The sequence below is a fragment of the Actinoplanes sp. NPDC000266 genome, from assembly GCF_042899005.1.
GTDB lineage: Bacteria > Actinomycetota > Actinomycetes > Mycobacteriales > Micromonosporaceae > Actinoplanes.
Genome location: NZ_JBIAZI010000002.1, coordinates 284,280 through 340,476 on the forward strand (window position 1 = coordinate 284,280; position 56,197 = coordinate 340,476).

Genomic DNA, 56,197 nt, shown 5'->3' on the forward strand with positions numbered 1-56,197 from the left:
AACGCCAGGCCACGGCGGAGATGAATCCATTCCTCGCGACGGCGCAGATCTTCGATCGCTTCCCTGACGGCTCGATAGGCCTGCCACTCCCCGAACGGACAGGCCTCGCGCAGAGTGGTGTCGAGAATGTTCGACGCCAGGGCCTGGGCCGCGGAATGATGTCCGTCCCGGGCCGCGGCGCAGGCTTCGGACACTCGTGAGGCCAGTTCCGCGAGAGGCCCCGGCTGCGACTCCGCGGCCGCCGAGCAGCAGTCATCGAGGATCTCAGCCTCATGAGCAAGAACCCGGGTGCGAAGATCCGAAGGGTCCGATCGCATGAGATCGGCCAGGACCTCGGGGCGCGGCACCCAGGCCACCGCGATTCCTTGGTGAGCCACCCTCCCCAGTGCCGCCACGATGCCGCCCGCCACGCTGAAAGGCTCACCCGTCCAGTTGGGCGCGAACCCGTACCTGATCGTGCGCATGGCCGCGCTCGCCGAACCGCCCAGCCGTGGCTCATGCGCCGCGAGGACTTCCAGCAGGCCACGGACCCGGGTGTTCAGTGCTCCCATGCACCCATTGTCCGCTAGTAAGCGACACCGATGGCGTGGCGGATGGTGGTGGGGTCGGTGACGCAGTGGAGCATCTGGTGGGCCACGTCGGCTCGGGAGATGGACGTGCCGCCGCGGACGTTGCGGTCCACCGCGGTGCGGTAACGCCCGGTCAACGGCTTGTCGGTCAGGCGCGGCGGGCGGCTGATCGTCCAGTCCAGGGGGCAGGCCCGGACCGCGTCCTCCATGGTGGCCAGGTCCTCGTAGTGGGTGCGGAACATGGTCTTGGCGAACCGCGCGCCCAGGTGCCTCATGAAGAAGCCGTCGCCCGGGTCGTGGCGGGGCGGGTGGGGCCGCGCCGGCGACGGGACCGTACCCATCGGGGCGGCGCTGACCACGATCAGGCGGCCGCCCTCCGGGGCCGCCTCGATGATGGCCTCGGTGCCCTTGGTGGCCACTCCCGCCTCCGCGTTCGTGCGCGCCCCCAGGCCCGAGAGGATCGCGTCGGCGTCCGCGAACGCCTCGGCCAGGGCGAACACATCCGGCCGGGACAGGTCGGCCGGGACGACCCGGACCGATTCGGTGATCTTGTCGGGGTTGCGGACGACGGCGGTCACGTCGTGGCCGGCGGCCAGGGCCTGCCTCAGGAGTTCGCGCCCGATGCCGCCGGTGGCGGCGACGATGACGAGTCGCACGGTAACCTACCCTTCGAGCCTCGGATAATACGAAAACCGTAGCAGTTTAGTTCGGAGACCGAAAGATATGAGTTCCGTAGAAACTCGGCGCCTGGCCAACGGCGTACGGCATGAGCTGCGCGAGCTCGGTCTTCAGCTGACGCTGCTCACCCACCAGGTGAGCGCGCGGCTGGACCTGCGCGACGTCGATCTCGACTGCCTGCACTTGATCGTGCGCAACGGGCCGTTCTCGCCGAGCGCGCTGGCCAAGGCGGCCGGGCTGCCTCCGGCCACGGTGACGGGCGTGCTCGACCGGCTGGAGAAGGGCGGCTGGATCGTCCGCGAGCGCGACGGCGCCGACCGCCGGGCGATCCTGGTGCGGATCGTGCCCGAGCGGGGCGCCGACGTGCTGCGGCAGTTCCGCGGGATGATCACCGCGGTCGGGGACATCTGTGAGTCGTACAGCCCGGAACAGCTCGAGGTCATCACCGACTTCCTGCGGCGCACGGCCGAGGCCGGTGCGGGCGAGGCGGCCCGGCTCAGTCGGTGAGCAGCTTGCGGACCTCGCGCTCGTCCGGGGAGCCGACGACCTCGCCTTCCTCGTACGCCTCGATCACCCGCGGATCGACGTAGGAGGCCCGGGCCACCGCCGGGGTGTTGCCCAGCAGCTCGGCCACCTCCTTCATCGCGTGCGAGACCGCCTTCTTGCGCTTGGCCTTCGTCGGCTGCGGTCCCACCTCGGCCAGCTCGGCCGCCGCCTTGACGGTGCCGTGCCAGGTGCGGAAGTCCTTGGCGGTCATCCGGTCACCGCTGATCTCGCGGAGATACTCGTTGATCTCGTCCGCGTGCACCTCGTGCCACTTACGCCCTTCCCAGTACGCGAACAGCCGGGCGGCGCCCCGCCGGCGGCGCTTGAGATCCTTCAGGACCGTGCACACCTCGCCGTCGTCCACCGAGCCCGAGTGCTCCACCCCCGACTTGCCCGTGAACTCCATCAGCACACAGCCACCGCTCGTGCGGATGTGCTCCGGCCGCAAGGTCGACAAACCGAAGGACGGGTCTTCCTCCCGTACGGCGTACTGGTCGCTCCCGATCCTGAACATGTTCATGTCGAGCAGCGTGACGATCGAGGCCAGCACCCGCGACCGGCAGAGCCCCCGGCCTGACGTCAGGTCGGCCCGCAGCCGGTCGCGGATCTTCGGGAGGCGGGCCGCGACCTCCAGCGCGTGGTCGAACTTCTTCTCGTCCCGGGCCGCCCGCCAGGCGTCGTGGTAGCGGTACTGCTTGCGCCCGGCCGCGTCGACGCCGATGGCCTGGATGTGCCCGCGCGGATCGGCCGAGATCCACACGTCCTTCCAGGCGGGCGGGATGACCAGCGCCTTGATCCGCGCGATCTCGTCCTCGTCCTTCAGGACCGCGCCCTCGGTGTCGAGGTAGGTGAAGCCCTTGCCCGCGCCGCGCCGCCCGTAGCCGGGCCTGCCCAGGTCAGAACGCCGAAGCCGCATCGAGCACCTCGGCCGGCGTCACTGCGAGCAGGGCGGGATGCACGCCGGGCGCCATGCTGTCGCCCGGCGTGCTGCGGGTGCCATGCCAGATGCTTCGGTGGTACGCCCGTTCGGGCGGCCCCCAGCGCGAAGGCGACATCGGCCCGAACAGCACGACCGACGGCGTCCCGTAGGCCGACGCCAGATGCGCGATCCCGGTGTCACCGCTGATCAGAAGACGCGCCTTGGCGACAAGCCCCGCCAGCTGAGCCAGCCCGGTCCGCGGCACCACCGCTCCGCCGAGCCCGGCCTGCTGGGCCACTCGTTCACACAGTGGGCGTTCCGCCTCGGAGCCCGTGACGACCACCCGATGGCCCGCACCGGTCAGCGCGGCCGCGACCGCCGCGAAGCGTTCGGCCGGCCAGCGCCGCGACGGCGACTTGGCACCCGGGTGGATGATCGTCACACCGGACGGGACATCCACCTCGGGCACGGCCAGAGACAGGTCCGAATCGTCCGCGGGCACGCCGTAGTGGCGCAGCAGACGGCACCAGCGATGCACCTCGTGGTCCTCCTCGTTCCAGGTGGGACCGTCGAGATGCCCGGCCGGGCCGCTGGCAAACGCCCACAGCTTCGCCGGTTGTGTCGCTTGCAGCAGCCGGTGCGACTCCGGGCCGCTGCCGTGCAGGTTGACCGCCACCTCGGGCGCGTCGCGCTCCCACCGCCACGGGGTCAGCCCGCCGGTCGGGATCACCTCGTCCACCACCCCGGTCAGCTCGATCAGCGGGGTCAGCCAGGCGGGCGCCGCGAGCGCCAGGGCACGACCGGGAAAGGCGCCGCGGAGCCCGCGCAGGGCGGGCACCGCGGTCGCCAGGTCGCCGACGCCGAGGGCGCGAAGGGCGAGGATCACGGGTACGAGCTCTCCTGCTCGGCGGCGATGACCAGTTCCCGCACCGCACAGCCGGCCGGCTGGGCGAGGGCGAACATGATGGCGTTGGCGACGTTGGCCGGGTCGTTGAGGATCGCGTCCGGCCCCGGCTTGTACTGCTCGTCGCGCTCGTCGAAGAACTTCGTCCGCATGCCGCCCGGCACGACCAGGGTGACGTTGACCTGCCCGGCCAGCTCGGCCGACAGGGCGCGGGTGAAACCGACGACACCGAACTTCGCGGCACAGTACGCCGTCGCGTCGCTCACCGCCTTGACACCCAGCGTCGACGAGATCGTGACGACGCCACCGTGCGACTGCTTGAGCGCCGGGATCGCGGCCCGGATCACCGCGGCCGTGGACAGCAGGTCGATGGTGACGATCCGGTCCCAGACCTCGCCCGGAATGTCGGCCAGCGCCCCCGGCACGTCCATGCCGGCCGCGGTCACGACCCCGTCCAGCGATCCACCGGCATCGGCGATGGCCTGCCGGGTGGCGGCCTCGGCGGCGCGGGTGTCGGCCAGATCGCAATCGATCCAGGGAACGTCGGCCGACGGCTTCTGCCGGTCGATGACGTACGGCCGCCCGCCCGCCTTCAGAACCGCGTCGACCACAGCGGCGCCGAGCCCGCTCGATCCACCGGTGACAATGACAGCGTCCATGTGTGTCTCCTTCATCTCTGTGACGTCGCGGAGCGGGCCGCGGCGATGGTGCCGGTGGTGGAACGGCCGTCCAGGTAGGGGACGATGACGGTCTGGCCACCCCAGCGTTTGACCAGCTCGGCCTCGGGAAGCTCGGGCCCGCCGTCGGCATAGTCGCCGCCTTTGACCCAGACGTCAGGGCGAAGCCACGACAGGACCGACTCGGGCGTGGGTTCGTCGAAGACCACGACGGCGTCGACGCAGTCCAGGGCCGCGAGCAGCCGGCTCCGGTCGCGCTCGTTGGTCAGCGGCCGTTCCGGCCCCTTGAGCCGGCGTACGGAATCGTCGCTGTTCAGGCAGACGATCAGGCAGTCACCAAGCTTGCGGGCGGCTTGCAGTGTGGCCAGGTGCCCGATGTGGAGCAGATCGAAGCAGCCCCCGGTCGCGACGACGGTGCCCCCGCGCTCCCGCACCGCGGCGAGGAGCCTGCCCGCCTCCGCCGCACCCAACCTCGCGCCCGCAGCACCCAAACTCGGGTCCGCAGCACCCACCCTCGAGCCCGCAGCACCCAGACTCGCGTCCGCAGCACCCACCCTCGAGCCCGCCGCACCCAGACTCGCGTCCGCAGCACCCACTCTTGAGCCCGCCGCATCCACTCTCGAGCCCACTCTCCCCACCCTCTCCGACATTTCCGATTTGTCGCCCGAGCCTTGGCTCGGGGCGGAAGCAGAGGGGAAGGCAGGGCTGGAAGCGGAACCGGAAGCAGGGCTGGAAGCGGAACCGGAAGCAGGGCTGGAAGCGGAACCGGAAGCAGGGCTGGAAGCGGAACCGGAAGCAGGGCTGGAAGCGGAACGGGAGGCAAGGCCGGAAGCAGAACCGGAAGAGGAAGCGGAGCCGATGGCAAAAGCGGAGGAGGAGCGGGAAGCGGACGCGGAGCCCGAGGAGGAGCGGGAAGCGGAAGCGGAGCCGGACAACGGTGGCGCCAGCGCGGTGGTGACACCGCCGGTGGCGACGTATGAGGAAGCGGCGGCTACCGCGTCCTGCACGGCCTCGGAGACCAAGGCGCCCGAGGCCAGGGCCAGCGCGGCAGTGGCGGCGAACCGGTCGCCCGCACCGCACGTGTCTCCGTCGGACACTGACGGGGCCAGGACTACCAGCGGGGTCGGGCCCGAGTGACACAACACCGCGCCCTCCCCTCCGCAGGTGACCACGACCGCGCCGGCCCTCCAGAGCTGGCGCAGATGGTGGCCGCCGCGTTGCGCGACGGTCAGGGTTGATCCGTCCCCGGCGTCGCCGCTCATCCGGCGTACCTCCGAGAGGTTGGGGGTGACCAGGCGGGCGTTGGCCACCGGGGCCGGGCCGTTGGGGTGTGGATCCCAGACGATCGGCGCCCTGACCTCGCCGAGTGCCCGGCGGATGGCCGCATGCCGGGCCATGCCGCGGCCGTAGTCGCTCACCAGGATCGCCGCCGCCGAGGCCAGCATCTCCAGGACCGCCGCCGGCGCCTCGCCCGGCTCCTGCGGCGCGCCGCCCCGGTCCAGGCGCAGCAGCACCTGCCCGTCGGCCTTCAGCCGCATCTTCTCCGGCGTCGAGCCGGCCAGCGGCAGTGCGTACACCTGCACGCCCGCCTCGGTCAGGAGCTGACTCAGCCGCGCGCCGCCCTCGTCGTCGGCGAGCGCGGTCACCAGGGCCACGTCGTGTCCCTGCCGGGCCGCCAGCAGGGCGGCCAGCCCGGCCCCGCCCGGACGGTCGTTCACCTGCCGCTCGTCCAGGACCGGGACCGGCGCGTCCGGCGCTATCCGGTGCACGCTGCCCTCGACGTCCTTGTCCAGCAGGGTGTCGCCGATGATGACCAGCAGCGGGCTCATACGCTCACCCGCATCTGCTCGCTGAGGATCTCCGGGGTGCCGGCGAAAGGGCGTACCACCGCCGGCAGGGTCTGATCGATGTATTCGCACATCAGATGGACCGCGAGCAGGTGCAGCTCCTGCACCACCTGGCTGTCCGGTGACGGGCACCGCAGCGCCTCGTCGCTGGCGTCGGCCAGCGGATTCGGGCCCTCGCCGGTCATCGCCCACGTGCGCATGCCGCATTCCTTGGCCGCGCGCACGGCGGCGATCAGGTTCGGGCTGCGGCCGCTGGTCGACATCGCGATCAGCACGTCGCCGGGGCGGCCGTGCGCGCGGACCTGCCGGGCGAAGACCTCCTCGAAGCCGTAGTCGTTGCCGATCGCGGTGACCGCCGACGAGTCCGGGGTGAGCGCGATCGCCGACAGCGGCATCCGCTCGTCGCGGAGGCGGCCGACCAGTTCGGCCGCCAGATGCTGGGCCTCGGCCGCGCTGCCGCCGTTGCCGGCGACCAGCAGGCGGCCGCCCTGGCCGAGGTGCCAGGCCAGCTGGCCGCCCCACCGCGCCAGCCGGCCCGCGACCGCCCGGAACGGGACGATCGAGGTCGCCAGCGCGGTCAGGTGCCGGTCGACGGGGGAAAGGTCGTGGGACATCAGGCAACCGCCTCACGGGTGGGTTCGGGGGTGACGCCGGCCGCGCTCGCGTAGACGGAGGCGAGCCGCCCGGCAATGCGGGGCCACGCGTAGGAGTGCACGGCGCGGTCGACCGAGGCCGCCGCGTAGGAGATGCGCCGCACGTCGTCGGCGAGGAGTTTGCGCAGCGTGACCGCGAGGGCGGCCGGGTCGCGGGCCGGCACCAGATCGCCGGTGACGCCGTCGACCACGGTGTCGGTGAGCCCGCCGACGGCCGTGCCGACCACCGGCACGCCGCAGGCCATCGCCTCGAGCACGGTGAGCCCGAACGGCTCGTACCAGGGCGTCGCCGCCACCACGTCGGCCGAGCGGTACCAGGCCGGCATCTCGTGGGCGGCCACCGCGCCGGCCAGCCGCACACGGTCGCCGACCCGGCAGGCCTGGGCCAGGGTCAAGAGCTTCTGGGCGTACGGGTCGGAGTCGAGCCCGGTCAGCGACGGCCCGCCCACCACGACGAGTTCGGCGCGCGGCACGCCGGGCAGCGCGCGGATCAGGTCCTCCACGCCTTTGCGCTCGACCAGCCGCGCGACGGTGAGGATGCGCGGCCGCTTGCTGCGGGGCACCGACGGCCCGTCCGGGCGGAAGCGGTCGGTGTTGACCCCGGAGGGCACGAGCGACATCCGGGAGCGCGGCACCCCGAGCTTGATCAGCTCCTGGATCTCGTCCTGGCACTGCACGATCACCCGGTCGACCGCGCGGCCGAGCTCCCGCTCGTAGGCGATGCGCCGGGGCGGGCTGGTGTCGGCCGCGCCCTGGTGGCGCCGCTTGACCGAGCCGAGCGCGTGGTAGGTCTGCACGACCGGCACGTCGCAGGCCCGCCCGGCGGTGATGGCCGCGAGCCCGCTCATCCAGAAGTGGCCGTGTGCCACGTCCGGCCGCCATTCGCCGCGCCATTCCGCGGTGAGGCATTCGGCGAACTGTCCCATGTAGGGCAGCAGCTCGTCCTTGGGCAGCGAGGTGGCCGGGCCGGCGGGCACGTGCACGACCTCGAAGAGCGAGCCCACCGGCACCACGGCCGGCAGGTCGGGGTCGTCGCGGCGGGTGTAGACGCGTACCTCGTGGCCGTCGGCGGCGAGCGCACTGGCGAGCTCGGCCACGTGCGCGTTCTGCCCGCCGGCGTCGATGCCGCCGAGGGCGGCGAGCGGGCTGGCGTGCTCCGAGATCATCGCGATGCGCATGTTTCCTCCTCCAGCAGCCGGTCCCAGTCCGCGAGGAACCGGTCCAGGCCGTAGCGGGCCAGCGCGACCTGACGGGCCCGGGTTCCGAGGCTCCGGGCGGCCTCGGCGTCCTCGAGCAGCCAGTGCGTGGCCTCGACGAGCGTGCTGACGCGGGTGTCGAGCACCCCGGCGTCGGGTGGCACCGCGGCGACCGCCTCCGTGGTGGCCAGGCCGACCACGGGCATGCCCATCTGCATGGCCTCGATGAGGCTGAGCCCCAGCGACGTCCAGCGGGTGAGATGCAGATATATCCGCCGCCGGGCGACTTCGGCGTGCATGACGTGCTGGGGCGGGTCGTCATAGGGCGTGATCCGGGGCCCTCGCAGGCCCTCGACACCCATCCCGAACACGTCCAGCGGCGCCACCGCGGCGAACCGCGGGAACAGGTCGGTGCCGGTGACACGGTGGCGCCGGACCGGCTCGTTGGTGACGATCGCCAGGTGCTCGATGTCCCCCGACCACCTCGGTGACGGCTCGACGATGCCGTGCTCGATCACGGTGGTGCGGGTGCCGCCGGTGTCCCAGAACAGCTCGTTGAAGTCGGTGACGTGGGCGACGATCAGGTCGTCGCGGTCGGCCATCGGATGCCGGCTGTTCGGCACGTCGCCCTTGGGCGTGTTGTGCTCCACGTAGATCACCGGCACGCCGCGCGGCACCAGCTCCAGTTCCTCGGGCCGCTGGACGATCGCCACGTCGACGTCGCGGATCTGATCCAGCGGCAGTTCCTCGGCCGTGGCCGGCCAGTCGAACGTCTGTGCCCGCCCGCGGCCCATCGCGTCGCGGGCCTCGTTGACCGGGATCAGGTAGCGGTGTTTGCCCTGGACGAACGACGTCGTCCAGGATCCGTGCACGTGCCAGAGCAGAATGTTCACGCTGCTACCTCGGTGCGTTCGTGAGCCCCGGCGGCCAGCAGCCGGACGGCCGCCACCACCCGCGCGGGCTCGATGTCGGACAGGCAGGGATGGCCGGCGACCGGGCAGAGGGTGGCCCGGGTGGCCCGGCAAGGCGCGCCGGCGTCGCCGAGCCGCACGTTCGGAACCCGATAGGGGCCCCACTGTCCGTAGGGGACGGTCGGCGCGTAGAGGCTGACGACGGGTGTGCCGACCGCCGCGGCGAGATGCGCCGGCCCGGTGTTGCCGACGACCAGGCAGCTTGCTCCGGCCAGCAGATCGGCCATCTCCCGGAAGGAGGTCCTTCCGACTTCGACCCCCACACCCCCACTGACGTACGCCGCCAGGGCGCGCTCGCCGCTGCCGCCGGTCACCAGGACCCGGTGCCCGGCGGCGGCCAGCCCGGCCACGATCCGGCGCATGGTCTCGGGCGGGCACGACCGCGCCTCGCAGCTGGCTCCCGGATGAACCACGACGTAGTCACCGCCGCCCTGGTGGCGGGCTCCGGTCACCCGCAGGCTCCCGTCGTCGCCGGGCGGCAGCCCGAAGCCGGCCGCGGCGGCGACGCTGCGGGCCCGCTCGGCTTCCGGGATGCCCGCGGGAACGCGATGCCGGACGTCCAGCAGGGAGCCCGGGTAGTCGTCGCTGATCGCCGTGATCCGCCCGACTCCGGCCAGGCGCAGCAGGAGCGCGAGCGGCAGCGCGGACTGATGGAACGACGTGAAGACGACGGCCTCGTCGGCGCCGACGTCACGAAGCCGCTGGGTGAGCGCGGCCATCTCGTCCGCGTCCACCGCACCCGGCTCGGCGTCGATCCAGGGCAGCCGCCACTCGACGATCTCGTCGACCCCCGGCAGCAGCTCGGCGGCGCCCCGCCCCCGGGGCCCGCAGAGCAGAACGACCCGCCGCGCCCCATGCGCGACGGCCCGAATGGCCGGCCCGGTGACAAGCACATCCCCCGCCGAGTCGGACCGCACCACGAGCACAGTCCCAGCGCGGGCCGACTCAGCGCGGGCCGGCTCAGCGCGGGCCGGCTCGGGGTGGGCCGGCTCGGGATGGGCCGGCTCGGGGCGCGGGGCCGGGGTGACCAGGGCTTCTCGGCCGAGGATCAGCTCGGCGGCTTCGAGCAGGGACGAGGCGACCGCGGGGGCGGCGGCGACCTCGGGCGGAAGGGTGACGGGGGTGGGCACGAGGACCCCGGCGGCGCCGGCGGCCAGGGCGGCGCCCATGTCGCGGCCGATGTCACCGACGACCACGCAGCGGGCCGGGGTCGTGCCCAGCGCCTCGGCGGCCGCGAGGACCAGGCCGGGGGCGGGCTTGCGGCAGTCGCAGCCGGCCGTGTCGTCGTGCGGGCAGATCTGCCAGGTGCCGAAGCCGCCGAAGATCTCGTCGACCCGCCGGTTCACCGCGGCCAGCTGGTCGGCGCCGAACCGGCCCCGGGCCAGCCCGGACTGGTTCGTGACGACGCCCAGGCGCAGCCCGGCCGCGCGCAGCCGGTCGACCGCCTCCCGAGCGCCCGGCATGGGCTCCACGAGGGACGGATCACCGTTGTACGGCACGTCAACGACAAGCGTGCCGTCCCGGTCGAACAGCACAGCGTCGAACAGCTCGGTCACCGGCTCGCCCCCACCGGAGCCGCGGCCCCCACGAGCGGTTCCGCCCGGCGCCACCGCCAGGCCCCGCGCAGCCAGTGCACGACGGCCACCGGCGGGATGACAGCGCTGGTCACCAGCATCGTGCCCACCTCACGAGGCGTCCGGGGCCCGGGGGCGATCCGCGCCGCCGCGAACTCGGCCGTCCCCGCCGCCCAGACCAGACCACCCGCGACCGCGGCCGCCGCCCAGAAGCCCCTCCCCCGAGCCGACGCGCCCACGACGGCTGCGGCGGCGAGAGCCGCGACGCCGGCGGCCGTGACCGCGGCGTGGCGGGACCGACGGCCCGGCGGAATCTCCAGCAACGAGCGCCAGTCCGGGCCGTACAGGCGGCGCAACAGCGCGTCGTCCGCGTTCCCCCGCTGAGTCCGGACGCTGACCCACGGGCTCTCCGGGCGTACCGGATGGGTCACCCGGCGGTGGCCACGGACCAGGGACCAGCCGTCCAGGCGTACGCGGAAAGCAAGATCGGCGTCCTCCCGGAAAGCTCTCGGCAAACGCTCGTCGAAGCCGCCGGCCCGCGTCAGGGCGGCGCGGCGATACGCCATGTCGGCGGTGATCCAGGCCCCGTCGGCCAGGGCCGCCGTCACCCGCTCCCAATCCGTCGGCCGGCGGCCGGCCGGCACCGGAACGTGCACCCTGCCCTGCACGCCGCCCACGTCCGAACCCGCCTCATCAAGATCCGTGCGCAGCCGCATAATCCAGTCCGAATCGGGCAATACGTCGTCATCGAGGAAGGCGATCCAGTCGCCGTGGGCGGCCTTCACCCCGGCGTTGCGAGCGGCCGCCGGCCCCCGGGCCGGTCCCGCTACCACGTTCGCCGCGATCTCCAACGGCGGATGCGGCGCGGGCCGGTCGTCGACCACGATCAGCTCCACGCCGGGCGGCAACGGCCCGAGGGCGGCGATGAGGGCGGCCAGGCTGGGACGCCCCAGCGTGGGCACGACTATGGAGATCACGCGCCGAACGCCTTCGCGCGGTGCACCGCGAACGGGCCGATGGCGAGCAGGTCGACCGGCGCCGAGCCGAACAGCTCCATCGCCTCGCGCGGGGTGTCGACCATCGGCCGGCCGGCCGTGTTGAGCGACGTGTTGACCACCACCGGAAGACCGGTGAGCTCCTCGAACTCAGCCAGCAGCGACGCCACCAGCGGTTCGGTGTCGGTGTGGACGGTCTGCACGCGGGCCGTGCCGTCGACGTGGGTGACCGCCGGGATGCGGTCCTTCCACTCCGGCTTCACCTTGTGCACGAACAGCATGTACGGGCTCGGGTAGACGCCCTCGAAGATGTCCGCGAAGCGTTCGGCCCGCACCATCGGGGCGATCGGGCGGAACTGCTCGCGGCCCTTCACGTCGTTCATCCGGGTCTGCGTGTCCTTGTCGCCCGGGTGGGCGATCAGCGACCGGTGCCCCAGCGCGCGCGGCCCGTATTCGCTGCGCCCCTGGTACCAGGCCACGATGCCGTTGCCCGCGAGCACGCGGGCCGCCTCGGCCGCGATCGACGAGGGCCGGGTGTACGGCAGGGCGGCCCGCTTGAGCTCCGCCTCCAGCTCCTCGTCACTCCAGCCCCGGCCGAGCGCGGCCGAGCCGAACGGGATGTTCTTCTTGCCGATCGCCAGCGCCGCGCCGAGCGCCGTTCCCGAGTCGCCGGCCGCCGGCTGCACCCACACCCGCTCGTACGGTCCCTCGGCCGCGATCCGGGCGTTCGCGACGCAGTTCAGCGCCGTCCCCCCGGCCATCGTCAGCGTCGACGGGCCGCCCGCCGCGTCGTACGTCCATCGGGCCAGATCGAGCATGACCTCTTCCAGCCTGGTCTGGACGCTGGAGGCCAGGTCGGCGTGCGCCTCGGTCATCTCGCCGTCGGCCGTGCGCGCCTTGGCCAGGGCGTCCCAGTCGATGCGCTCGACGGTGAAGCCGCCGTCGTCGTCGGCGTGCACGAGTTCACGGAGAAGACCGAGGAACTTCGGGCTTCCGTACGACGCCAGCGCCATCACCTTGTATTCGTCGCTGGAGTGCAGGAACCCCAGGTGGCGGGTCAGGTCCTCGTAGAGCAGCCCGAGCGAGTGCGGCAGCTCCTGGCTCCGGAGGATCTCCAGTTCGCCCCCGCGGTAGGCGCCGGCCAGGTGGCTGGCCACCTCGCCGCGCCCGTCGAGCACGAGCACGGCGCTGTCCTCGGGCACCGACAGGCCGGCCGAGGCGGCGTGGGCCACGTGGTGCGGCACGAACGTGACCTGTGACGGGTCGAGGCCGGGCAGCGCGGTGGCCAGGAACTGCGGCGCGCGGCGCGCGTAGTCGACGCGCATGGCATCCGACGGGTCGCTCACGCCGAGCGAGGACAGGTCGCGGGTCAGGGAAGGGTCGAAGGAGTAGGCGACCGCGTCCAGGTCGTCCGGGCGCAGTCCGGCCTCCTCCAGGCACCAGGCCGCGGCCAGCTCGGGCAGTTCCCACGCGGCGAACGGGACGGGCCTCTTGCCGTGCTTGCGACGGCTGAACCTCTCCTCCTCGGCGGCGGCCACGACGCGGCCGTCGACGATCAGCGCGGCGGCCGGATCGTGGAAGATGGCATTGATTCCCAGGACACGCATGAGGCGCCGGATACCCCCGCTTCCGCGAAGTACTCCCATGATCATTGACTTCTCAAAAAAATAAAAAGTGGCCTCCTACCTGCACTGATGTGAGGTTTGGAATCCTTGCCCCTGGGCAAACGCCCGCCCATGTATGACGTGGAGCAATATGTGGCCGGCGCCTGGGAACCGGGCAATTCGGGCCACAAACTGACCGTCGCGAACCCCGCCGACGGCACCGGCGTGACACGGGTTCCGATCTCCTCGGAGAGCGACGTGACGGCAGCCGTCGCGGCCGCCCGCGACGCCGCGCCGGGCTGGGCCGCCACCGCCCCGGCGGCCCGCGCGGCCGCCCTGCACGCCGCCGCGAACGCCCTCGAGGCCGGCGCGGACGAGCTCGCCGAGATCATGAACGCCGAGATGGGCAAGCCGGTCGACGGCGCCCGCGAGTCGATCGGCGCCGGCGCCGGCACGCTGCGGCAGTACGCGGAGCTGGGCCCCACCCACCGCGGCCGCACGCTGGCCGGCGACGACGGCGCGATCGACCTGATGGCGTACGGGCCGCGCGGCGTGGTCGCGGTCATCACCCCCTGGAACGACCCGGTCGCGGTCGCCTGCGGCCTGCTCGGCGCGGCCCTGGTCACCGGCAACACCGTGGTCCACAAGCCGAGCGAGCGGACCCCGGCCACCGGCTGGCGGGTCGTCCAGCTGCTGGCCCCGCACTTCCCGCCCGGCGTCCTCAACCTGGTCAACGGCGACGGCGCGGCCGGTGCGGCCCTGGCCGCGGCCGCGGTGGACGTGGTCGCGCAGGTCGGCTCCACCGCCACCGGCCGGTCGATCGCCGCCGCGTGCGCCCGCACCGGGGCCAAGGCGCTGCTGGAGAACGGCGGCAAGGACCCGGTGATCGTCGACGCCGGCGTGGACCCGGCCTGGGCGGCCCAGCAGGTCGCGCTCGGCGCCTTCGTCAACTCCGGCCAGATCTGCGTCGCCGTCGAGCGCGTCTACGCGCACCGCGACGTCGCCCCCGCCTTCCTCGACTGCCTGGCCGCCGAGGCCGACGCCTGGGCCTCGCGGATCGGGCCGATGGTCGACCGCCGCATGCGCGACGCGGTCGACGAGCAGGTGCAGCAGGCGGTCAAGGACGGAGCCCGGGCCGTACGCGGCGGCGCCGTTCCCGCCGGTCCCGGCGCCTACTATCCGCCGACCGTGCTCGCCGACTGCACCGACGACATGACGGTGATGCGCGAGGAGACGTTCGGCCCGGTGGCGCCGGTCATGGTCGTCGACTCGTTCGAGGAGGGGCTGCGCCGCGCCGCCGACTCACCCTACGGCCTCGCGGCGACCGTGCTCACCACCTCGATGAGCCACGCCCAGCAGGCCTGGCGCTCGCTGCCGGCCGGAACGGTCAAGGTCAACGCGGTCTTCGGCGGGGCTCCGGGCGGCGCCGCCCATCCGCGCCGCGGAAGCGGGCAGGGATTCGGATACGGCCCGGAGCTGCTCGACGAGATGACGGTGGTCAAGGCGGTGCACATCGAGGCGCCGCCGTCGGGCTGGTAGCTACAGCTTGCGCAGGGCCGCTTCCACCTCCGGCGGGAGCGGCCTTCGGTGGTTCAGGGCCCAGGGCAGGTCACTCAGGGCGTCGGTCATTCCCCGGGGGCTTTCCCGTACGGCCGTGAGCAGCGCCCGCCCCACGACGGCGGGCGGGCGGCGCAGCAGCGCGGTCAGCACCCGGTTGCGCGTCTCCCGGCGGGCGCGGGCGCCGTTGTCCCGGCCCGCCGGTTGCGGCAGGTGCCGCACGGTGAGCTCGGGGGCGTACGACAGTTCGTACCCGGCGGCGGCGAGATCCATGGCCAGGAGCGCCTCCTCGCCGTACACGAAGAGTCTCGGCTCGAAGCCCCCGGCGGCCAGGAAGGCGTCCCGCCGCACGATCACCGAGCAGGCCAGGAAGCCCAGGATCGACGGCCCGGCGCTCCCCCGCCCCAGCGCGCTCGCGGCCATCGCCGCCGACACCGGGTCGAGCCGGCCCTCGGGCCCGACCAGCACCCGCGCCGCCAGCAGGGCGACACGGGGATGGTCGTCCATGATCCGGACGGCGCGGGCCAGCGAGCCGGGCGTCCAGTACGAGTCGTCGTCGGCGAAGGCGACATAACGGGTGCGGGCCCGCTCCACCCCCACGTTGCGGGCGGCCGCGCCCCGGTTCTCGCCCAGTCGGACGACGTCGACGCCGGGCAGGGCGGGCAGCTCCTGGTCGGAGGCGTTGTCGACCAGGATCGTCCGGGCGAGATGCCGGGGCATCGTCTCGCGCAGACGGTCGGCCCGGTTACGGGTGGCGACCACGACGGTGACGTCCTCGGTCTCCACCGACAATTCATTGGTGTCCAGCGACATGGCGGTGCGCTTACCCCGGACGGACTTTTTCTAGAGCTGGTTTTTCAGCTCTTTTTCGAAGAAGTCGAAGAATCCATCGGGATCGGGGCCGGCATTCATCAGAACGATGTGGTCATATCCCGCTTCCGTGTATTCCTTCACCGATTTGACGTACGGCTCGGGGTCCGGCCCGTGCGCGAACTTCTCGGCCACGTCCTCGGGCCGCACGGTGGCCGACGCCGCCTCGAAATTGACCGGATTCGGCAGTTCGGCCATCACCTTCCAGCCGGTGACGCCCCAGCGGCTGGTCTCGTGCGCGGCCTTGACCGCCGCCTCCGCGGTAGGGGCCCACGCGACCGACACCTCGGCATATTTCGGGCCCTTGCCGCCGCTCTTGGCGTACGTCTCGACCAGGTCCTTACGCGGCTCGGTCACGAACAGGCCGCCGCCGTGGGTGGCGGCGAGCTCGGCGGCGTCCTTGCCGCCGGCGGCCACGGCGATCACCGGCAGCTTCTCCGGCAGGTCGAACACCTGCGCGTCCTCGAGCTGAAGGTGCTTGCCCTCGTACGACTGATAGCCGCCCCGCCACAGCAGATTGATGATCTCCAGCGCCTCCACGAGACGCTCGTGCCGGCCCCGCACGCTGGGGAATCCCTGGCCGACGACGTGCTCGTTGAGCCGCTCGCCGGCGCCGATGCCCAGCGTGAAGCGGTCGTCCGAGATGATCGCCAGCGTGGCCGCGGCCTGCGCGATGATCGCCGGGTGGTAGCGCACGGTCGGGCAGGTCACGCCGGTGGCCAGGCCCAGCCGGTCGGTGCGCATGGCGATCGCGCTCAGCACGTTCCAGGCGAACGGTGAGTGGCCCTGCACGTCGAGCCACGGGTGGAAGTGGTCGCTGATCTCCACGAAGTCGAATCCGGCCTGCTCGGCACGGACCGCCTGACGGATCAGCTCCTTGGGTCCGAAGGCCTCGGCGGCCAGCTTGTATCCGAGTTTCATACCTGTACAGCTTCCCGGCCCGGACCTTCGCAAACGCGCTGGTCCGGGCCGGGATCGCCGCTGTGTCAGGAGGCGGCGGAGCGCGCCTGGTCCCGTACGTCCTGCGCGTTGTCCTTGGCCGTCGACTTGGTCGTCTGCACGGCGTCCTGTGCCGTCTCTTTGACCTGGCCGAGCGCCTCCTGGGCCGAGCCCTGAAGGTCCTCGCGCAGCTCCTGGGTGGCGTCCTTGACCTTCTCGGTCAGGTCGCCGCTGTGCTCCTTGAGCGCCGCGCCGGCGCTCTTCTCGGCCTCGGTGACCGGGATCAGCGTGGCCGCGAGCATGCCGACACCGAACGCGATGATGCCGGCCGCGATCGGGTTGCCCTGCGTCTGCTGGGCCACCGCGTGCGGGGCCTGCTTGACGGCACCGGCCGCCTGGTGCGCCTTCTCGCTCGCCACGTCGCCGACCTGGCTCGCCTTGTCGCTGACCGCGCCGCCCACCTGGCTCGCCTTGTCGCTCACCGTTCCTCCTACGTCCGACGCCTTGGTCGTCGCGCTGTCGCTGACGCCCATGACCTTGTCCTTGACCGCGGTCCAGCGCCGCTGCGCCACCTTCGTGGGGCTCGTCTTCTCGGCGAGCAGGTCGACGTCGCGGGTCAGCGAACGCCGGGTGTTCTCGATGTCCTGCTTCAGCCGGTCGGGTTCTTCAGCCATTGGGCGTCCTCCTTGAGCGTGTCGACGGTGCGGCGCGGCATGGGGTCGACGTTCTTGAGCTTCTTCTTGCCGTTCGCGTAGAGGACGCCGCCGACGGCGCCCCAGACGACCGCCACGATCAGGGCGGCCCAGCCGGCGGGCATGACGGCGTCGAGCGCGAACACGGCGGCCAGGCTGAGGAAAAGCACCGCGAGGTAGCCGGCGAACCCGGCCCCGCCGAGCATCCCGGCCGCCTTGCCGGCCTTCTTCGCCTCCTGCTGGACCTCGGCCTTGGCCAGCTCCACCTCCTGGCGGAACAGTTGGGACAGGTCGTTGCTGATGTTGCCGATCAGCTCACCGACCGAGGTCTCGGAGACCTCTTCGGCCCGGTTGTGCTGGTACGGGGTGGTCATCGTGGACGCTCCGGGCTGTCCACCACGTACTCGCTGGCGACCGAGGGCGTGCCGGTGCCGGTCGAGGTGTACTCGGTGGCGCTGGCGTATCCGCCGGTCGGCGCGGCCACCGGCTGCGTCGTGCCGGCCGGGTACTCCGGCGTGGTCGCCGGATAGCCGGTCGCGTACTGGGCCGTCGTGGCGCTCTCGGTGTTCGTGGTGGACACGAACGAGTCGCTGCTCGGCTTGGCGGCGCTGTCGCTCGAGTCGGCCTTGGCCACGCTCTTGCCGAGGCGGCCCACCACGAAGCCGGCGGCGAGCGCGGTGGCCAGGAACGCGCCGGGACGCCGGCGGGCGAAGTCCTGCACCTCGCGCAGCACGCCCTCGGGCCCGTTGCGGTCCAGATAGTCGGCGAACTGCCGGCCGCCGTCGGCGATCCGGGTCACGACCTGCGCGGCCGGGGTGTCGCCACGGTCGCCGCGCATCTGGTCGAGCTGGTCGGCGGTGTCGCGGATGGAGCCGACGAGACGGTCGTTCTGCGTACGCGCCTGCTCGTTGACCTTGCCCTTGACGTCCGAGGCAAGGTTGCTCACCTGCGTCTTCGCCTCGTCACCGACCCGGCGGGCCTGTTGTTTGGCGGTGTCCTTCACGTCGGCCGCGGCCTCGCCGGCGGCCTGGCCGGTCTGGGAGGCGACCTCCTTGGCCTTCTCCTTGGCCCCGCTCGACTGGCTCTCGGCCGGAGTGGAGTAGGTCTCGGTGTAGACCTCGGTCGTATACGTCTCGGCCGGGTACGTCGCCTGGGTAGGCACCTCGACGGGATCGACGGCGCCCGGTCCGCGAACGCCCGATGGCACGTCACTCATGGGTTTCCTCCAGTGGGGATTTCGACGTCCATTCAGCTACCCGTCACGACGCCACCCATTCACGAATTCGTGTGCTTAATAGCGCGAATCCCGGTACGCATGATTCGCGCCGGAGCGGGTATCCGACCGCTTCTGCCCGGCGCCCGGGCCGCCTGTTACCCTCCCGAATCGTGAGCGATCTTTTCGGCCGCCGGGTCATCGGCGGGCGCACATTCGATTTCAGCCGCCAGGTCGCGGTGATGGCGATCGTCAACCGCACCCCCGACTCGTTCCACGACCGGGGCCGGACGTTCGCGCTCGACCGCGCCGTCGAGGCGGTCGAGGCGGCGGCCGAGGGCGGAGCCGACTGGATCGATGTCGGCGGTGTGCCCTTCGCGCCCGGCCCCGAGGTCTCGGCGGCCGAGGAGCTCGACCGGGTGCTGCCGGTGGTCGAGGCCGCGCGCTCGCGCACGGTCGTCTCGGTCGACACCTACCGGCCGGAGGTGGCGGCGGAGGTCATCAAGGCGGGCGCGGGCGTCATCAACGACACGTCGGGGTTGCGTGACCCGGCGATGGCGGACGTGGTGGCCGGGACGGACGCCCAGCTGGTCATCACCCACAGCCTGGCGGCGCCGCGCACCCTCTGGCCCAGTCCGCGGTACCGGGACGTGACGGCCGAGGTCGCGGACTTCCTGCGGTCCCGCGTGCGCCTGGCGCTGGACCACGGCGTACGGCCGGATCAGATCATCATCGACCCCGGGCCGGACCTGAACAAGAACACGCGGCACACGCTCGAACTGACCCGGCGGCTGGGCGAGATCGCCGAGGTGGGATATCCCCTGCTGGCCGCGGTGAGCAACAAGGACTTCATCGGGGAGACGCTGGACGCCCCGCAGCACGAACGGCTGGCCGGCACGCTGGCCGCCCTGGTCTTCTGCATCGAGCGGGGCGCGCGGATCGTCCGCGTCCATGATGTCCGGTCGGCCGTGGACGCCGTCCGGATGACCGAGGCCCTGCTCGGGTGGCGCGAGCCCGCCTATCTCCGGCACAACATCTGAGGCTTCAGAGCAGGGCGGCCACCGTCCACTCGCCGGCTATGGCGACTGTCACCAGCAGAGCGACGGCGACGCCATGGCGCATGGTGGCGTCCGGGCCGGCCACCCAGCGGTAGGCGAGGACCGCGAAGGGGATGAAGGGGAAGCCGCCCAGCAGGCCGAAGAAAAGGGCGCCGGCGGTGCCCGCGGTCAGGCGCCACCAGGAGGACTCGTAGGCGACGTCGCCGACCAGGCGCACGTCCACGCGGGTGCCGGTGGCGACCTCGTCGCGGACGAAGGCGACCGTGACCTGGCCCGGCGACGCGGCGGTCTCGCCGGCCGGGGTGAACGGGCCGGCGCAGTCGGTGATTCTCGTGTTGATCTCGGCGTCCAGGACGTCGGTGGCGCAGGCGGTGACGGTCACTGTGCCCCGCTCGCCGATCAGGCCCGAGCGGGCCAGGGCCTCCCGGCCGAACTCGCGGGCGCCCAGGGCGCACAGCCACATCCAGCCCAGCGTGACGGCGGCCAGGAGAGTCCAGAAAACCAGTTTCGATCCCAGGTCACGCTTCTTCTCGCCGCCCCGCGTCACACTCACGAAGTCCATTCTGGACGTGGGGAGCGCCTCAGTCGAACTTCTCGTCGGGATAGGTGCCGGCCAGCTCGGCCGACCAGGGCTGGAGCGGCACGGCGGCCGGACCGATCACGCGCATCGAGGCCAGGCAGGTGAGCAGCATGCCCTCGCCGAAGAAGGCGCGGGCCTCCTCCGGGGAGCAACCGGTCAGGCCCCGGATGGTGTCGTAGAGACGGCCGAAGCCGGCCCGCACCGGGTCGCCGATGGCCGGGTCGTCGCTGGCCGCGAAGCCGTGCAGCAGCATGGCCATCAGCTCGCGGCGGCCGAGCAGCTCGAAGTAGGCGTGGCCCAGACTGGGCAGGGTGGGTTCGCGGTCGGCGGCGGCCCGGAACGTGGCGTCGATCAGGTCGACGGTGTGGTGCATCGCGGCCAGGAAGAGCTCCTGCTTCGTGCGGAAGAGCCGGATGACGTACGGCTGTGAGACGCCGGCCAGGCGGGCCACCTGATCGGTGGTCGTGCCGGCGTAGCCGCCGCTGCTGAACGCGGTGACGGCGGCCGCGACGAGCTGCTCCTGGCGCTCCTCGGCGGTGAGACGGATGCGAGACATGTTGACAGATTATCAGTCGATAACTACGTTGGTTATCAGTCGATAACAACTTGGGGGACGACAGTCATGACCGCCGTACTGGAAGCACCCGCCGCGCCCCGGCGCGGCGCCAAACCGCTGGCCGCGGTGCTCGCCGCCGTCGGTATCCCGACCTTCATGGTCGCGCTGGACAACCTGGTCGTGAGCACGGCGCTGCCGGTGATCCGGGCCGACCTGGGCGCCTCGCTGACCGACCTTCAGTGGTTCGTGAACGCGTACACGCTGCCGTTCGCCGCGTTCCTGCTCACCGCGGCCGCCCTCGGCGACCGCATCGGCCGCCGCCGCATGTTCGTGGCCGGCCTGGTCGTCTTCACGCTGGCCTCGGCCGCCGCCGGCCTGGCCTCGTCGCCGTGGCAGCTCACCGCCGCCCGCGCCATCCAGGGCCTCGGCGGCGCCGCGGTCGCCCCACTGGCCCTGACCCTGCTCTCGGCGGCGGTGCCCGACCGCATGCGGACCGCCGCCATCGGCATCTGGGGCGGCATCAGCGGCCTGGGCGTGGCGGTCGGCCCGGTCGTCGGCGGCGCCGTGGTCGAGGGCCTCGACTGGCACTGGATCTTCTGGCTGAACGTCCCCGTCGGCGTGGTCGCGGTGGTCCTGGCCCGCACCGTCCTGAGCGAGTCGCGGGGCGGCGCCCGCCGCCTCGACCCGCTGGGCCTGGTCCTCTCCGCCGCCGGCATGCTGCTGGTCATCTGGGGCGTCGTGGACGGACCCGACCACGGCTGGACCTCGGCCCGCGTCCTCGGCATGCTCATCACCGGCGCCGTGCTGATCGCCGCGTTCCTGTTCTGGCAGACCCGCAACCCGTCACCCATGATGCCGCTGTCGCTGTTCCGCTCCCGCGGCTTCGGCCTGGTCAACCTGGTGACCCTGGCCTTCTCGGCCGGCGCCTTCGGCTCGGTCTTCCTGCTGGCCCAGTTCTTCCAGGTGGTGCAGGGCCTGAGCCCGCTGGACGCCGGCCTGCGCACCCTCCCCTGGACCGCGGCCCCCATGATCGTGGCCCCGCTGGCCGGCATCTTCGGCGACCGGATCGGCCAGCGCAACCTCATCCTGGCCGGCCAGACCTTCCTGGCCGCCGGCATCCTCTGGATGGGCCTGTCCATCGGCACCGACGTCACCTACTCGTCCCTGGTGGCCGCGTTCGCCCTGGCCGGCATCGGCATGGGCCTGACCTTCGCCCCGGTCAGCACGGTAGCCATGGCCAGCGTCACCGAGGACCAGCGCGGCGTGGCCTCCGGCGTCAACAACACCATCCGCGAGCTGGGCGTGGCCGTCGGCGTGGCCGCCCTGGCCTCGATCTTCAGCTCGTACGGCAGCTACGCCACCCACCAGTCCTTCGTGGACGGCATCAAGCCCGCCGTGATCGTAGGCGCCCTGATAGTCGCCGCCGGCGCCTTGATCGCCCTGTTCCTCCCCCGCCGCAGGCCCTGACCCACCACCACGCCCACGAGCCGGACCGCCACCGCGGCCCGGCTCGCCGTGGTTCACCGTTGCTCGAAATCGAGGAGACACCCCACCGCATGCCCCCGGCGTCATAGCAAAGATCGGCATACCGGACCGCGTCGACCTCCCGCCCCCGCACGCGAGTCTCCAGCACCCGCCTCGGGAATCGGCGTAGCCGGATCCGGCCCGGCGTCCCGATACATCCCCAACTCCGGGACACCGCGCCGCGCGTAATCACCAGGCAGCGCGCAAGCTCCAACCCGGCGGCCGCCCTGCGATCTCGACGGCTTCGGCCGGTTCGGTATCCAGGCTGGTGGTGACGGGCGCGAGGCACGCTTCGCGGAGCGGGCCCAGGCCCCCGCAACGGCGCTCTTCGGCCCATATGCCCGTCGACACGCGCGAGAGGTGCCGGGCAGTTGACCAGGGCGCGGACGTCGATGGCGCGGCCGTGCCCAAGGACCTCGACGACCATGGCGTCAATCCACACGAGGCGCAGGGCCCAGCGCCCAAGGGCGGCCCGAACCGACCGGCACGGGCCGAAAGACAACCCACCGGCCGCGCACAGAGGCCACCGAACCCGCGCAACCGGCCTGGAATTGCCGCGCAACCCACCACCAAGCAGGCCCGCGTGACAAAGCTCCCCCACTTTCACCACAGCGCGGCAGCGAACAGCACCGCACCCCCATCGCAAGGTGACCCCTGAGCCGGACCACCCACCCAGCGGCCCCCAACCACATCCTGGCCGTCACGGAAAACCCCGCAAGGCGGGGAGCCGGGGGTGCCCAATCGAGGCATAAAGCGCTCCCCAGCCAGCCCGATTGGGCACCCCCGGCTCCCCGCCGTCTCAGCGCAGGAAAGCCCCACCCACCCAGAGCAACCACAGCAGTCAGTCGGGTGGGTGACAGCGATCGAAAAACCGTTCGGACCGAGATGATCTCCACAGATCCACCCGGATGATCTAGCACCCCCTCCCCACCTGGGCGCCTACCACCTAAAGACCCGACGCCCCACTGGACAAAAAGGACGATAAAGGCAGCGATTCCAAGGTGCGGCTCATTGACGCGTCTCTTAGCGTCGGAGGCGTGGGAGACGAACCCAACATCGGCCGGGCGCCCGTTCAGCGGCCGCCACGCGGTCAGGCCCGGGTCGGCAAGGCCGTGGGCAAGGCGCGCACGCCCGAGAACGCGCCCACCCATTTCATACCTATCGGCTCCCAGGAGCCCCCGCCCGTCTTCGTCGATCCGACCGGTGGGCGGCGCCGGTGGATACGGCGTACCGCCTACGGCGTCGGGCTCCTTCTCGTCCTCGCCCTCATCGTCGTCTGGCTCAGCCAGCTCGGCGGCTCCGCACCCCCGCCGGAACGCAGCCCCGGCCCCAGCAGCGCGGCCGCCGCCCGGTGACCGTCTACCGGGCCACCCCGCCGCCGCACGATCCGGCCGAGTCGACCGGCCGGCTGCCTCCGCTGCAACGCAAACGGCGGATCCGGCGCCGGCGCTTCTTCGCCGGCGGGCTCGGCCTTGTCGCTCTTCTTCTGCTGGCCACCGTCATTCTCGTCTCGGTCTACACCGACGCCGGGTTCAGTCCGGACGGCACCGCGCAGTCCACCACCTCCTCCGAGGACGTGCCCGACTCGATCAGCGAGGGCGGCCCGATCATCGATGTCAACGCCGAGGGCGAGGTCCGGACGTACGGCATGCCGGCCCGGACCATCGCGCTCACCTTCGACGACGGACCCGATCCGGTGTGGACCCCCAAGATCCTCGACGTGCTGAGCCGGCATCACGCGCCCGCCACCTTCTTCGTCGTCGGCTCGCAGGTCGCCCGGCATCCCGACGTCGCCCAGCGGATCACGGCCGAGGGCCATGAGATCGCCGGGCACAGCTTCACCCACCCCGACCTGGCCCGGCTGCCGAACTGGCGGCGCGAGATGGAGAACTCGCAGACACAGCTGGCCATCGCGTACGCGACCGGGCGGTCCTCGTCGCTGATGCGGCCGCCCTATTCGTCGTTCGCCGACGCGATCTCCGACGACGACTGGAAGACCGTGCAGGCCGTCGGCGCGCAGGGCTACCTGACCGTGCTCGACACCATGGACAGCGAGGACTGGAAACGGCCCGGCGTCGACGCCATCGTGCGTAACGGCACCCCGCGCGGCAACGGCGGGCAGATCCTGCTCATGCACGACGCCGGCGGGGACCGGTCGCAGACGGTGGCCGCGCTCGACCGGCTCATCCCCGAGATGCAGCGCAAGGGCTTCCGGTTCAGCACGGTCAGCGCCGCCATGGGCGACGAGGTCAACCCGGTCGCCACCGACGAGGCCGTGTGGCGCGGGCGGGCCCTGGTGTGGACCGTGCACGTGGCCGACATCGTGCTCGACGTCCTGTGGGTGCTCCTGATCGTCGCGGGTGGGCTCATCGTCGTACGGACCCTGATCCTCTTTCTTTTCGCCTGGCGTCATTCGCGACATCGCCGCAGCCCGGAGTGGTCGTGGGGGCTGCCTGTCACCACGCCCGTGACGATCGTCGTGCCCGCCTACAACGAGGAGAAGACGATCTCGCCCGCGGTCCGGTCGCTGGCCCAGTCGGCCCACCCGAACGTCGAGGTCCTGGTGGTCGACGACGGTTCGACCGACGGCACGGCGAAAGCCGTGGAAGATCTGCACATCGGGAACGTCCGCATCGTACGGGTCCCCAACTCCGGCAAGGCGAACGCGCTCAACGCCGGTGTGGCCCTGTCGCGCAACCCGCTCGTCGTGATGGTGGACGCCGACACCGTCGTCGAGCCGGAAGCCGTGCACCGGCTCGTGCAGCCGTTCGGCGACCCGAAGGTCGGCGCCGTGGCCGGCAATGTGAAGGTCGCCAACCGGGGCAGCCTGATCGGCAAGTGGCAGCACATCGAGTATGTGATCGGCTTCAACCTGGACCGGCGCCTCTACGACACCTTCGGCTGCATCCCGACCATCCCGGGCGCGCTCGGCGCGTTCCGCCGCAAGGCCCTGGTCGAGGCCGGCGGCCTGAGCACGGACACGCTGGCCGAGGACACCGATCTGACCATCGCGATCCACCGGGCCGGGTGGCGCGTCGTCTACGAGGAGTCGGCGCGGGCGTACACCGAGGCCCCGGCCACCGTGAAGCAGCTCTGGAAGCAGCGGTACCGCTGGAGTTACGGCACCATGCAGGCGATGTGGAAGCACCGCCACGCGGTCGTCGAGTCCGGCGCGTCGGGGCGGTTCGGCCGGCGCGGCCTGCCGTTCATCACCCTCTTCAGCGTGCTTCTGCCACTGCTCGCCCCGCTGATCGACCTGATGGCGCTGTACGGTCTGCTCTTCCTGGATCGCAAGATCACCATCATCGGATGGCTGGCGATGCTGGTCGTGCAGGTGCTGACCGCCATCCTGGCGTTCCGGCTCGACCGCGAGCCGTTGCGCCCGCTGTGGACCCTGCCGTTGCAGCAGATCGTGTATCGCCAGCTCATGTATCTCGTTCTCCTGGTGTCAGCGCTCGCCGCGGTGACCGGCCGGCGGCTGCGCTGGCAGACGATCCACCGTACGGGCGACCTCAGCTCGGCCCCCAGCCCGGCCCGCGGCGTATAGCCTGATCGCCGGCCGGGTAGAGGAGAGCTATGCCTTCCGCGGGAGAGATGTACGGCGGTCGTTATCGTCTCGACGAGAGGATCGCCGCCGGTGGCATGGGCGAGGTCTGGCGGGGCACCGACACGGTGCTCGGCCGGGACGTCGCGGTCAAGACGCTGCACGCCGACCGCGCCGGCGACCCCAGCTTCCAGACGCGGTTCCGCAACGAGGCGCGGGCCATGGCCGCGCTGCACCATCCGGGCGTGGCCGACGTCTACGACTTCGGCGAGACCGCGGGCGGCACCGACGCCTTCATCGTGATGGCCCGGGTCGAGGGCGAGCCGCTCAACCAGCGGATCGCCGCGCGCGGCCGGCTGAGCGCCGACGAGACGCTGTCGGTGGTGTCGCAGGCCGGGCGCGCGCTCGAGGCGGCGCACCGGGCCGGCATCGTGCACCGCGACGTCAAGCCGGGCAACCTGATCATCAAGCCGGACGGCACGGTCGTGCTGGTCGACTTCGGGGTGGCCCGCCAGGCCGACACGGCGACCATGACCGCGGCCGGCGAGGTCGTCGGCACGGCCATGTACATCGCGCCCGAGCAGGTGTCGAAGGAGGCGATCACCCCGGCCGTGGACGTGTACGCGCTGGGCGTCGTCGCGTACCACTGCCTGGCCGGTCATCCGCCCTTCCTGGGCGACAACCCGGTCGCCATCGCCATGCAGCACCTCAACGAGCCGCCACCGCCGCTGCCGGACGACATTCCCCCGGCGGTGCGGGCGCTGGTCATGCGGGCGATGGCCAAACGGCCGCAGGACCGGTTCGCGTCGGCCGCGGCGATGGCCGGCGCGGCCGATCAGATCCTCGCCGGCGTCGACACGACGACGGTCCTGGCCGCGATCGCCACTCCCCCGGCCGCGACCACGGCCGCGCTTCCCGGCCAACAAGAACGATCGAAATCCCGCAGCCGTACGCCGTGGATCGCGGCCGCGGTGGCGGTTCTGGTCCTGGCCGCGGCCGGCGTGGCGCTGGCCCTCACCTGGCCGGACGACGACAAGGAGACCCCGTCGGGCACCCAGCCGTCGGCCACCTCGCCGGCCTCGGCCGGCACCGGCAACGCGCCGGTCAGACCGGCGACCAGCGCGCCGAGGCGGACGTCGAACCCGGCGACCTCCCGGCCGCAGCAGCCGGTGCCCGCGACCACCACGCCGTCGGCGCCGGTGACCACCTCGACGTCGCCCAGCTCGGACGAGTCGGAACCCTCGGAACCGGAGACGTCGGCGCCGGAGGAGACCACCACCCCTCCGGAGGAGACCGAGGGCCCCGAGGAGAACGCGAGCACCCCGGCCGGCGCCGGGGAATGAGAAAAGGGGGCCGGGGCCCCCTTTTCTGGTTCAGTCCACTTGGACCATCGTCAGCGCCGCCACTTGCTTCTGCAGCTGGGCGACCTGCTCGCTCAGCTCGGCGATCTGGCGGGACAGATCGTTCAGCGGCTGCTTGCTCGGCGCGTACCGCTGGAAGTCGGAGGCGGCTTGGTTCACGTTGGTGTACGGGTTGCGCAGGCGGTAGTCCCAGACGCGCTCTTCCACCTTGTTGATCTCACCCGAGATCCAGGACTTGTCAGAGGAAGTGAGAGCCACGGGAATGTCCTCCAGATGCCAGGAAGCCGTCGAGGCCTCGTGGGACGTGGTGTACGACGACGAGAAGTGCGCGTGATGGTCGTGCGGGTTGCTTCCGCTGTACGACTGCTGCTTCCAGCCGTTGCTCTGCTGCCAGATGCGGCGGTTGAAGATGATGTAGCGCAGCCTCTTCTCGGCGCCGGAACGGCATCGCTTGAGGAGGAACTGCACCACGGCCTCCATGGTCAGGCCCGGCTCACGCAGATCGACGTCGACGTCGATCGCGTGCACTTCGTGGATCTTGTCGGCGTCGCGGATCGGCACGTTGCCGACCTCGTCGTCGTTGTGGTCCGACTGCGTCGCCTGATGTGCGGTGTCACCGATCGAGCCGTCGCTGGTCTTGTCGCGGTTGGGCGCGATGGTGTTGAACTCGGACCGCAGCTTCACCAGGCACGGGACCAGGATCCAGTCGGCCATGCGTCAGCTCCTCACGCTGCGTAGACAACGGCGGGCAGACTAGCAGTACCCGGGGCCGATGGTAATCATTCAGACCAGCGGCCACCACCGGCCACCCGCGAGCCTCGCCTCCATCGGGTGACCCACTGTCACCGAGGAGACACCCGTCAGCCGATGTGGATCCAGACGTCGTCGAGCGACCCGTGGAACTGGTCGTTGTTCTTTCCCACGCCCTTGCCGCCGAGGGTGAACGGCTGAGCGCTCACGATGGAGAGTTCCCCGGGCACGGCCGAGGTGGCCTGGACCTGGTCGTCGACGACGATGGCGAGGGTGGGCCCGGTGCGGCGGCACTCGATGGTGTGCCAGTCATCGTCCTTGATCGACTCTCGGCTGCGGGCGACATAGGCGCCGCCGTCCTTGCCGCTCAGCACGCAGCTCGGCTTGCCGGTGGCGCCGTCGAACTGGAGCTTGTACTGGCCACCGGCGCCGGCGACGCCCTTCTGGAGGACGTTCTGGCTGGTCGCGGTCGTGCCCGCGCGCACCGTGGCGCCGTACCGGAAAGGCTTGTCCGAAGGGTTGAGATCCGGCGTGCCGGCGGCCTGGAGCACCAGCTTGGGGCAGGCCTGCTCCGAGCAGCCGGGCGGGAACGAGAGGGCTTGGCCGGCGCCGTGCGGGGTCATGGCGACCTTGCCGCCGTCGCGCATCACGGCCCGCAGCAGGTGACCGTGGCCGGAGCCGTCGTCGAAGGTGCCGTCGGCGATCGTCGTGTCGAAGTTGTACGAGGCCACCGGGCCGGTCGCGGGACCGCCCTCCTCACGCGGCGACACCCCGTTGAAGGCCGCGTAGCGCTTGCGCGGGACCGCGTTGACGGTGGTGAAGTCGCCGGCCGCGCTGATCGAGCCGAGCGCGGGGCTGGTGGCGATCTGCCTGGTGCCGGCCACGCCGTTGGCCTGCGGGGCCCATTCGAGCAGGTTGCCCTGCGCGTCGACCGCGGCCAGCTTGCCCCGGGTCACCGAGCCGTCGGTGCAGACGCCGCGGACGCCGTTGTTGCTGGTCGTGCAGGCCTTGTCGAAGTGGCCGCCGACGTAGGTGACGCCGTCGAGCACGGCGATGGCCTGGGCGTCGCCGTCGAAGACGCGGGTCCAGCGGGTGGCACCGGCCTTCGTGTACGCGACCGCGCGCCCGCCCTGCCCACCGAGCGCGGCGTAGACCCCGTTGGCGTCGGCGGCCAGGGCGAAGACCTGCGAGACCGGCTTGGGGACGAAGGAGGCGTCGGTGACCCCGGTCGCCGGGTCGATCGCGGCGAGCCGGATGGTCGACTTGACGTTGTTGGTCCGGTGGAAGCGGCCGCCCACGTAGACGCGGTCGTTGGTGACGGCGAGAGCGTTGACGGTGTCGTCGGCCGAGGGCGCCCACGCGTCCAGCGCGCCGGTGCTCAGCGTGAAGGCGGCCAGGTTGGCCCGCGGCACACCGTCCACCGCGGAGAGGCGGCCGGCCAGGTAGAGGCGGCCGTTGCCGGTGGCCAGGGCGTTCGGCTGGCCGGTCACCGAGTGGCGCATGGTGGTGAGCAGGCCGCTGGTGGCGCCGATGCCGGCCACCGCGTCGCGGGCCTCGCCGTTCACCACGTCGAAGTCGCCGGCCGCGTAGACCACGTCGCCGGCCACGGCCAGCGCGCGGACGTTGGCGTCGGCGCTGGGCTGCCAGTCGAGCAGCGCGCCGGTGCGGGCGTTGAAGGCCGCGAGACGGGTGCGCGCCACGTTGCGGCCGCCGATGATCGCGGTGGTGAAGTTGCCTCCCACGTAGACGGTGTCACCGCGGTAGACGACCGCGTAGACCGGGCCGTTGAACGAGGGGGCGGCGGAGGGCTCGGAGGTGACGACCCCGGCGAGGGCGGCGCCGGCGGCGACTACGACGCCGGCGATCGCGAGGACGGCACTTTTTCGGAGGTTGCGCACATTGGTCGTTAACTAGCCTTTTTGTACGAGGTTGCGGCGCCGGCCGGGTGGCGGCCGTGACGGCGGCCACTATGCTTCCTGCGTACGGAATCGAAAAGGGAGAATGCCGTGCCTCGACGCCGCCGCCTGCTGCTGCCCCTCGCCCTGGTCGCGACGGCGGCCCTGGCCGCCGGATGCGAGATCGACATCGCGCCCGAGGCGGTGCGGGCTCCGGTCAGCATCAACCCGACGCCGTCGGAGTCGGCCGGCGTGCCCAAGTACGTCTGCACGACGGTCTACAAGACACTGACCGACGGCGCTCTCCAGCTGGCGCCGCTGCTGGCCAACTCCGGCGACGAGGCCAAGGCGAAGATGAAGCAGACCTTCACCGACATGGCCGCGCAGGTCGACGCCGAGGTCGCCCGCACGACCGAGCCCGCCCTCAAGAGCGCGCTGCAGGACATCTCGGGCGACCTCACCGCCGGGGCGCAGCTGAGCGACCCGGCGGCGTACGTCAAGGGCGACTTCCAGACCGTCGGCCAGAAGCTCGACGGGAAGTGCGGAGCCTGAACGACGAGGCCCTAAACGACCAGGCTGAGCAGCATCACGCAGACGAAGCCGACCACCGAGATGATCGTCTCCATCACCGACCAGGTCTTGATGGTCTGGCCCACGGTCATCCCGAAGTATTCCTTGACCAGCCAGAACCCGGCGTCGTTGACGTGCGAGAAGAAGAGCGAGCCGCTGCCGATGGCCAGCGCCAGCAACGCCACCTCGGGCTTGTCGAGCGTCGTGGCCAGCGGGGCCACGATGCCGGCGGCGGTGATCGTCGCGACCGTGGCCGAGCCCGTCGCGACCCGGATGCCGACCGCGACCAGCCAGCCCAGCAGCAGCGCGTTGATGTTCGCGTCCTGAGCGGCGTCGGCCACCACGTTGCCGACGCCCGCGTCGACCAGCACCTGCTTGAAGCCGCCGCCGGCGGCGACGATGAGCAGGATGCCGGCGACCGGCGGAAGGGCGCCACCGACCACGGCCGAGGTCTGCTGACGGTTGAAGCCGGCCCGCTTGCCCAGCGTGTACATCGCGATGAGCACGCCCGCAAGCAGGGCCACGATCGGCTCGCCGATGGTCTCCAGGGCCGACCGGACGCCGTTGCCCTCGTCCAGGGTGAGCTCGGCGATGGCGCGGGCCAGCATGAGCACGATCGGCACCAGGACGGTGAGGACGGCCGGCCAGAAGCCGGGGTTGCGGGTCGGCCGCGGCGCGCCCTTGTCCTCCACCACGTCGCCCAGGTCGTCGCCGGTCGAGATGCCCGATCCACCGGCCGCCGGGGTGGCGCCGACCAGGGCCGGCACCTGCAACGGCACCCGCTTGGCGATGAAGTTGCCGAACACCGGCCCGGCGATGATCACGGTCGGGATGGCGCAGATGATGCCGAACAGCAGCGTCAGGCCGAGGTCGGCGTTCAGGTTGGAGATCGCGACCAGCGGTCCCGGGTGCGGTGGCACCAGGCCGTGCAGCACCGAGAGGCCGGCCAGGGCCGGGATGCCGATCCGGAGAAGACCGATGTCCGTACGCCGGGCCACCAGCAGCACGATCGGCACCAGCAGCACGACGCCGACCTCGAAGAACAGCGGCAGGCCGATCAGCGCCGCGACCCCGGCCATGGCCCACGGCAGGGCCGAGCCGGAGACGCTGTTGACGATCCGGTTCACGATGCCGTCGGCGCCGCCGGAGTCGGCCAGCAGCGCGCCGATCATCGCGCCGAGCGCGATCAGCACGCCGACGCTGCCGGTGGTGCTGCCGAGCCCGGCGGTGAAGGACTTGATGGTGGCGCTCGCCGACGCGCCGGCGACGAGACCGAGCACGGCCGAGCCGATGATCAGAGCGAGGAAGGGATGGAACTTCGCCCAGGCGATGAGCAGAACGACGGCGATGATCCCGAGCACGGCGGCCAGTACCAGCTGACTGGTGCCGGCGTCCGTGATGGCCTCGGCGGCGAGGGGCGTCATTTCCGGCCGGTTACCCAAGGCGAACGGTTTTCAATCTTGGCTGGGTAATGTCGGACCCGGTGAGTGTCGGTACCGTTCCTCAGGACCTGCGCGCCGCGGTCCGGATCCGCCCGGCCGACGCGGCGTGGGCTTTCGCGCTCCGCGCGGGCCTGGCGGTGGCGGTCCCGCTGGTCGTCCTGGTCGCTTCCGGCCGTACGGGCTGGGCCGGCGCCGCCACGTTCGGCGCGTTCACGGCTCTGTACGGCCGCGACGAGCCCTACCGGCGCCGCGCGGCGATCCTGGCGTGCGGCGCGGCCGGCCTCGTCCTCTGCGTCACGCTCGGCACGCTGGCCGCCCTGGCCCCACACCCCGAGATCGTCGGCGTCGGCGTGACAGCCCTGATCGGGGCCGCGGCGACGCTGCTCTGCAACCGCTACCGGGTGGGCCCGCCGGCCGGCCTCATGTTCACGTTCGCCGCCGCCGTGTCCAGCGCCATGCCCGCGACGGCCGCCTCGATCCCGCGCAACGCCGCCCTGGCCGCCGCCGCGGCCGCCGTCGCCTGGCTGATCGTCATGTCCGGCGCTCTGGTCACACCCGACGCCCCACGCCGCCTGGCCGTGGCCCGCGCCTTGAGAGCCGCCGCGGCCCTGCACACCGCCCCGCCCGGCCCCGCCGGTCTCCAGGCACGCCAGCAGGCCGCCCTGGCCGTCGACCGGGCCTGGCGTGCCGTCGCCGCCGGCCGCTGGGCAGCGTCACCGCCCGGGAAGCAGGGCGACGAGTTGCGGGCCGAGGAGATCCTCGTGGCGCATGCGGAGACCGAGCTCAGCGGGTTGCACGGGCACACCGCCGAGGCGGCGGCCCAGCTGCGGGCCCTCGCCGCCCGGATCAAACCGCGCGGGCCCATCCCCCGGCTGAGCGCGACCCCGGCCGAGGACGCGCGGATCGCCGAGCGCCGGCTGGTCGCCCTCGTGCTGCGCGAACCGCCTCCTCCGGGACCCGGTGCGCCCCGGCGGCCGCTCTGGCCGGCGGCCGCGCGTGTCGCGTCCGGCGCGCTGATGGCCGGGGTCGCCGCGGGCGCACTCGTGCAGGTCACCGGTTTGCACCATCCGTACTGGGCGGCCGTCTCCGCGGTGGCGGTTCTCCAGACGGCTTCCCTGCGCCTTTCCGCGCAGAAGGCCGTCCAGCGCGCCGGCGGCACCATCCTCGGTCTGCTGATCGCCGGCGTGGTCGTGTCCGTGCCCGGCGGCCCCTGGGTGATGGTCGCAGGCATCGTGCTGGCCCAGGTGATCGCCGAGCTGCTGGTCATCCGCAACTACGGCCTGGCCATGCTCGCCATCACTCCCCTGGCCCTGTTGGTCGGCGAGCTCGGCCACGAGACCCCGTCCCTCGACCTCATCGGCGACCGTCTCGTCCAGACCGTCCTGGGCAGCCTGCTCGGCCTGGCCGCCGCCGCGCTGGTCCGCAACCGCGCCGCCGACCGCCACCTCGACGAAGCCATCGCCGCCGTCGAGGCCGGCACCGAGACCCTCCGCAACGACCCCGGCGACCCCATGCTGGAGGCGAGACGACTCGCGCTCCTGGTCGCCACTCTTCGGGAGGCCTACGACGTGGCGGCCGGCGAGCCCGGCCTGAAACCCGAGGTCACCGCCCGGGTCCTGGCAGCCGAGCAGTCGGCCCGGGCCTCCCTGGCGGCGCTCTAGAGCCGGTCGGTGATGGCCTTCCACTCGCCGGGGCCGAGGGGGAACGGGTTGCCGCCGGCCGGCATGCGCAGGATCAGGGCCTGACGAAAGCGGTCGTCGGCTTTGAGGTCGGCGCGCGGGATGCTCTGCCGGCGGTCGAAGCGGACGCCCACGACGGTTCCGCCCGGGGTCTCGTGGGGAGCCGCGACGATCACGCCGAGCGCGACCACGCCGCCCGCCCGGCCACTGTGCCAGAGGGCGACCTCGTCGCCCTCGGCGATCCGGTCGCGGTAGCGCCGGACCGTCCAGTCGCCGTCGCCGCAGTCGCCGCGGGCCGGATCGTGCTGGAGGAGCCAGTGGGACATCAGGTGGCTAGTTCGCGGACGAAGACGCCGACGTTGCGGAAGACCTCGGCGATGCCGTCGCCGATGCCCTGGGCGATGTCCGCGGCCGGGCCCGGATTGGTGCCGATATAGAAGATCACCAGGATGAGCACGATCCAGCCGAGGGCCTTCTTCATGAGCTCGGCTCCCTTCCCGCGCGCCGACTACATGATCGTGGCACGCCGGCGCACGAACTTGCCGGAACTTCACCCGCGCGTTGCTCACAGAACTTGACAGTCACTATGAAGTGAGAGCTACTGTCAAAACATGGTTACTTCCACTTCGCGTTGGTACGCCCTCGCGGCGCTGGCGCTGAGCACGCTGGCCGTCGGCCTCGACACCACGGTGCTGAGCGTCGCCCTGCCCACGCTCGCCCGCGATCTGTCCGCCTCCACCGGTGACCTCCAGTGGTTCACCACCGCCTATCTGCTGGTCCTGGCGGCCGCCCTGCTCCCGGCCGGCCTGCTCGGCGACCGGCTGGGCCGCAAGCGCATGCTCGTCGGCGCCCTGACGCTGTTCGGGGCCGCCTCGGTGGCCTGCGCCTACGCGCAGAACTCGGGCCAGCTGATCGCCGCCCGGGCCGTGCTCGGCCTCGGCGCAGCCGTGATCATGCCGCTGTCCGGGGCCGTCCTGACCACCCTGTTCGACAAGGAGTCCCGGCCCCGGGCCATGTCGATCTGGGTGACCGCCAGCGCGCTCGGCATCCCGCTCGGCCCGCTGCTCGGCGGCTGGCTGCTCGACCACTTCTGGTGGGGCTCGGTCTTCCTGATCAACGTGCCGGTCGTGGTCGTCGGCGTCGTCGCGCTGACCCTGTGGCTGCCGGAGTCGCGCGGTGAGAGCGGCCGGCTCGACCGGCTCGGCCTGGTTCTGTCGGCGGCCGGGCTGGTCGCGGTGACATACGGCGTCATCTCCGTCGGTGACCGCGGCTGGTCCGACGCGCGCTCGCTGGTCACGATCGCCGCCGGGCTCGTGCTGCTGGCCGGCTTCGTCCTCTGGCAGCGCCGCGCCGCGGAGCCGCTGGTCGACCTCGGGCTCTTCCGGTCGCGGGCCTTCACCGGCGGTGGCGTACTGGCCACGATCGCCAGCTTCGCGATGCTCGGCCTGCTGTTCACACTGCCGCAGTTCTTCGCGGCGGTGGGCGGCCACGACGCGTTCGGCTCCGGTCTGCGCCTGCTGCCGGTGATCGGCGGCCTCGTCGTGGGCGCGCGGGGAGCCGACACGCTCCGGTCGCGCCTGTCCGCTCGTACGACAATCGCTCTCGGCCTCGTTCTGATCTCAGCGGCGTCGTTCCTCGGCGCGCGGACCGGCGTGTCCAGCGGATACGGATTCATCGCCGTGTGGATCACCCTGGCCGGGCTCGGGCTGGGCCTCACCATGCCTCCCTCGCTGGACGCCGCGCTCGGCGCCCTCTCCCCCGAGCGCGGCGGCGTCGGCAACGCCGTGCTGCAGACCATGCGCCAGGTCGGCGGCGCGATCGGGGTGGCCGTGCTGGGCACTGTCGTGAGCGCCGGCTACCGGGCCGGTGTCCCCGACTCGGTGGCCGACGGCGTCGCCACCGCCGTCCGGCTCGGCGACCCGGGCGTGCTCGCCCAGGCGCAGCGGGCCTTCACCCACGGCATGGACATGTCGCTGGTGGTGGCCGGGGCGGTCGCGGCCGTCGGCGTGGTGGTCGCGCTGGTCGTCATGCCGGCCCGCACGCCGCGGCCACCGGCCGAGGCCCGCGAGGCGGCTTTGGCAGAATCGACCCTATGACGTCGTCCCCCGGTGTGCCGCTCGGCCTGCGCGAACGGAAGAAGGCCAGGACCCGGGCGGCGATCCGGGAGGCCGCGATGCGCCTGTTCGAGGAGCAGGGCTACGCGGCCACCACGGTCGAGCAGATCGCCGAGGCGGCCGAGGTCTCGCCGAGCACGTTCTTCCGGTACTTCCCGGCCAAGGAGGACACGATCCTCAGCGACGACTACGACCCGCTGGTCGTCGAGGCGATCCGGGCCCAGCCCCGCGACGTACCTGTGATGCGGGCCGTCCTGCGGGGCATGCGCGGCGTCTTCGAGAACCTCACCGAGCAGGAGTGGTCGAACGAGCGCCGCCGCATGCGCCTGATCGAGGCGGTTCCCGAGCTGCGCAACCGCCAGCAGCAGCAGACCGTGGCCGCGGTGGACCTGCTGGCCGCCGTCATCGCCGAACACGAGGGCCGGCCGACCGACGAGAACGCCCGCGTGGTGGCGGGCGCCCTCGTCGGCATCGTCCTGGCGATCAGTCCTCCCGGAGCCGGCTTCGAGCCGCACGACTTCGACCGGATCGAGCTGGCTTTGACCGCCCTCAAGAACAGCCTGAGGGACTTCTAGACGGTACGGGCGAGCCGGTCGGCCAGAAGCTTGGCGAACCGGGCCGGGTCGTCCAGGTCGCCGCCCTCGGCCAGCAGCGCCGTGCCGTACAGAAGCTCGGCCGTCTCCGGCAGAGCATCGGCCGACGCGTCCCGCTCGTGGGCCGCCCGCAGGCCACTGACCAGCGGGTGGTTCGGGTTCAGCTCGAGGATCCGCTTGACCCGGGGGCCCTCCTGGCCCATCGCCCGGTACATCTTCTCCAGCGTCGGGGTGATGTCGTCGGCGTCGCTCACCAGGCACGCGGCCGAGGTGGTGAGACGGTGCGACAGACGTACATCCTTGACCTGCTCCTCCAGACGCTCCTTGAGGAAGCCGAGCAGCGGAGCGAAGTCACCCTCGGGCTCCGGCGTCTCCTTCTCCGAAGGAAGATCGACGGAACCGCGCGCGATCGACTGGAGCTTCTTGCCGTCGTAGTCGGGCACGGCCTCGACCCAGATCTCGTCGACCGGGTCGGTCAGGATGAGCACCTCGTAGCCCTGAGCCTGGAAGGCCTCCATGTGCGGCGAGTTCTCCACCTGCGACCGGCTCTCGCCGGTGAGGTAGTAGATCTCCTCCTGGCCCTCCTTCATCCGCTCGAGATAGGCGGCCAGCGTGGTCGGCTCGCTTCCCGCGGTCGAGGCGAAGGTCGCCACGTCCAGGATCGCCTTCTGGTTGTCCTGGTCGTTGAGCAGGCCCTCCTTGACCGCCCGGCCGAACTCGCGCCAGAACGTCGCGTACTTCTCCGGGTTGTTGTTCAGCAGGTCCTTGATGGTCGACAGCACCTTCTTGACCAGCCGGCGGCGGATCATCTGGATGTGCCGGTCCTGCTGGAGGATCTCCCGGGAGATGTTCAGCGACAGGTCGGCCGCGTCGACCACGCCCTTGACGAAGCGCAGGTAGTCGGGGATCAGCTCACGGCTGTCGTCCATGATGAAGACGCGCTTGACGTAGAGCTGAAGCCCGCGGGCCGAGTCGCGCTGGAACAGGTCGTGCGGGGCCCGCGACGGCAGGAACAGCAGCGCCTCGTACTCGAAGGTGCCCTCGGCCCGCATGTTGATGATCTCGAGCGGCTCGGACCAGTCGTGGCTGATGTGCCGGTAGAACTCGTGGTACTCCTCGTCGGAGACCTCCGAGCGCGGCCGCGCCCACAGCGCCTTCATCGAGTTGAGCGTGTCGTCGCCCATCTTGATGGGGAACGAGATGAAGTCCGAGTACTTCTTGACGATCTCCTTGATCTTCCACTCATCGGTGTAGTCGTAGAGAGCGTCCTCCTCGTCCTTCGGGCGCAGGTGCACGGTGACCGTGGTGCCGACCGGCGCGTCGGGCGCGTCGTCGATGGTGAAGGTGCCCTCGCCGGCCGACTCCCACCGGGTGCCGTGCCCCTCGGTCCCGGCCTTACGGGTCACCAGCGTGACCTGGTCGGCCACCATGAAGGTCGAATAGAAGCCGACGCCGAACTGGCCGATCAGCTCGGGGCTCTCCTTGGCCTCCTTGAGCTTGCGCAGCAGCTCGGCCGTGCCCGACTTGGCGATGGTGCCGATGAGGTCGACGACCTCGTCGCGGGTCATGCCGATGCCGTTGTCGCGAACGGTCAGCGTACGGGCTTCTTTGTCGGCGGCGATCTCGATGTGCAGGTCGGTGGCGTCGGCCTCGAGACCGTCCTGCAGGGTGGCCAGGCGCAGCTTGTCCAGCGCGTCCGAGGCGTTCGAGATCAGCTCACGCAGGAAGATGTCCTTGTTCGAATAGATCGAGTGGACCATCAGCTGCAACAACTGCCGAGCTTCGGCTTGAAACTCCAACGTCTCCATGCCCTGATGTTACGAAAACGCCCCGCCGGAGATCCGGCGGGGCGTCACACTTCCTTCGTACGAACTCAGCGCTTGTCGATCGCGACGAACTCGCGCTCGGGCGAGCCCGTGTAGAGCTGCCGCGGGCGGCCGATCTTGTTGGCCGGGTCGTTCATCATCTCGGTCCACTGCGCGATCCAGCCGGGCAGGCGGCCCAGCGCGAACAGCACGGTGAACATGGTGGTCGGGAAGCCCATGGCCTTGTAGATGAGGCCGGTGTAGAAGTCCACGTTCGGGTAGAGCTTGCGCGAGACGAAGTAGTCGTCGCTGAGCGCGATCTCCTCGAGCTGGAACGCGAGCTCCAGCAGCGGGTCGGGCTTGTCGAGCGTGGAGAGCATCTCCTTGGCCGCCTTCTTGACGATGGCGGCACGCGGGTCGTAATTCTTGTAGACCCGGTGGCCGAAGCCCATGAGCTTGACGCCTTTTTCCTTGTTCTTCACCCGGGTGACGAACGCGTTGACGTCGCCGCCGTCCTTGCGGATCTGCTCGAGCATCTCGAGCACCGCCGCGTTGGCGCCGCCGTGCAGCGGGCCGGAGAGGGCGTTGATGCCGGCCGACACCGACGCGAACAGGTTGGCCTGCGCCGAGCCGACCAGCCGCACGGTCGACGTGGAGCAGTTCTGCTCGTGGTCGGCGTGCAGGATGAACAGCATGTCCAGGATCTTGGCGATCTTGGGGTCGACGTCGTACTGCACCGTGGGCAGCCCGAACGTCATACGCAGGAAGTTCTCGACGTAGTCGAGGCTGTTGTCCGGGTACGGCAGCGGGTGGCCGATGGACTTCTTGTACGCGTACGCGGCGATCGTCGGAAGCTTCGCCATCAGGCGGATGCCCGAGATCTCGACCTGCTCGGCGTCGAGCGGGTCGAGCGCGTCCTGGTAGAAGGTGGACAGCGCGGTGGTGGCCGAGGAGAGCACGGCCATCGGGTGCGCGTTACGCGGGAAGCCGGAGAAGAAGGTGCGCATCTCCTCCTGCAGGAGCGTGTGCACCCGGATCTTGTCGCCGAAGTCCTTGAGCTGTTGCGGCGTCGGCAGCGCGTCGTGCATCAAGAGGTACGAGACCTCGAGGAAGGTGGATTTCTCCGCCAGCTGCTCGATCGGGTAGCCGCGGTAGCGGAGGATGCCGGCGTCACCGTCGATGTAGGTGATCGCCGACGTGGTGGAGGCAGTGTTGACGAAACCCTGGTCGAGGGTCACATAGCCGGTCTCCTTGAGGAGGGCGCTGACGTCGATGCCACCCGGGCCCTCGACAGCCTCACGTACCGACATCGACAGTTGCCCGCCGGGATGGTCGAGCTTGACATCCGTCATGTATTTCCCTCGCTTCACCGGCAGATGTCCTACGAATTTTGTCGTTTACCGTAAACCCTCAACCTGAATGGGTCATCAGGCGGCTCCCTGCTGAGGGATTGATCACGAAGAGTGGCGCTCCCGCATAGATAATGGTTGGTATCAGAACCCGGAGGTGCACCACATGCGTCGTCCGAGTCCGTCGCCCGTCGTCGTAGGAGTCACCGGCACGTCGGCCGGTCTCGCCGCCGTGCGCCTGGCCGCGCGCGAAGCCCTCTCACGCGGCCGTCAACTCCGCATCGTCCACGCGTTCACCTGGTCCGATCTCGATCACGACCGAGCCCGCCGAGCCGCCTCCCGGGTGGTCGACGAGGCGATAACCACAGCCCAGCGTTCCACACCCGGCGTCCGCGTGACGGGACAACTCGTCGACGGGCCGCCCGATCGCGTCCTGTTGCGCCTGGGCCGCACGGCCGAACTGCTGGTCGTCGGCGACGACGACCTCGCCACGACCCCCTGGCTTCCGGAGATGTCGGTGCTGGTCCAGGCGGTCTCCCGGGCCTGGTGCCCGGTCATGGTGGCCCGGGGGCCGCGGCCTCCGGCCGGTCCGGTGCTGGTCGCGGTCGACGGGTCCGCTCACTCTCTCGTCGCCCTCCAGCACGCGGCGAGAGAGGGTGTACGTCACCAGGTCCCCGTCCATCTGGCTCACGTCTGCTCCGATCCCCGGAAGGGACAGGAGCTCGTCGAGAAGGCCGTGCGCTCCGTTCCCGACCTCGACGACCACGAGGTGCACGTGCTCACCGGGGCGCCCGGCCCCACCCTCGTGCGCCAGTCCGGCCACGCCCGCATGATCGTCATCGGCCATCGCGGCGCCGACGGGGCCGGCCTGATCGGGTCGGTCGCCCGCGAGGTGCTGCACCACGCGGCCTGCCCGACCGTCTTCCCGCACGGCCGCCGGCTGCCCTCCCCGCGCAAGCCGCTCAAGGGGAACGCTCTCGCGCGGTAACCGCTCAGCCCGGCCGCTCGCAGGTCGAACTGGTCAGTGATGACCGAGAAATGGCGGCTCTTCGGAGCGGCCGGGCTGGCGGCGACGGCCGCGTACACGGCGAACCTGGGCTCCGTGGTCAATGCCCTGTGCCTGCTGGCGATCGGCGCCGGCACCATCTGGGCCTGCTTCACCGGGCCGAGCCGTTTCGGCGCCGAGCCGCGCGTGGCCTGGCGGCTGATGGCCTTCGCCGCCACCAGCTTCCTGCTCGGCGTGCTGATCCGGCCGGTCGTCGACGACCTCGCGCAGCCGCTGCCGCTGCTGGCCGACGCGGCCACCATCCCCGGCTACATCATGCTGGCCGCCTTCCTGGTCGTCCTGTTGCGCTGGCGGGTCAGCATCGACCGGCACGCCGTCCTCGACGGCCTGATCTTCTGCCTGGCCGGCGGCCTGGCCGCGGCGCTGCTGCTGGCCGCGCCGGCGGCCGAGATCCAGGACCGCGACGACATCCAGAACGTGCTGGCCGCGTTCTATCCGCTCTTCGACGTGCTCCTGCTGCTGCTCGTGGTCAACCTGACCTTCACCGCGCGGCAGTGGCCGCCGAGCCTGTTCACCCTGCTCGGCACGATGACCATGCTCTTCGTGGGCGACACCGCCTACGCGATCATCGGGACGACCGGCGAGACGTACGCGTCGCCGCTGCTCGACGTGCCCTTCCTGATCGCCTACGCCCTGCTCGGCGTCACCGCCCTGCACCCGTCGATGGTGCAGCTCAGCCGCCCGGCCCGGCCGCCCGTGCAGGCCTGGTCGGTGCGCCGGGTCGCGGTGCTGGCGCCCGCCTCGGCCACCCCGTTCGTGCTGCTGGTGGTGATCACCGACCCGAGCCGGGCCGAACGGGTGACGATCGCCGTGGCCGGCGTGCTGGCCACCGCGCTGCTGCTCGTGCGGGCCGTCTTCGCCGTACGGGCCCAGGTCGTGGCCCAGCTGCGCACCGAACACCAGGCGCTGCACGACGCGCTCACCGGCCTGCCCAACCGCCTCATGCTGGCCGAGGAGATCGAGCGGCTGCTGGGCCGGGCCACCCCCGGCGGCCTGCACCGGGTCTGGGTGTTCGTGCTCGACCTGGACGGCTTCAAGTACGTCAACGAGAGCTGGGGCCACGACACCGGCGACCAGCTGGTCATCGAGCTGAGCCGCCGGCTGCGCTCGGCCGCGCCGGCCGCGGTGCCGGTGGCCGCGCTCGGCGGCGACGAGTTCGCGCTGGCCTATCTCGGCGAGCGTGAGGGGGCGCTGCGGCTCTCCGACGAGATCAGCCGCTGCTTCGCCCAGCCGTTCTCGATCCGCGGCATCGACGTCACCATCACCGCCTCGATCGGCGTGTCCTCGGCCGCACCCGTCGAGTACGGGAAGTATCCGCAGGTCACCGAGGCCCTGCTGCGTGACGCGGACACCGCCATGTACCGCGCCAAGTCCGAGGGGCCGGGACACACCACGATCTTCGACGCCGCCATGCACGAGGAGGTCCGCGAGCGCATCGAGCTCGAGGTGGCCCTGCGCCACGCCCTCGAGGTCGGGCAGCTGCACGTGGCGTACCAGCCGCTCGTCCGGGTCAAGACCGGGGTGCCGGTCGGCGCCGAGGCGCTCACCCGCTGGGTGCACCCCGAGCGCGGGTCGATCTCCCCGGCCGTCTTCATCCCGATCGCCGAGGACGCCGGGCTCATCGGGACCCTGGGCGACTGGGTACGCCGGGAGTCGCTGCGCCAGCTCGGCCAGTGGCGGCGCGACGGCACGGTCGGCGACGACTTCTACCTCTCCATCAACGTGTCGGCCCGCCAGCTCACCGACCCCGAGCTGCCGCTGATCATCTCGGCCGAGCTGCTCGAGACCGGCGTGCCGGCCCGCTGCGTGGCCCTGGAGATGACCGAGTCGGTGCTGGTCGACCCGGACAGCACCTCGGGCCGGGTGCTGTTCGAGCTGCGCGAGCTCGGCGTGCAGCTGCTGATCGACGACTTCGGCACGGGCTTCTCGTCGCTGTCCTATCTGCGCCGCTTCCCGGTGACCGGGGTCAAGCTCGATCGTTCTTTCATCACGGGGCTCGGGCAGAGCACCGAGGACGACGAGATCGTGCGGGCGGTGACGGCGATGAGCTACGCGCTGGGGCTGACCGTGATCGCCGAGGGGGTCGAGACCCGGTTGCAGCGTGACGTGCTGGACGCGATCGGCGTGACCCGGGGCCAGGGCTGGCTGTGGGGACCGGCCGTGCCGGCGGCGGAGTTCGCCGCGCACTGGCACGTGTCGGGCGCCGCCTCTTTGCACAGTTCTCTTGATTCGGGCAAGACCACTGGCGGTTGAGGGTTCGTTCGGGCATTATTCGCTGACCGGGTCTGGTAACGGGGATCACACTCGGGTCAGGTTTCGCTACAAACTTGGTAACAAAGGAGCGACATGTCGGGCCTCGTGGTCGTCCTGCTCGTGCTCATGGCCGGCCTCGGCGCCGCCCTGATCCTCGCCACGGCGCGCCCCCGCCACACACGCCGGCCCAATATGTAGCACCCTGGGTTGATGCGCTTCGCCACCTGGAACGTCAACTCGGTCAAGGCCCGCCTGCCGCGGCTGCTGGAGTGGCTCGACACCACCAAACCCGACGTGCTGTGCCTTCAGGAGACCAAGGTCGCCGAGGGCGCGTTCCCCAGTGACGAGGTCGCTGAGCTCGGGTACGCCACCGCGGCGTACGGCCAAGGCCGCTGGAACGGTGTCGCGATCCTCTCCCGGGCCGGTCTCGACGACGTGCGCCGGGGATTCCCCGGTGAGCCGGGCTATCCGGATCCGGAGGCCCGCGCGATCGGGGCCACCTGCGGCGGCATCCGCTTCGTCTCCGTCTACGTGCCGAACGGGCGTACGCCGGACGATCCGCACTACGAATACAAGCTGCGGTGGCTGGCCGCCCTGCGCGAGGCGCTGATCCCCGAGATCGCGGCCGGGCCGGTCGTCGTCACCGGCGACTACAACGTCGCGCCGACCGACGCCGACGTGTGGGACCCGGCCGTCTTCATCGGATCCACCCACGTCACGCCCGCGGAGCGTGACGCGCTCGCGGCGATCCGTGACATCGGGCTCCGCGACGTGGTGGCGCGCCCGCTCAAGGGCGACCACCCGTTCACCTATTGGGATTACCGCGCCGGAATGTTCCATCAGAACAAGGGCATGCGGATCGATCTCGTCTACGCCACCCCGGCGGTCGCCGGACGGGTGACAGACGCGGTGGTGGACCGCGAGGCGCGCAAGGGCAAAGGCCCCTCCGACCACGCGCCGATCGTGGTCGACCTCGGCGACTGACACCGCCGATCACCCGGCCGCGCCCGGCCAACCCACCGGAAAGCACGTAGGCTCTGCTGATCAGAGAAACATCCGGCGGGGAGAGACGGGAGGGAACATGACAGCGCATTCGCCGGTCACCACCGGCGACAAGCTCGTCGAAACACCCGCACCGGCCCTGCTGCGCGCCGCGCTCGACGCGGCCAGCGAGGCCGTACTGCTGTGCGGTACCGCCGACGACAAGATCCTGCTGGTCAACGCGGCCGCCGCCGCCCTGGTGCCCGGCCTGGCCCCCGGCGGCCTGGCCGGCTCGGGCCCGCTGCCCGGACTGGCCCGCGCCGTCGCCTCCGGCGACGACAGCTTCACCGACGAATACGCCGGGCACCACCTGCACGGGCGGCGCCGCGCGCTCGGCGACGACCACTACGGGTGGTACCTGCGCGATCGCACCGACGAGGTGGTCCGGGCCGGCGCGCTGGAGGCCGAGCGGGCCCGCACGGCCTTCCTGGCCGAGGCCGGCCGGCGCCTGTCGGCCTCGCTGCACCAGGGCCGATGCCTGCGCATCACGGCCGAGCTGGCGGTGGCCCACCTGGCCGACGCCGCGATCATCGTGCTCCCGGTCAACCGCCGGCACAGCCAGTGGGTGCGCCTGGTCGCCGGCGGCACCGTCCAGGAGGGCCGTCTGCGCGAGAACGTGCTGCCCGGCGTGCCCGGCCTGGTCGAGGTGCTGGGCGGCTTCCCGCCCATCCCCAGCAAGTGGCTCGACGCCGCCCAGGCGCCCGAGTGGCTGCTGCCCGGCGACTTCGGCCCGATCGGCGCCCTGCTGGTCACGCCCCTGCCCGGCAACGCCGAGCCGGCGGGCGCGCTGATCCTGGCCCGCCGCGGCGCCGGCGCCCAGTTCACGCCCGAGGACGAGATGCTGACCCGCATCTTCGCGGCCCGCGCCGGCGCCGCCATCTCGGCCGCGGGCCTCTACCGCGAACAGGTCGACACCACCGCCGTGCTCCAGGCCGACCTGCTCCCGCCCGAGCTGCCGCAGCCCGACGGCATCGAGCTCGTCGGCTCCTATCAGGCGGCCAAGGACGGCCTGCGCATCGGCGGCGACTTCTACGACGTGTTCGGCCCGACCGACAAGAGCGCCGACACGGTGATCGCGCTCGGCGACGTCTGCGGCAAGGGCCCCGAGGCGGCCGTGCTCACCGGCAAGGTCCGCCAGACGCTGCGCGCGCTGCGCCTGGTCGAGGCCGCGCCCGGCGACATGCTGCGGGTGCTCAACCAGGCCCTGCTCCAGTCGACCCGCCAGCACCGTTTCGTCACGATGGTGGTGGGCTCGGTCAGCCGGGCCGACCACGGCCGGGTCCACCTGACCCTGGCCACCGGCGGCCATCCCCCGCCCCTGGTGCTGCGCGCCGACGGCACGGTCGAGGAGGTGCCGACCAGCGGCACCCTGATCGGCGCGGTAACGCGCACGGTGGTGCGGCCGGCCGATGTGGAGCTCGCTCCCGGCGAATTGTGCCTGCTCTACAGCGACGGCCTGACCGAGGCGAGGGGCGGAGCGTCCGGCACCGAGGAATACGGCGAGGCCCGCCTGCGCGACGCGCTGTCGGAGTGCCGGGGCATGCCCGGCGCGGCCACGGTGGAGCGCATCCGCCAGCTCGTCTCCGACTGGGTGCACGGCGGCACCAGGGACGACATCGCGATGCTGGCCGTACGGGCCCCCGACCGCACCCAGCTCAGCCTCCGGACGGGCGCCCGCAACGCGTCGCCGTTCGCCATCGACGCGCAGCGGCGAGGTGACCGGCGCGTGAGGCAGCGGACATGACGGTGCCCACGTCGTTCCGCTCCGGCCTGGCCGACGAATATCTCCAGCTGGTCGGTGACAGCGACGAGTACGGAGCGGTCGCGATGGTCACCGAGCTTCTGGACGAGGGCGTGCCGCCGCAGCGGGTCATGATGGACCTGATCGCCCGCACGCAGGCCCGGGTGGGCGAGCTGTGGGCGGCCAACGAGTGGTCGGTGGCCCGGGAGCACGCGGCGACGGCGATCAGCGAGCGGGCCCTGGCCGCGGTGGCGGCCCGCACGCTGGTGAAGCCGAGCCGGGGCAGCATCACGATCGCCTGCGTGGACGGCGAATGGCACGCGCTGCCGGTCCGCCTGCTGGCCGAGATGCTGCGCCTGGACGGCTGGCGCGTCGACTTCCTGGGCGCCAACGTCCCCGGCCAGCACCTGGTCACCCACCTGCACCAGACGGGACCGGACGCGGTCGCCCTCAGCTGCATGATCGCCACCCGTCTCCCCCGGGCCCACGCGGCCATCACGGCCTGCCGAGCGGCCGGCGTCCCGGTGATAGCGGGCGGCCGGGGCTTCGGCCCGGGCGGCCGATACGCCCAGCACCTGGGAGCGGACGCGTGGGCGGCGGGCGCGGAGGAGGCGGTGCAGCGCCTGGCCCGCAACTGGCCGCCACATTCCCCCGACCCGCAGCTGTCGGCGTTCCTGGGCGACGAGGAATACACGTACGTGGTCCGCCACCGGGGAAACCTGATAGGCACGGCGATGGAGACGCTGGCGCGGACATATCCGCGCCTGCGCGAATACAACACCCGCCAGCTGGACGCGACCACCGAGGACATCGCGCACATCGTCGATTTCCTGGCCTCGGCCCTGTACGTCAGCGAGACCCAGATCTTCACCGACTTCATAACGTGGACCGCCGCCGTCCTCGACGCCCGGGGCGTGCCGCCGGTCGCCCTGCGGGTCGGCTTGGAGGCGGTCCGCGCCCAGTTGCGGGACTTCCCCACCGCCGTGGCCATCCTCAACGCCGGCACCCAGCTGGTGAAATAAATAGCTCGCGCCGGATCGGCGGTGCGGCTAACGTGCTCCCCATGCGCTGACAACTCCTCCGGCCCTCCCTGTCCGGCCCCGCCTTCCGCGGCGCCGTCGACCGTGGGTGTGTGCCGTTGATCGTGCTCGGTTCCGGGTGCTCCGGTGGTTGTCCGCCGTGGAGACGCCTCAGCGCCGACACCCGGAGCGCGTTCACTCTCTTCTCACCACGGCTTCGCACTGCCCGGCCCGGCGTTCGCGCCGGGCCCCGAGGAGGCCCGTATGCCTGCCCAGCCCTTCACCGTCCACGTGGACGCCGACGACCTCGCCGCCAACGACTTGGCGGCCGGCCTGTTCGGCTCGTCCACGACGGGTTCTCCCGCCCGCCGCGACACCGCCGCGGGCGCACAGCACCACGGCGCCCACGACACCCGGCAGGACGCCCGCGAACGATCCGGCCGCTCCCGCTCGGGCCGAGCCGCCGGAGCCGCTTCCAGCCGCTCCTACGCTTTCCGCCGCAGCTAGGCCACCATCGCCGGCGCGCTCACGGTTCCCCGTGGCGCGCCGGCTTCACGGCGTACCGCTTTCCGCAGCACGCCGGCTTTCGAGGCGCTCGCTTCCGGGGCGGGCCGGCCTTCCGTGGCGGGCCGGCCCCACACCGCCTGCCCAAGCCGCTCGATGGTGCGGCTACGGGCCCAGCCAGCGATCTGGTGGCACCCTCGAATAGTCGGCGAGGCTCTCCACGAAAGCCGCGAACTCCGGATGGCCGGGACCGATGATCCACTTCGGTGGGTTCACGGGGCGGCCGGTCAGCAGGGCCGACAGCTCGCGGAACACCTCCGCGTTCCTGGCCTGGCGCCGCCACAACAACAGCGGGCCGGGAACTCGCGTCGACAGGCGCTGGCCCAGCGCCGTCACCACGATGTGGCTTGCCATCTCCGTGTCCAGCAGGCACAGCGTCGTGCCGGTCGACATCGCCAGCGCCGCGAACGTCTCCCGGACCGACGGCGACATCAGGAACAGACGGCTCTGTTCGGTCGTCGCCGGCATGAACCAGAACGTCAGGTGATCCGGCAGGATGCCGAACCTGTCGCTGACGCTCAGATAGACATAGCCCACCGTGACCCGCGAGCCGGCTCCCTCATCGTCGTACTCGCGCAGCGGGCCGTCCACCGGGAAGCTGAGCGACAGGTCGAAACTCCGGCCGGTCTCGTCGGCCGCCGCCACGTCCAGTTCCACGGCCCGGTCGCCGATGAAGCCGTACGTCCCCGGCATCGACATCGGCGCGCCGCCGGGCAGAACGATCGCCGTCGACGTCTCGACCTCCGGGTCGCAGAGCTTCGCGACCTCGGCCAGGAAGACACCGGCATCACGCCGGGGCACGTGGAACTCATAGCTGAAGTCGATGCCCACGGTCACCTACTATCCCGGGGACGGCACAGACGATCCAGTACGCCACGAGCGGCCCCCTCACCACGATCCGCGCCGCCGCCGCCGGCCAGGATCTTCCTCGTGGCCCTGACGCGCTGTGCCACCTCGTCATCCAGCCCACCGACGCCAAGGGTCTCGCCCTGTTGCGCCATCGCGGCATAGCCGCCCGGGCCCGCTGCGGCTTCGCCACCTACTTCCAGCCCGGACGGGGCCTCGACCACTGGATCACCGAATACCGGCAGGACCGGTTCGGAGTACGACGCCCTGATGGACACGATCGCAGCGGTCGCCGCCCTCTACCCGGTCGAGGATCTCGCCGTGCCGGCTGACCTCGTACGCTGACTTTCAACTAGTTGGTTGACACGCTCGTGGCACGGGTCTACCGTTACTTTCAACCGATGAGTTGAAAGAGGGTCGACATGGCGGCGGAGGAGCTCTCCAAGGCGTTCGCCGCCCTGGCCGATCCGACGCGGCGCGACATGGTGGCCCGGCTGGCCGGTGGTGATGCCACGGCCGGGCAGCTCGCCGAGCCGTACGAAATGTCTCTGCAAGCGGTCTACAAGCACCTCAAGGTGCTGGAGGAGGCCGGGCTCGTCAGTCGCCCGCCGGGGCCGCAGCCGCGATCCGTGCGGCTCGAGCGGGACGTCTTCGACGAGATCGGCGGATGGGTCGAGCAGTACCGCCGCCGCGCCGAGTCGCGCTACCAGCGCCTGGACGCGGTGCTCGCGGACATGAACGAGCAAACCGACGAGGAGAAGGGCAAGTGAGATGACCGAGGCACGGATCGAAGCCGACAAGGAACTGCCGATCATCCGGATCACCCGCGACTTCGCGGCCACGCCGGAACAGCTGTTCCGGGCGCACACCGACCCCGAGCTTTTCGCCCGGTGGACCGGCCCCGACGGGACCACGGTCCGGATCGACCAGTGGGACGCCAAGAGCGGCGGCGCCTGGCGCTTCGTGGGCGCCGTGGGCGACGGCCCGGAGTTCGGCTTCCACGGCTGCTTCCACGAGGTCCGCCCCGACCGGATCGTGCAGACCTTCACCTACGAGGGCGACCCCGACGGCGTGTCCCTGGAGACGCTGACCTTCGAGGATCTGGGCGATGGGCGTACGAGGTTGCACGCCCAGTCCCTGGTCGACAGCTTCGCCGGCCGGGACGCCTGGCTGGAGAGCGGCATGGAGACCGGCGTCAACGACGGCTACGCCAAGCTGGAGGCACTGGTCGTCAAGGGCGAGATCTGACCGCGGAAGCGAACAGGGCGGCGCGTGCCGCCCTGTTCGCCGCGGGTCAGCCCAGTTCGGCGTAAACGTCGTCCAGGCGTCCGTGGTACATGTCGGTCTTGGTGTTGAAGTTGGGGCCACCGATGCGCAGGGGCAGCGGGTTGCTGATGTTCAGGTTGGCCGGGATCGTGGCCGTGCCGCGGACGACGTTGTCCACGAAGACCGAGAGCGTGGAGCCGCTGCGCTGGCAGAGGATCTTGTGCCACTGTCCGTCGGCGACCGAGGAGGCCGAGCGGGCGACGTAGATGGTGGCGGAGCCGGTGCCGACGACGGCGCACTGCGCCTTGCCGTTGGTGCGGCCGACCTGCATCTTCCACTGGCTGGCGGTGGTGGCCACGCCCTTCTGCATGATGTTGGCGGAGCCGGTGATCTGCGCCTTGGTCAGCTGGATGCGGGCCGACCAGCGGAACGTGCGGGTGCCGGGGTTGAGGTCGGCGTCGTCGGGAGCTTCGAGGAGTCCGCGCGGGCAGCTGGTGGCGTTGCTGGCGCAGGCGCCGGGGAAGCTCGCGTAGCGCCCGGTGGGCGTGCCGGCGTCGAAGCGGATGACGCCCTGGTCGACGGAGCGCACGGTGAGGGAGGTCCCCCGACCGGAGGTGTCGGCGACGCGGCCGTTCACAGCACCGGCGTCGAAGGTGTAGCGAGCCACTAGAGCGGGCGCGGCCGCAGCGGCGGGAGCGGGCGCGGCCGCAGCGGGCGCCGCCGCCGGCAGGGCGCCGGAACGGGCAGCGGCGGGAGCGGGCGCGGCCGCCGGCAGGGCGCCGGAACGAGCAGCGGCCGGAGCGGGCTGGGTGGTCGGCGATACGCCGGAACCAAGAGTGGCGGGAGCGGTGGTGGCTACCGGGGCGGCGCCGGGGCGGATGGCGGTCGGGGTGGTCGCCGCGAGGGGCGGCGGCGTGGTGGCCGCGGGCGCGGGGAGCCCGGGAGCGGCCATCGCGGGCGCCGGGACCGCGAGACCGGCGAGCGCAACGAGGGCATAAGCCATTTTCATACGTATAACTTCACGTATAGGCCGCCAAAGGGCAAAGGACCGCTTTCGGCGTTTCGGCGGGATTCCCCCGCCCGGACGGGCGAGCCCGTCCGGGCGACGGGAGGTGCCCGTCCGAGGGATCAGCGCCAGCCCGGCCGGGTTACGGCGAGCTGGGCCACAGCAAAGTCAGAGGACCTCGTTCTCCAGGGCGATCTGGCACACCGCGACCAGGCGCAGGACGTGCCACTCGGCGGTGAGCCACTCGGCCGTGCGGACCGGGGCCGTTCCGGGGGACGGCAGCGAGCGGCCCATGCGGCGCGCGCCGGCCGCGATCGAGCGGGCGTACGACGCCAGGCCGTCGGCGTCGGGGGCCTGGTCGGCGTCGGCCAGGGCGTCGCGGACGCCGGCCGCGTGCTGGTCGATGAGGGCGAGGACGCCGGGGTCGGCGAGCGCGGCGACGATTCCGTCGACGCCCACGCGAGCCATCATCTCGTCGAGCGTGCCGGCGGCCGGCGAGGTCGGGACAAGAGCGGAAATCGGGGCGAAGGCCAGGAATTCGTTCGTCATGCGGAAGAACTTATGGCCTCCGCCAACCCCGCGACAGGGGGGTGACCGAACGGCACCCGAGCGCTCCCCACGCTGCTACGCAGGCAGTTGATCCATCGCCTTGTAGATCCTTTTGTCCGAAATCGGATAGGCGGTTCCCAACGATTGGGCGAAGAAGTTGATCCTCAGTTCCTCGATCATCCAGCGGATCTCGCGCAGCTGTTCGACGGCCGAGCCACCGAGATCGGACCGCAGCTCGCGGTACTCCGACTCGATCTCGTGGATCTGGGCCATCAACTGCCGGTCGCGGGCCAGGTTGCCGCCCAGGCGATCCAGGCGATAGACGATCCCCCGCAGATAGCGCGGCAGATGATGCATCTGCCGGAAGCCCGTCTCGGTCACGAACCCGGCGTGCACGAGCCCCTTGAGCTGCTGCCGGATGTCGGCCAGGGCGGGCAGCAGCGCCGGGTCACGCAGCGACTTCAACCTCTGTTCGACGTCGTACGCCGTCGCGAGCACCGCCTGGACCTGCGTCACCACATTCGCCACGGCGTCGACCAGGTCCTGCCGTACGTTGTCACGCAGCGACGCGAACTCGATGGACGACCACACCGGGCCGCCCGCGTCGGCCACCAGCTTGTCCACGGCGGCGCCCGCGCAGTCGTCGAGCAGGTCGGCGATCGAGCGGTACGGGTTCGCCCGTGACAGTTCGAGCTTGGCCCGGTTGTCCAGGCGACCCTGGAGGTAGCGGGCCGCCGGTGGCAGCGTGAGCAGCAGCAGCTTGCGCGTGCCGGCGGTCATCGCCGTACGCTGCTCGGCCTCGCTCTCGAAGACCTTCACGGCGACGCTGTCGCCCTCGTCGGCCAGCGCCGGATAGACGTTCACCTCGTAGCCGCCGCGGACCTGGGCCACCCGGCGCGGCAGCACGCCGAAGTCGTTCGTGGTGATGCCGCGGCGCTCGATGTCGCCGGCCGCCTTGGAGATCGTCGCCTGCACCTTGGGGGCGAGGCCGCGGCGCAGCACCTCGAGGTCGCGCCCCTCCCCCAGCGTCTTGCCCTGCTCGTCGACCACCCGGAAGTTGACCCGCAGGTGGTCGGGCACCTGGTCGGGACGCCACGCGTCGCGCGGAACGATCGTGCCGGTGAGCCGGCGCAACTCGTTCCCGACGGCGTCGGGCAGCGGGCCGCGCCGGGCCGGCACCCGGTCGAGGACGGCCTCGGCCCAGTCCGGCACCGGCACGAAGTTGGTGCGCAGCGCCTTGGGCAGGGCCCGGATCAGCGCGATCACGACCTCCTTGCGGAAGCCGGGCACCGACCACCCGAAGTCTTCGGCGTCCAGTTTGTTCAGCAGCGGAAGCGGCACCTCGACGGTGACGCCGTCCGCCGTCGTGTTCGGCTCGAACTCGTACGACAAAGGCAGTTTGACGCCGTTGGCGAGCCAGGCGTCCGGGTACGCGTTGGGGTCGACGGAGTCGCGCCCGGCGTTGACCAGCAGCTCACGGGTGAAGGTCAGCAGGTCGGGCTGGGTGCGGCGGGCGTTCTTCCACCACGCGTCGAAGTGCCGGGCCGAGACCACGTCGCCCGGGATGCGGGCGTCGTACAGGGCGTAGACCGTCTCGTCGTCGACCGCGATGTCGCGCCGCCGTGCCCTGTTCTCGATCTCCTCGATCTGCTCGAGCAGTTTCGCGTTCTCGGCGAAGAACTTGTGGTGGGTCTCCCAGTCGCCCTCGACCAGCGCGTGCCGGATGAACAGCTCACGCGAGACCACCGGGTCGACCTTGGAATAGCCGACCTTGCGGCGCGGAACGATGGGCAACCCGTAAAGAGTTACTTTCTCGTACGCCATGACGGCGCCCTGCTTCTTCTCCCAGTGCGGTTCGCTGTAGCTCCGCTTGACCAGGTGCGGGGCGAGCTTCTCGGCCCATTCGGGCTCGATACGCGCGTTGACCCGGCCCCATAGACGGCTGGTCTCGACGAGCTCGGCCGACATGACCCAGCGCGGCTGCTTCTTGAACAGCGCCGATCCGGGGAAGATGGCGAACTTGGCCCCGCGGGCGCCGAGATATTCGCGCTTGTCGGTGTCTTTCAGGCCGATGTGGCTGAGCAGGCCGGACAGCAGCGCGGTGTGCACGTGCTGGCCCTCGGCGACGTCCTCGCGGTCCTCCGACAGGGTCAGTCCGAGAGTACGGGCCACCTGCCGCAGCTGCGCGTAGATGTCCTGCCACTCACGGACCCGCAGGTAGTTCAGGAATTCCGTACGGCAAAGTCTCCGGAATTGGTTTCCCGACAGCTCCTGCTGTTTCTCGCGAAGGTAGCGCCACAGGTTGAGATAGCTGAAGAAGTCCGATTCCTTGTCGGTGAACCGGGCGTGTTTCTCGTCGGCCTGCTGCTGTTTGTCGGCCGGGCGCTCGCGCGGGTCCTGGATGGACAGCGCGGCCGCGATGACCATGACCTCGGCCACGCACTCCTGCTTGTCGGCCTCCATGACCATGCGGGCCAGCCGGGGGTCGACCGGCAGCTGGGCCAGCTGGCGGCCGAGCGGGGTGAGGCGGCGCTCGTCCAGGGCGCCCAGCTCTTCCAGGAGCTTCACGCCGTCGGTGATGTTGCGGCGGTCCGGCGGGTCGATGAACGGGAACTTGGCCAGGTCGCCCAGGCCCAGGTTGGTCATCTGGAGGATGACGCTGGCCAGGTTCGTCCGCAGGATCTCGGGCTCGGTGAACTCGGGCCGGCCGAGGAAGTCCTCCTCGGAGTAGAGCCTGACGCAGATGCCGTCGGCGACGCGGCCGCAGCGGCCCTTGCGCTGGTTGGCGCTGGCCTGCGAGACCGGCTCGATGGGTAGCCGCTGCACCTTGAGCCGGTTGGAGTAGCGGCTGATGCGGGCCGTGCCGGGGTCGATGACGTAGCGGATGCCGGGCACCGTCAGCGACGTCTCGGCGACGTTCGTGGCGAGCACGACCCGCCGCTGCGAGTGCCGTTCGAAGACCTTGTGCTGCTCGGCCGCCGACAGCCGGCCGTACAGCGGCACGATGTCGGTGTTGCGCAGGTTGCGCTTGCCGAGCGCGTCGGCGGTGTCGCGGATCTCCCGTTCGCCGGACAGGAAGACCAGGATGTCGCCGTCGCCCTCGCGGCCGAGCTCGTCGACCGCCTCGGCGATGCCGTCGACCTGATCGACGGGCTCTTCGGTCTCGTCCTCGGTGTCGAGCGTGACGAGGGGGCGATAGCGGACCTCGACCGGGAACGTCCGCCCGGACACCTCGATCACCGGCGCCGGTTTGCCCGATTGATCGGCGAAGTGCGTCGCGAAGCGGGCGGTCTCGATCGTCGCCGAGGTGATGATCAGCTTCAGGTCGGGCCGGCGCGGGAGCAACTCACGCAGATAGCCCAGGATGAAGTCGATGTTGAGGCTGCGCTCGTGTGCCTCGTCGATGATCAGCGTGTCGTACCGCCGCAGCATCCGGTCGTTCTGGATCTCGGCCAGCAGGATGCCGTCCGTCATCACCTTGACCATGGTGTCGTCGCTGACCTGGTCGGTGAAGCGCACCTTGTAGCCGACCGTGCTGCCCAGCGGCCGGTCGAGCTCCTCGGCGATCCGCTCGGCCACCGTGCGGGCGGCGATCCGCCGCGGCTGGGTGTGCCCGATCTGCCCGCGCAGGCCGCGGCCCAGCTCCAGGCAGATCTTCGGGATCTGGGTCGTCTTGCCGGATCCGGTCTCGCCGGCCACCACGACCACCTGGTGGTCGCGGATGGCGGTGGCGATGTCGTCCTTGCGCTGGCTGACCGGCAGCGACGCGGGATAGGTGATCGTGGGTACGGAGGCGAGCCGCGAGGCCAGGCGGGCGGCCGCCCGGTCGGTGTCGGCGGCGATCTCGGCGAGCACGGACGTACGCGCCGCCTCGTCCTTGATCTTGCGGGTGCCCTCGAGCCGGCGCGTCAGCCGGCGCTCGTCGTGCGGGAGAAGCTCGGCTATCCGGCGGCGCAGCTCGGCTACGGCCGGTGGGGCAGGTGTTATCGACATGGCGCAGCAAGAATAGGCGGATCTCGGCGCAAACGCCTGGTGATTAACGCCCCAGGTCGTCCACGGCCGCCATCTCGCCGGCGGTGAGCTCGAATCCGGCGATGTCGGCGTTGCGGGTGATCCGCTCCGGCGTCGACGACTTCGGGATCACGACGATCTCGTGCTGGACGTGCCAGCGCAGCACCACACGCGCCGTGTCGACGCCGTGAGCGGCCGCGATCTTCGTCAGGACCGGGTCGTTCAGGTTCGTCGTCTTGAACGGCGAATAGCCCTCGAGCACCACGCCGCGGTCCCGGTGCGCCTGGACGAGCCCGGCGTCGTACAGGGAAGGGCCGAACCTGATCTGATTGACCGCCGGCGTCACACCGGTCTCGGCGGTGAGCTCGTCGATCTCGTCCGGGCCGTAGTTGCTGACGCCGATGGCCCGCGCGAGCCCGGCGTCGCGGATCGCGGCGAACTCCTTCCACACCTTCACCGAACGGCCCCGGTGCGGCGGCCAGTGGATCAGCCACAGGTCGACCGCGTCCAGGCCGAGGGCGTGCAGGCTGGCCTCGATCGTCCGGCGCTCCTTGCCGGCCCGCTCGGGCGGCAGCTTGGTGGTCACGAAGACCTCGTCGCGCGGCACCCCGGAGTCGGCCAGCGCGCGCCCGACCTCCTCCTCGTTGCCGTACATGGTGGCGGTGTCGAGGTGGCGGTAGCCGGCCTCCAGCGCGTCCCGGACGGCCTGATAGGCCTGGTCGCCGCGGATCTGCCAGGTGCCGAAGCCGAGCAGGGGCATCTCGACCGGTGTGCCGTCGGCGGCCTTGGCCAGCGGCAGGGCAGGAATCGTCATACGAGCCATCCTGCCCCGCGATTCGCCGGCCGGCCAGATCACTCCGCGGTCGCCCCGGTCGCCGGCCGTTCGGGCACGGGGGCCCGCAATGGCACCGCCGCCGGGTTGTGGCCCGACGGCACCGAGGACGGCAGCGCCCCCAGCCCGGGCAGCCGGGTGTTCTCCATCGCCGCGCGCTCGGCCAGCGCGCGCTCCAGCGCCGCCTGGGTGGCGGCCTCGTCGTCCGTGCGTGACTTGCTCATCTCTGGTTCCTCCTCTTTCCCGACAGGAATCGTGAAATGGAATCGGGTACCGCCACCGGGGTTGTCCGTGACGCCGATCTCGCCGCCGTGGCGCTCGACGATCCGCTTGCAGATGGCCAGGCCGAGACCGGTGCCGACGTATCCGGCGGCGGACTGCGCCCGGTGGAAGCTCTCGAAGATCTCCGGCTTGTCCTCGTCGGGGATGCCGATGCCACGGTCGGCGATCTCGACGCGGGCCCAGGCCTCGCCGACGATCGCGCCGGTCACGTCCACCCGCGGCGTGGTGCCGGGGCGCACGTACTTGAGGGCGTTGCCGACGAGGTTGTCCAGGACGTGGCGCAGCATCGCCGGGTCGGCGTACACCACGGGCATCGGCCCCACGAAGACGTCCGGCCGGTCCTGAGGCCGCAGGTGCTCGACCCGGTCGCGGATCACCTCGTCCACCAGCGCGCCGAGTTCGACCGGCCGGGTCCGCAGCGGCGCGTTGCGCGCCGTGCTGTAGGCCAGCAGCGTGTCGATGAGCCCGCCCATCCGGTCGACCGCCCGCACGATCCG

51 protein-coding genes (2 of these 51 only partly in view) are annotated in these 56,197 nt (G+C 71.4%); 19 read left to right on the plus strand and 32 right to left on the minus strand.

The annotated features are described in order from the left end of the window. A protein-coding gene (locus ACFY36_RS07650; RefSeq protein WP_499745111.1) for a hypothetical protein crosses the window boundary here: on the minus strand, positions 1 to 551 show its 5' portion. 199 nt of this gene lie to the left of the window's left edge; the window shows 551 of its 750 coding nt (coding positions 1–551); its start codon is at positions 549 to 551; its stop codon lies beyond the left edge, outside the window. A gap of 14 nt (positions 552 to 565) precedes the next feature. Then, positions 566 to 1,225 (minus strand): NAD(P)-dependent oxidoreductase, encoded by a 660-nt coding sequence (locus ACFY36_RS07655; RefSeq protein WP_499745112.1) that lies wholly within the window; start codon positions 1,223 to 1,225, stop codon positions 566 to 568. Positions 1,226 to 1,292: 67 nt separating this feature from the next. Between ACFY36_RS07655 and ACFY36_RS07660 the strand changes: the two genes are divergently transcribed. Then, complete coding sequence (locus ACFY36_RS07660; RefSeq protein ID WP_499745113.1) at positions 1,293 to 1,754, plus strand: MarR family winged helix-turn-helix transcriptional regulator; 462 nt, start codon at positions 1,293 to 1,295, stop codon at positions 1,752 to 1,754. On the opposite strand, the gene ACFY36_RS07665 is transcribed toward ACFY36_RS07660, so the two are convergent. From ACFY36_RS07665 to ACFY36_RS07710, 10 genes are read right to left on the minus strand one after another with little or no spacing between them, the layout of a single operon-like run. Then, on the minus strand, positions 1,744 to 2,709 hold the full coding sequence (locus tag ACFY36_RS07665; protein WP_499745114.1) for a DNA topoisomerase IB: 966 nt from the start codon (positions 2,707 to 2,709) through the stop codon (positions 1,744 to 1,746). The genes ACFY36_RS07660 and ACFY36_RS07665 overlap by 11 nt on opposite strands. Continuing rightward, positions 2,690 to 3,598, minus strand: coding sequence for a glycosyltransferase family 9 protein (locus ACFY36_RS07670; protein WP_499745115.1), 909 nt, complete (start codon positions 3,596 to 3,598; stop codon positions 2,690 to 2,692). The genes ACFY36_RS07665 and ACFY36_RS07670 overlap by 20 nt, the downstream gene beginning before the upstream one ends. Then, entirely contained in the window at positions 3,595 to 4,275 is a 681-nt protein-coding gene (locus ACFY36_RS07675; protein WP_499745116.1) for an SDR family oxidoreductase, read from the minus strand. The genes ACFY36_RS07670 and ACFY36_RS07675 overlap by 4 nt, the downstream gene beginning before the upstream one ends. Positions 4,276 to 4,286: 11 nt before the next feature. Then, positions 4,287 to 6,122, minus strand: a complete 1,836-nt coding sequence (locus ACFY36_RS07680) for a PfkB family carbohydrate kinase (RefSeq protein ID WP_499745117.1) — start codon at positions 6,120 to 6,122, stop codon at positions 4,287 to 4,289. Further along, positions 6,119 to 6,754: a D-sedoheptulose-7-phosphate isomerase gene (locus ACFY36_RS07685; RefSeq protein WP_499745118.1), complete on the minus strand. Its 636-nt coding sequence runs from the start codon at positions 6,752 to 6,754 to the stop codon at positions 6,119 to 6,121. The genes ACFY36_RS07680 and ACFY36_RS07685 overlap by 4 nt, the downstream gene beginning before the upstream one ends. Beyond that, positions 6,754 to 7,971, minus strand: coding sequence for a glycosyltransferase (locus tag ACFY36_RS07690; RefSeq protein ID WP_499745119.1), 1,218 nt, complete (start codon positions 7,969 to 7,971; stop codon positions 6,754 to 6,756). The genes ACFY36_RS07685 and ACFY36_RS07690 overlap by 1 nt, the downstream gene beginning before the upstream one ends. Next, the gene (locus ACFY36_RS07695) at positions 7,956 to 8,882 is read right to left on the minus strand and encodes a glycosyltransferase (protein ID WP_499745120.1); all 927 of its coding nucleotides are present in this window, start codon (positions 8,880 to 8,882) and stop codon (positions 7,956 to 7,958) included. The genes ACFY36_RS07690 and ACFY36_RS07695 overlap by 16 nt, the downstream gene beginning before the upstream one ends. Continuing rightward, positions 8,879 to 10,516 (minus strand): HAD-IIIA family hydrolase, encoded by a 1,638-nt coding sequence (locus ACFY36_RS07700; RefSeq protein WP_499745121.1) that lies wholly within the window; start codon positions 10,514 to 10,516, stop codon positions 8,879 to 8,881. The genes ACFY36_RS07695 and ACFY36_RS07700 overlap by 4 nt, the downstream gene beginning before the upstream one ends. Further along, positions 10,513 to 11,511 carry a glycosyltransferase family 2 protein gene (locus ACFY36_RS07705; RefSeq protein WP_499745122.1) on the minus strand — a complete coding sequence of 333 codons (999 nt, stop codon included), beginning with the start codon at positions 11,509 to 11,511 and terminating at the stop codon, positions 10,513 to 10,515. The genes ACFY36_RS07700 and ACFY36_RS07705 overlap by 4 nt, the downstream gene beginning before the upstream one ends. Then, on the minus strand, positions 11,508 to 13,136 hold the full coding sequence (locus tag ACFY36_RS07710) for a carbamoyltransferase family protein (protein ID WP_499745123.1): 1,629 nt from the start codon (positions 13,134 to 13,136) through the stop codon (positions 11,508 to 11,510). Before ACFY36_RS07710 ends, ACFY36_RS07705 begins: the two co-directional genes overlap by 4 nt. 129 nt (positions 13,137 to 13,265) lie before the next feature. Here ACFY36_RS07710 and ACFY36_RS07715 point away from each other — a divergent pair, with 129 nt between their 5' ends. Continuing rightward, complete coding sequence (locus ACFY36_RS07715) at positions 13,266 to 14,672, plus strand: aldehyde dehydrogenase family protein (RefSeq protein WP_499745124.1); 1,407 nt, start codon at positions 13,266 to 13,268, stop codon at positions 14,670 to 14,672. On the opposite strand, the gene ACFY36_RS07720 is transcribed toward ACFY36_RS07715, so the two are convergent. From ACFY36_RS07720 to ACFY36_RS07740, 5 genes are all read right to left on the minus strand, one after another. Beyond that, on the minus strand, positions 14,673 to 15,503 hold the full coding sequence (locus ACFY36_RS07720; RefSeq protein ID WP_499745125.1) for a glycosyltransferase family 2 protein: 831 nt from the start codon (positions 15,501 to 15,503) through the stop codon (positions 14,673 to 14,675). It abuts the gene before it with no gap. Between the two features lie 30 nt (positions 15,504 to 15,533). Further along, complete coding sequence (locus tag ACFY36_RS07725; protein ID WP_499745126.1) at positions 15,534 to 16,481, minus strand: TIGR03557 family F420-dependent LLM class oxidoreductase; 948 nt, start codon at positions 16,479 to 16,481, stop codon at positions 15,534 to 15,536. A gap of 65 nt (positions 16,482 to 16,546) precedes the next feature. Continuing rightward, positions 16,547 to 17,173 carry a DUF3618 domain-containing protein gene (locus tag ACFY36_RS07730; protein WP_499745127.1) on the minus strand — a complete coding sequence of 209 codons (627 nt, stop codon included), beginning with the start codon at positions 17,171 to 17,173 and terminating at the stop codon, positions 16,547 to 16,549. Next, complete coding sequence (locus ACFY36_RS07735) at positions 17,149 to 17,565, minus strand: phage holin family protein (RefSeq protein WP_499745128.1); 417 nt, start codon at positions 17,563 to 17,565, stop codon at positions 17,149 to 17,151. The genes ACFY36_RS07730 and ACFY36_RS07735 overlap by 25 nt, the downstream gene beginning before the upstream one ends. After that, positions 17,562 to 18,407 carry a hypothetical protein gene (locus tag ACFY36_RS07740; protein ID WP_499745129.1) on the minus strand — a complete coding sequence of 282 codons (846 nt, stop codon included), beginning with the start codon at positions 18,405 to 18,407 and terminating at the stop codon, positions 17,562 to 17,564. Before ACFY36_RS07740 ends, ACFY36_RS07735 begins: the two co-directional genes overlap by 4 nt. 170 nt (positions 18,408 to 18,577) lie before the next feature. On the opposite strand from ACFY36_RS07740, the gene folP reads away from it, so the two are divergent. After that, positions 18,578 to 19,444 carry a dihydropteroate synthase gene (gene folP, locus ACFY36_RS07745; protein WP_499745130.1) on the plus strand — a complete coding sequence of 289 codons (867 nt, stop codon included), beginning with the start codon at positions 18,578 to 18,580 and terminating at the stop codon, positions 19,442 to 19,444. Positions 19,445 to 19,448: 4 nt separating this feature from the next. On the opposite strand, the gene ACFY36_RS07750 is transcribed toward folP, so the two are convergent. After that, entirely contained in the window at positions 19,449 to 20,015 is a 567-nt protein-coding gene (locus tag ACFY36_RS07750) for a hypothetical protein (RefSeq protein ID WP_499745131.1), read from the minus strand. Between the two features lie 28 nt (positions 20,016 to 20,043). Beyond that, on the minus strand, positions 20,044 to 20,598 hold the full coding sequence (locus tag ACFY36_RS07755) for a TetR/AcrR family transcriptional regulator (RefSeq protein ID WP_499745132.1): 555 nt from the start codon (positions 20,596 to 20,598) through the stop codon (positions 20,044 to 20,046). Between the two features lie 66 nt (positions 20,599 to 20,664). On the opposite strand from ACFY36_RS07755, the gene ACFY36_RS07760 reads away from it, so the two are divergent. From ACFY36_RS07760 to ACFY36_RS07775, 4 genes are all read left to right on the plus strand, one after another. Further along, positions 20,665 to 22,065, plus strand: a complete 1,401-nt coding sequence (locus ACFY36_RS07760) for an MFS transporter (protein ID WP_499745133.1) — start codon at positions 20,665 to 20,667, stop codon at positions 22,063 to 22,065. 1,094 nt (positions 22,066 to 23,159) lie between these two features. Then, positions 23,160 to 23,477, plus strand: a complete 318-nt coding sequence (locus ACFY36_RS07765) for a hypothetical protein (RefSeq protein ID WP_499745134.1) — start codon at positions 23,160 to 23,162, stop codon at positions 23,475 to 23,477. Beyond that, positions 23,474 to 25,669: a bifunctional polysaccharide deacetylase/glycosyltransferase family 2 protein gene (locus ACFY36_RS07770; RefSeq protein ID WP_499745135.1), complete on the plus strand. Its 2,196-nt coding sequence runs from the start codon at positions 23,474 to 23,476 to the stop codon at positions 25,667 to 25,669. The genes ACFY36_RS07765 and ACFY36_RS07770 overlap by 4 nt, the downstream gene beginning before the upstream one ends. A gap of 29 nt (positions 25,670 to 25,698) precedes the next feature. Further along, positions 25,699 to 27,009 carry a serine/threonine-protein kinase gene (locus tag ACFY36_RS07775; protein WP_499745136.1) on the plus strand — a complete coding sequence of 437 codons (1,311 nt, stop codon included), beginning with the start codon at positions 25,699 to 25,701 and terminating at the stop codon, positions 27,007 to 27,009. A gap of 30 nt (positions 27,010 to 27,039) precedes the next feature. Here ACFY36_RS07775 and ACFY36_RS07780 read toward each other — a convergent pair whose 3' ends face one another. Together ACFY36_RS07780 and ACFY36_RS07785 are read right to left on the minus strand one after the other, a co-directional pair. Further along, entirely contained in the window at positions 27,040 to 27,741 is a 702-nt protein-coding gene (locus tag ACFY36_RS07780) for a hypothetical protein (RefSeq protein ID WP_499745137.1), read from the minus strand. A gap of 146 nt (positions 27,742 to 27,887) precedes the next feature. Further along, entirely contained in the window at positions 27,888 to 29,675 is a 1,788-nt protein-coding gene (locus ACFY36_RS07785; RefSeq protein WP_499745138.1) for a LamG-like jellyroll fold domain-containing protein, read from the minus strand. Between the two features lie 108 nt (positions 29,676 to 29,783). Between ACFY36_RS07785 and ACFY36_RS07790 the strand changes: the two genes are divergently transcribed. After that, complete coding sequence (locus ACFY36_RS07790; RefSeq protein ID WP_499745139.1) at positions 29,784 to 30,224, plus strand: hypothetical protein; 441 nt, start codon at positions 29,784 to 29,786, stop codon at positions 30,222 to 30,224. A gap of 11 nt (positions 30,225 to 30,235) precedes the next feature. Here the strand turns inward: ACFY36_RS07790 and ACFY36_RS07795 are convergent, their stop codons facing one another. Further along, entirely contained in the window at positions 30,236 to 31,666 is a 1,431-nt protein-coding gene (locus tag ACFY36_RS07795) for a GntT/GntP/DsdX family permease (RefSeq protein ID WP_499745140.1), read from the minus strand. 59 nt (positions 31,667 to 31,725) lie between these two features. On the opposite strand from ACFY36_RS07795, the gene ACFY36_RS07800 reads away from it, so the two are divergent. Next, positions 31,726 to 33,345 carry an FUSC family protein gene (locus tag ACFY36_RS07800; RefSeq protein ID WP_499745141.1) on the plus strand — a complete coding sequence of 540 codons (1,620 nt, stop codon included), beginning with the start codon at positions 31,726 to 31,728 and terminating at the stop codon, positions 33,343 to 33,345. On the opposite strand, the gene ACFY36_RS07805 is transcribed toward ACFY36_RS07800, so the two are convergent. Next, positions 33,342 to 33,689 carry an EVE domain-containing protein gene (locus tag ACFY36_RS07805; protein ID WP_499745142.1) on the minus strand — a complete coding sequence of 116 codons (348 nt, stop codon included), beginning with the start codon at positions 33,687 to 33,689 and terminating at the stop codon, positions 33,342 to 33,344. The two genes, ACFY36_RS07800 and ACFY36_RS07805, sit on opposite strands and share 4 nt — an antisense overlap. Further along, positions 33,689 to 33,844, minus strand: coding sequence for a hypothetical protein (locus tag ACFY36_RS07810; RefSeq protein WP_360253732.1), 156 nt, complete (start codon positions 33,842 to 33,844; stop codon positions 33,689 to 33,691). Before ACFY36_RS07810 ends, ACFY36_RS07805 begins: the two co-directional genes overlap by 1 nt. Before the next feature lie 130 nt (positions 33,845 to 33,974). Here ACFY36_RS07810 and ACFY36_RS07815 point away from each other — a divergent pair, with 130 nt between their 5' ends. Next, the gene (locus tag ACFY36_RS07815) at positions 33,975 to 35,459 is read left to right on the plus strand and encodes an MFS transporter (protein WP_499745143.1); all 1,485 of its coding nucleotides are present in this window, start codon (positions 33,975 to 33,977) and stop codon (positions 35,457 to 35,459) included. After that, positions 35,456 to 36,052, plus strand: a complete 597-nt coding sequence (locus ACFY36_RS07820; RefSeq protein WP_499745144.1) for a TetR family transcriptional regulator — start codon at positions 35,456 to 35,458, stop codon at positions 36,050 to 36,052. Before ACFY36_RS07815 ends, ACFY36_RS07820 begins: the two co-directional genes overlap by 4 nt. On the opposite strand, the gene htpG is transcribed toward ACFY36_RS07820, so the two are convergent. Together htpG and ACFY36_RS07830 are read right to left on the minus strand one after the other, a co-directional pair. Then, positions 36,049 to 37,878, minus strand: a complete 1,830-nt coding sequence (gene htpG, locus ACFY36_RS07825) for a molecular chaperone HtpG (protein WP_499745145.1) — start codon at positions 37,876 to 37,878, stop codon at positions 36,049 to 36,051. The two genes, ACFY36_RS07820 and htpG, sit on opposite strands and share 4 nt — an antisense overlap. Positions 37,879 to 37,943: 65 nt before the next feature. Beyond that, a complete protein-coding gene (locus ACFY36_RS07830) occupies positions 37,944 to 39,227 on the minus strand; it encodes a citrate synthase (RefSeq protein WP_499745146.1) in 1,284 nt (427 codons plus the stop codon). A 163-nt stretch (positions 39,228 to 39,390) separates the two neighbouring features. Between ACFY36_RS07830 and ACFY36_RS07835 the strand changes: the two genes are divergently transcribed. From ACFY36_RS07835 to ACFY36_RS07860, 6 genes are all read left to right on the plus strand, one after another. Further along, on the plus strand, positions 39,391 to 40,212 hold the full coding sequence (locus ACFY36_RS07835; protein ID WP_499745147.1) for a universal stress protein: 822 nt from the start codon (positions 39,391 to 39,393) through the stop codon (positions 40,210 to 40,212). A 39-nt stretch (positions 40,213 to 40,251) separates the two neighbouring features. Next, positions 40,252 to 42,543 carry a putative bifunctional diguanylate cyclase/phosphodiesterase gene (locus tag ACFY36_RS07840; RefSeq protein WP_499745148.1) on the plus strand — a complete coding sequence of 764 codons (2,292 nt, stop codon included), beginning with the start codon at positions 40,252 to 40,254 and terminating at the stop codon, positions 42,541 to 42,543. Between the two features lie 210 nt (positions 42,544 to 42,753). Next, positions 42,754 to 43,527, plus strand: coding sequence for an exodeoxyribonuclease III (locus tag ACFY36_RS07845; protein WP_499745149.1), 774 nt, complete (start codon positions 42,754 to 42,756; stop codon positions 43,525 to 43,527). Between the two features lie 97 nt (positions 43,528 to 43,624). Continuing rightward, a complete protein-coding gene (locus ACFY36_RS07850; RefSeq protein ID WP_499745150.1) occupies positions 43,625 to 45,328 on the plus strand; it encodes a PP2C family protein-serine/threonine phosphatase in 1,704 nt (567 codons plus the stop codon). Further along, positions 45,325 to 46,347, plus strand: coding sequence for a cobalamin B12-binding domain-containing protein (locus tag ACFY36_RS07855; protein WP_499745151.1), 1,023 nt, complete (start codon positions 45,325 to 45,327; stop codon positions 46,345 to 46,347). The genes ACFY36_RS07850 and ACFY36_RS07855 overlap by 4 nt, the downstream gene beginning before the upstream one ends. Positions 46,348 to 46,608: 261 nt before the next feature. Next, positions 46,609 to 46,851 (plus strand): hypothetical protein, encoded by a 243-nt coding sequence (locus tag ACFY36_RS07860; protein WP_499745152.1) that lies wholly within the window; start codon positions 46,609 to 46,611, stop codon positions 46,849 to 46,851. Between the two features lie 162 nt (positions 46,852 to 47,013). Here the strand turns inward: ACFY36_RS07860 and ACFY36_RS07865 are convergent, their stop codons facing one another. Beyond that, entirely contained in the window at positions 47,014 to 47,745 is a 732-nt protein-coding gene (locus tag ACFY36_RS07865; RefSeq protein ID WP_499745153.1) for a hypothetical protein, read from the minus strand. A gap of 431 nt (positions 47,746 to 48,176) precedes the next feature. Between ACFY36_RS07865 and ACFY36_RS07870 the strand changes: the two genes are divergently transcribed. Together ACFY36_RS07870 and ACFY36_RS07875 are read left to right on the plus strand one after the other, a co-directional pair. Then, on the plus strand, positions 48,177 to 48,524 hold the full coding sequence (locus ACFY36_RS07870; protein WP_499745154.1) for an ArsR/SmtB family transcription factor: 348 nt from the start codon (positions 48,177 to 48,179) through the stop codon (positions 48,522 to 48,524). A 1-nt stretch (position 48,525) separates the two neighbouring features. Next, entirely contained in the window at positions 48,526 to 49,002 is a 477-nt protein-coding gene (locus tag ACFY36_RS07875) for an SRPBCC family protein (RefSeq protein ID WP_499745155.1), read from the plus strand. A gap of 46 nt (positions 49,003 to 49,048) precedes the next feature. Here the strand turns inward: ACFY36_RS07875 and ACFY36_RS07880 are convergent, their stop codons facing one another. The 5 genes from ACFY36_RS07880 to ACFY36_RS07900 all read right to left on the minus strand — a co-directional run. Then, a complete protein-coding gene (locus ACFY36_RS07880) occupies positions 49,049 to 50,023 on the minus strand; it encodes a LamG-like jellyroll fold domain-containing protein (protein WP_499745156.1) in 975 nt (324 codons plus the stop codon). A gap of 171 nt (positions 50,024 to 50,194) precedes the next feature. Further along, the gene (locus ACFY36_RS07885; protein ID WP_499745157.1) at positions 50,195 to 50,575 is read right to left on the minus strand and encodes a DUF6401 family natural product biosynthesis protein; all 381 of its coding nucleotides are present in this window, start codon (positions 50,573 to 50,575) and stop codon (positions 50,195 to 50,197) included. A 75-nt stretch (positions 50,576 to 50,650) separates the two neighbouring features. Continuing rightward, entirely contained in the window at positions 50,651 to 54,568 is a 3,918-nt protein-coding gene (gene hrpA, locus ACFY36_RS07890; RefSeq protein WP_499745158.1) for an ATP-dependent RNA helicase HrpA, read from the minus strand. Positions 54,569 to 54,611: 43 nt separating this feature from the next. Beyond that, positions 54,612 to 55,400 carry an aldo/keto reductase gene (locus ACFY36_RS07895; protein WP_499745159.1) on the minus strand — a complete coding sequence of 263 codons (789 nt, stop codon included), beginning with the start codon at positions 55,398 to 55,400 and terminating at the stop codon, positions 54,612 to 54,614. A 38-nt stretch (positions 55,401 to 55,438) separates the two neighbouring features. Next, positions 55,439 to 56,197: the final stretch of an ATP-binding protein gene (locus ACFY36_RS07900; RefSeq protein WP_499745160.1), read on the minus strand. Its footprint extends 1,575 nt past the window's final position; only the last 759 of its 2,334 coding nucleotides appear in the window; its start codon lies beyond the right edge, outside the window — the gene reads right to left on this strand; the stop codon is at positions 55,439 to 55,441.

Excerpts from the sequence above, each read along its gene's own strand:
- ACFY36_RS07875 (WP_499745155.1), top strand. The coding sequence starts at position 48,526 with ATGACCGAGGCACGGATCGAAGCCGACAAGGAACTGCCGATCATCCGG.
- ACFY36_RS07755 (WP_499745132.1), bottom strand. The coding sequence starts at position 20,598 with ATGTCTCGCATCCGTCTCACCGCCGAGGAGCGCCAGGAGCAGCTCGTC.
- ACFY36_RS07870 (WP_499745154.1), top strand. The coding sequence starts at position 48,177 with ATGGCGGCGGAGGAGCTCTCCAAGGCGTTCGCCGCCCTGGCCGATCCG.
- ACFY36_RS07820 (WP_499745144.1), top strand. The coding sequence starts at position 35,456 with ATGACGTCGTCCCCCGGTGTGCCGCTCGGCCTGCGCGAACGGAAGAAG.
- ACFY36_RS07895 (WP_499745159.1), bottom strand. The coding sequence starts at position 55,400 with ATGACGATTCCTGCCCTGCCGCTGGCCAAGGCCGCCGACGGCACACCG.
- ACFY36_RS07680 (WP_499745117.1), bottom strand. The coding sequence starts at position 6,122 with ATGAGCCCGCTGCTGGTCATCATCGGCGACACCCTGCTGGACAAGGAC.
- ACFY36_RS07805 (WP_499745142.1), bottom strand. The coding sequence starts at position 33,689 with ATGTCCCACTGGCTCCTCCAGCACGATCCGGCCCGCGGCGACTGCGGC.
- ACFY36_RS07715 (WP_499745124.1), top strand. The coding sequence starts at position 13,266 with ATGTATGACGTGGAGCAATATGTGGCCGGCGCCTGGGAACCGGGCAAT.
- ACFY36_RS07730 (WP_499745127.1), bottom strand. The coding sequence starts at position 17,173 with ATGGCTGAAGAACCCGACCGGCTGAAGCAGGACATCGAGAACACCCGG.
- ACFY36_RS07660 (WP_499745113.1), top strand. The coding sequence starts at position 1,293 with ATGAGTTCCGTAGAAACTCGGCGCCTGGCCAACGGCGTACGGCATGAG.
- ACFY36_RS07760 (WP_499745133.1), top strand. The coding sequence starts at position 20,665 with ATGACCGCCGTACTGGAAGCACCCGCCGCGCCCCGGCGCGGCGCCAAA.
- ACFY36_RS07845 (WP_499745149.1), top strand. The coding sequence starts at position 42,754 with ATGCGCTTCGCCACCTGGAACGTCAACTCGGTCAAGGCCCGCCTGCCG.
- ACFY36_RS07710 (WP_499745123.1), bottom strand. The coding sequence starts at position 13,136 with ATGCGTGTCCTGGGAATCAATGCCATCTTCCACGATCCGGCCGCCGCG.
- ACFY36_RS07815 (WP_499745143.1), top strand. The coding sequence starts at position 33,975 with ATGGTTACTTCCACTTCGCGTTGGTACGCCCTCGCGGCGCTGGCGCTG.
- ACFY36_RS07840 (WP_499745148.1), top strand. The coding sequence starts at position 40,252 with ATGACCGAGAAATGGCGGCTCTTCGGAGCGGCCGGGCTGGCGGCGACG.
- htpG (WP_499745145.1), bottom strand. The coding sequence starts at position 37,878 with ATGGAGACGTTGGAGTTTCAAGCCGAAGCTCGGCAGTTGTTGCAGCTG.
- ACFY36_RS07855 (WP_499745151.1), top strand. The coding sequence starts at position 45,325 with ATGACGGTGCCCACGTCGTTCCGCTCCGGCCTGGCCGACGAATATCTC.
- ACFY36_RS07885 (WP_499745157.1), bottom strand. The coding sequence starts at position 50,575 with ATGACGAACGAATTCCTGGCCTTCGCCCCGATTTCCGCTCTTGTCCCG.
- ACFY36_RS07665 (WP_499745114.1), bottom strand. The coding sequence starts at position 2,709 with ATGCGGCTTCGGCGTTCTGACCTGGGCAGGCCCGGCTACGGGCGGCGC.
- ACFY36_RS07690 (WP_499745119.1), bottom strand. The coding sequence starts at position 7,971 with ATGCGCATCGCGATGATCTCGGAGCACGCCAGCCCGCTCGCCGCCCTC.
- ACFY36_RS07720 (WP_499745125.1), bottom strand. The coding sequence starts at position 15,503 with ATGTCGCTGGACACCAATGAATTGTCGGTGGAGACCGAGGACGTCACC.
- ACFY36_RS07835 (WP_499745147.1), top strand. The coding sequence starts at position 39,391 with ATGCGTCGTCCGAGTCCGTCGCCCGTCGTCGTAGGAGTCACCGGCACG.
- ACFY36_RS07775 (WP_499745136.1), top strand. The coding sequence starts at position 25,699 with ATGCCTTCCGCGGGAGAGATGTACGGCGGTCGTTATCGTCTCGACGAG.
- ACFY36_RS07740 (WP_499745129.1), bottom strand. The coding sequence starts at position 18,407 with ATGAGTGACGTGCCATCGGGCGTTCGCGGACCGGGCGCCGTCGATCCC.
- ACFY36_RS07675 (WP_499745116.1), bottom strand. The coding sequence starts at position 4,275 with ATGGACGCTGTCATTGTCACCGGTGGATCGAGCGGGCTCGGCGCCGCT.
- ACFY36_RS07810 (WP_360253732.1), bottom strand. The coding sequence starts at position 33,844 with ATGAAGAAGGCCCTCGGCTGGATCGTGCTCATCCTGGTGATCTTCTAT.
- ACFY36_RS07850 (WP_499745150.1), top strand. The coding sequence starts at position 43,625 with ATGACAGCGCATTCGCCGGTCACCACCGGCGACAAGCTCGTCGAAACA.
- ACFY36_RS07830 (WP_499745146.1), bottom strand. The coding sequence starts at position 39,227 with ATGACGGATGTCAAGCTCGACCATCCCGGCGGGCAACTGTCGATGTCG.
- ACFY36_RS07780 (WP_499745137.1), bottom strand. The coding sequence starts at position 27,741 with ATGGCCGACTGGATCCTGGTCCCGTGCCTGGTGAAGCTGCGGTCCGAG.
- ACFY36_RS07735 (WP_499745128.1), bottom strand. The coding sequence starts at position 17,565 with ATGACCACCCCGTACCAGCACAACCGGGCCGAAGAGGTCTCCGAGACC.
- ACFY36_RS07795 (WP_499745140.1), bottom strand. The coding sequence starts at position 31,666 with ATGACGCCCCTCGCCGCCGAGGCCATCACGGACGCCGGCACCAGTCAG.
- ACFY36_RS07725 (WP_499745126.1), bottom strand. The coding sequence starts at position 16,481 with ATGAAACTCGGATACAAGCTGGCCGCCGAGGCCTTCGGACCCAAGGAG.
- ACFY36_RS07860 (WP_499745152.1), top strand. The coding sequence starts at position 46,609 with ATGCCTGCCCAGCCCTTCACCGTCCACGTGGACGCCGACGACCTCGCC.
- ACFY36_RS07685 (WP_499745118.1), bottom strand. The coding sequence starts at position 6,754 with ATGTCCCACGACCTTTCCCCCGTCGACCGGCACCTGACCGCGCTGGCG.
- ACFY36_RS07880 (WP_499745156.1), bottom strand. The coding sequence starts at position 50,023 with ATGGCTTATGCCCTCGTTGCGCTCGCCGGTCTCGCGGTCCCGGCGCCC.
- hrpA (WP_499745158.1), bottom strand. The coding sequence starts at position 54,568 with ATGTCGATAACACCTGCCCCACCGGCCGTAGCCGAGCTGCGCCGCCGG.